This window comes from Bifidobacterium sp. UTCIF-1 (assembly GCF_006408915.1).
Taxonomy (GTDB): Bacteria; Actinomycetota; Actinomycetes; order Actinomycetales; family Bifidobacteriaceae; genus Bifidobacterium; species Bifidobacterium reuteri.
Genome location: NZ_JFAG01000012.1, coordinates 1 through 57,671 on the forward strand (window position 1 = coordinate 1; position 57,671 = coordinate 57,671).

Genomic DNA, 57,671 nt, shown 5'->3' on the forward strand with positions numbered 1-57,671 from the left:
GTCCCTGGTCTCTCCCCCAGTCAGCTACGCTGACAGCCCCCTCGTCAGAGGGGGCCAGCACCGCCGCCGTCCGCCTCACGGTGCTGTGCTGAAAAGGGGAGCCGGGAATACAGTCAACGTAATAATGACGCGACATACGATGTCAATGCCGTCTTTACACTGAAAGTGCTATGCATTACTTCACGCCCAAACGCTGCGCCACGTCGAACAAAATCATGTACCACGACAAGGTACAGGCGCAGCATGCCGCGGAACAGAGCTTCATCGAGCGGGGAGCGGAATTGTGGGTGTACCGCTGCGAGTTTTGTGGCTGCTGGCATCTGACCCATCGCGATCCACAATCGAGTTATCGGTATATCCCGCTCAACCAGGACCTCAAACCGCATAGCCGCAAAAAAGGCTACAAACCACGCAGACGCTAGCAGTCTGTTTTGCAATTGTCGAGTGGCGTTGGTTTCCTCCGATCACATTACCTTGGTGCTTTCCAGATTGCGGATAATCCAATCATTGAATCGAATCACCGGCTTGCGAAGCAGCAAGCCGAGCAACAGCGAAGGCACCAGGAACAGCGCGAGCTTGCCCATCGCGATCCAATACTCCATGCCGTACGCTCCAGCCATAGCGGAGTGCATCGCGTCCACCGCATACGGGAACAGCAGCCATTTGGATACCACTTGGAAGAACGGAGGCAGCGTCTCAATGGGGAATGTGCCGCCGGTGCCGGCAACCTGCACCACCAATAGCACCACAGCAATGGCCTTGCCGATATCCCCGAACGAAACCGTAAGCGTATACACCATATTCGAGAACACCAGAGCGGCCAGCCAGCCGACCATCATAAATTGAACCGGATGCTCGCATTGCACACCCAAATACAACAGATCGCCAAGGCACACCAGCGTGCCCTGCAGCAGTGCGAGGAAGCCGAAGATCATGTATCGCCCGAAATACTCATGATGCAGATGCAGCCCAAACGCACGGGCATTGCCCGGGGACTCCATACGTGGCTTGGACAACACATCCAAAGCGGCACCGGGGCCTGCCTCGCGGCCGGCGATAAGAGCCTCCTTGATACCCACCTCGGTGCCGAGCGGCAGATCATTGCCCAAACCGAGGATTTTCGCCTTTTCATGGTCGGAGACGGACACCTTGAGCATGGCCACCAGAATGATGGCACCCACCCAAATGGAGAGGATTGTATAGAACGGGGTCATGGCCGAGCCGTAATTGGCGGTCGGGTACAGCGGGATGCGGTTGACCGACACCGGTGCGGACAGCATGGTGGCAAGGGCATCGGGGTCGGACGACAGTACATCGGACAATCCTGTGCGGCCGGCGCTGCTGGCGCTGCTGGCATTGCCCAGGCCGGAGAGCCGGCTGACCAAGGTGTCGAGTTTCTTCGCAGAGCGCCGGAGCGCGGCGGAAGCGTCGCCGAGCGAGGTACGAATATCACTGATGCTGGATGACAGGCCGCTCGACAGCTTGGATACGCTGCCGACAGTACGGCTGAGTCCGGCGATGACCGTGTCGGTCTGGCTGGCGACATCGTCCATGGCGGCGGTGAGTTTGTTGAGCTGCGGCTGCAGCGTATTCGTATACGTGTCGGATGCGTCGCGGATGGACTTTCGGGCTGCGGCAATGGAATCCTTGAGCTTCTGCCGGGTCTGCGCAACGGATGCCGTACCGTTCGATATATCGTTCGCCGCTGTGCCAAGGTCGGCGGCGGCGGACTGCAATTGCTGCTGCGTCTGCCGTGCCTGCTGCGAGGCGTTGGTCAGCGCCTGCTTGACCGCCGTGGAACTGCTGGAGTCCGCCAACGATTGCAAGGCGTCGGCATACTGGCCGAAGCTGTCCGCCTGCACCTGCACTGTGCCCTGCATGTCGGTCAGGGTGTGCGCCACCTGTGAAGCCTGCGTATCGATATTCGTGAAGGCGTCGTCGATCTGCGTACTCATCGCAGCATAGGCGCTATCGGCCTGTCCCAGTGCGCTGCTGATGCCCTCCATCGCGCCCGACACGGCTGCGCTGAGGCTGGCGGAACTGGACTTCGCCTGTTTCATGGCCTTACGGGCGTCCGACGCGGCCGAGTCGGTGGAACCGAGCAGCTTGTCCGTCGAGTCGATGATGCTGTTCGCCGCGCCCAGCAGATTCGAATAGGAGTCGATCTGCGACGCCATGGAGTTGAGTTTGGACGACGTGTCCTTCACATGAGTGGTGGCATTGGCGGCGTATTGCGCTATTTCCGGGCTTTGCGCATAGTCGGCCACGTTCGAGGCCAGATTCAGCGCCACGCTGGACAGTGTCTTTACGAACGTGCGATCGATGGTATTGGCCACGGTGCTGGCGCCCTCGTCCGTGATATGCGGGGCGATGGGATTGATTTTCTCGTTCAGATAGTATTCGAGCTGCGCATGCTTGATCTTGGGTGAGAACAGCGTCATCATATCCGCGCTGAAGCTTTTCGGTATGACCAGCGCCGCATAGTATTCGCCGGAATACACGCCGTCCACGGCCTTGTCGCGGTCCACGAACTGCCAGTCGAGGTCATGGTTGGCGCGCAATGCGCTGATGACGGTTTCGCCGACGTTAATGGGTACTGGAATCAGATCCGACTTATAGCCTGAGTCCGTGTTCGCCACCGCCACTTTCAAGGCTTTGGTATTGCCATACGGATCCCAGCTGGCCGCGATGTTGTACCAGGCGTACAGTGCCGGTACGATCACCAGGCCCATGGTCACGACCACCGCGATGACATTGCGGGTGGCCTGACGCAGGTCGCGCGTGAACAGTCGCCAGATCAGCTTCATCGCGCGCCTCCGCTCTGCGTGCTGCCTGTGTTGCCTGCGCTGTGTGCGCTGCCGGTATTGCTCATATCGCTCGTAACGTTCGCATTGTCCCATGCGCCTGCCCACGAATTCGCGTGCTTGTGACGAGCCCTGCGCCACACATAGCCGTTGAGCATGGTGTCGCGGAATTCATCGGCTGTCATTGCGCTGATGCCGATCTGACGCGCAAAGCTTTCCCGTATGTACTCCACAACGATGAGATATGCGTCAATGAGGATGATTGAGAGAATCCAGGCGGTCAGCATCGCGATTTTCGCGCGTGTGACGAACAGCAGAATCAGGAATACGAACGGCAGTACCGTAAGCAGCACCAGACCTGTGGTGATCAGGTGCGGATACCGGGCGAAGAAACGATGGGCGCGGCGGGTGATGAACGCGCGAAGGTCCTTGCTGCCGGATGTCGCGCCGAATACCGACGTGAGGCTTACCTGTTCGTTGACCATGCTGTTGTGCTCGGTGATCATCAGATCGGTGTCTCCCAGACGCCGATCGAACAGGGCGTTCAGATTCATCGCATAGCGGCGGACCACCAGCCCCACGAACAGGGCGACCGGCAGATACCAGGACAGATGCATCATGTCCAGCCAGTAGTGGTTCGCATAGGTGCCGGCTATCGGGCCGCGCATGGCATTGATGCCATAGGTGAATGGCAGCCACGGATGCAGTTCGCGGAAGAAGTCGGGCATGAGCTCGATGGGGTAGAGGCCGGATGCGCCCGGAATCTGCACGATGACGAGGATGACCGCCACGGCCTTGCCGATATGGCGGAACGCCACTGCCAGCGCATAGATGATGTTGATATAGACGAACGAGCAAAATATGCCGGCGAGCAGGAACAGCGCCGGATGCTCGCATTGGATGCCGAGGACGAGGTCGCCGACACATGCGATGAGCGCTTGCAGGAAGCCGACGGTGACCAGCAGCAGCCACCGGCCGAGGTACGCCTGCGTGGCGGTGACGTGGCGCAGATGCTCGCGGTCGACCTCCAGCTTGTAGATGGCGATGAGCACGAAGCCGCCCACCCACAGCGCCAGATTCGTATAGAACGGGGTGACTGCGGAGCCGTAGTTGTCGGTCGGATAGACGACTTTGGTGGCCAGACTGACCGGCTGGCTTAAGAATGTGCCGAATTCCTGATCATTAAGGTGCAGCGTATCGGTGAGGCTTTTATAGACGGCGGAACTGTCGAGTGCGCCCAGATCGGTGCGCACGGTGCGTACATCGCCGGCCAGCTGCGTGAGCGACTGCTGTGTGCCGGATACCGTGGAACGTGTCTGACTGATGGTGCCGGACAGTTGCTTGAACAATCCGTCCGCCTGATCGAGTGTGCCATTGAGCGAGACCAGCGTGCCATCCAGAGTGCCGTTGAGCGCGGCGAACCCGTTCAGGGATGCGTCGAGGTTGGGCATGACCGTGCCGGTCAGCGATTGGCGGGCCTGGCTGAGCGCCGCCAGGCCGCCTGTGGCCGCGGTGCCCATCGCCTTGGAGAGGTCGGTTGCGGCGTTCTTGCCGGAGCTGATGAACTTGGAGGCATCGGCGTGGAAGTCGTTGACTTGACTCTGCTGGGTGCTGATGACGTTGCTCAGTGCGTTGATTTGTGTCCATATCTGCTGGACGTTCGGGTCGCTGTTGTTCTCGTCGAGCCCTGTTTGACGAAGCGCGTCCTTGACGTTGTCCAAAGCGGCCTGTGTGCGGTCGAGCGGTGCGTTGAGTGCGTTGGTGATGGAGTCGACAGAGTTCTGTGCGGTATTGAACGAGCCGATGATGGTGCCGGCCGCGGTGTTCACGTCCACGGCGATGCCGGACAGCTGGGCTGAACTGGTATCGAGCGCTCCCACCAGCGTGGTGGAGAAGGCCTGGGACCCCTGTTGCGCTTCGGCCAGCAGTGTGCCGGATTGCTGCGAGGCCTTGCGCGCGCTCTCAATGGACTGTTTCAGGGAGTCGGTAGTCGCGGTGGCGTCCGCGATGGTGCTGTCCGCTGCCTTAAGTGCGGCGGACAGGTCGGTCAGCGACCGGTCCACGTTGTCGAGCGTGGTGAGCACCGTGTTGAGATCTGCGATGGAATCCTGTTGGGCGGCGTCTCCGGCCTTGTCCAGTTCACCTTTTGCTGCGGAGATGGATGACATCACGGTATCGCCGACGGTGGCGATGAATGCGGCGTTGATCTGTTCGTCGATGGTGGTGGCGCCGGTGTCGGTGATCTTCGGCGCGATCGCGTTCTTTTTCTCGTTGACGTAGTAGCGGATCTGGGGATGCTTGGAATTGGTGCCGCCGGTGGAGCCGCTGGTGGATTCGCCGGTGGAAGCACCGGTGGAACCGCCGGTGACTGAGTCGACCAGGCTCTCGCTGAAGTCCTTCGGCAGTACGATGGCCGCATAATATCGGCCGGTTTCCACGCCTGAGATGGCGTCATCCTCGCTGTCCACGAACCGCCAGCCCAGCTGATGATTGTCTTTCAGCTCGCTGACCACCTGGTCGCCGGCGTTGAGCTTGCCGACCAGCTCGTTGGAGGTGCCTCGGTCCTCATTGGCGACGGCCACCTGCAGGTTGCCGGTGGCCGAATATGGGTCCCAGTTGGCGAGGATGTTGAACCAGGCGTAGAGCGAGGGAATGATGGCCACACCCAGCGTGACTACCACGGCAACCGGGTTGCGCAGGATACGTAGTAGGTCACGCCGATAAATACGCCATATTGTCCGCATGAGGACCTCGGTTCTAATTGGCGATGTTGCGTGTGCCGGTCTGCTTGTCGGCCTGATAATCCGCACTGGCACTGAAACCAACAAGCAGTCTATTCCCTGTGTTGCCGGGGAAGGTTCGGCAACACAGGGAACGCTCACGATTCGGCCCCTGCGTGTCCAACATGTGGTCTCAAGGTGTGGAATCGAAAGGGGCCGCAGCAAGCTCGCCCGAGGTATTGCACAGCGGAGCCACGTGATGTTTCACGGAGTGTTTCACATGGTGTTCTACGTGGCCCCACCGGGTGTCTGACAAAAGCGGTTGTCTACTTGTCCAAGTCGAATCCTTGAGCGGCGGCCTTGTCAAGCAGCGTCTTGCCGCTCACGTCCTGCTGGCTGACTGTGGCGATCTGGTCGCTGAACGCATCCACCGGACGATCGGTCTGGCGCAGGTCGTAATACTGGTGCACTGCGGCATCGAACTCGGGCAATCCGGCGAGCACGGCATCCCCATCGGCCGGATAGGTGTTCTCGAAGAACTGCATCGTGCGCGGCATGCGCGGCTTCAATGCGGGCTCCTGATCGGGCTTGCCGATGGCCAGGCCCAGTACCGGGTAAGTGTATTCGGGCAGATGCAGGGTCTCGATGAGGCCGGGGATGTCGTTGAGTGGCGAGCCGAGGATCACGCAGCCCAGCCCGAGCGAGAACGCGGCCGTCTCCATGGCGTGCAGGGCGAATGCGGCATCGTTCTGGGACTGGGTGAAGCGGTAGCTGTTCTTCAGATGGAACGCCTCGGATTCAGGGTCGATGCCCTTGGACTTGGCGATCAGGGCGTTGCGGTGCTCATCGATGATGAACACGTACAGCAGGGGAGCGGTGGCGATATACGGCTGATTGCCGTATTCGGCGATGGTGGCCTTGATGGTCGGGTCGCTGATGCGGATGGCGGACCAGTCGTTGAGGAACTGGCTGGATGCGGCGTGCTGGGCGACGGTCTCTAGCGTGGCGATGGTATCGGTGTCGATGGCCTCATCCTTGAACTTGCGGATGGAGCGGCGGTTGAGCAGGGTTTCGATAGTTGCGTTGGTAACCATACCTGCATTGTCGCACGTCTCACGGGCGGCTGCAGGTATTTTGTGCTTTCGGGGAACCGGCTGCAGGTGTTTTGTGTCTCGTTATGACCTCATATGGTCTGTAACTATGCACAATTCACCTGCAGTGGCGGTATTTGTACCGGTTTTACCTGTAATCAGGGTCGCTTCATGGCTACAAAATACCTGCAGGCCTAAGAGAATTCTGCCGAATGGGTTTGCTATGCACCTGTAAATAGGCCTGTTCTACCTGCAGCGCCTTTTGAAAGGCGTGGGAACCGAAGTCTGCTGCAGGTATTTTGTGTCTAATTGCGAATCGGCTGGCTTGTCGGTGTTCGCCGCGCTCGTCGCGTTCGCCGTCAGTCGCGCGACTTGCGATGGCGGCGATCGACTAGCGCCTGCGAGCCACGGTCGGACAGCTGCGAGACCACTGCGCCGCATGCGGCGGATATCGCGGCGAACGCGAGGCTCATCATCAAGCCCTGCGGCGCATCGGCGGCGAGCCCTTTGCGGATATTGCGGCGGGCCACGCCCTTGTCCCACACGGTCTGCAATACCTTGCCGGCCACCAGTCCCGCCAGCGCCGGGACCGCGGACTTGAACAGCTTGTCCAGCAGCGAATCAGGGTCGTTCAGTCGGCGGTCGCGCAGGTTGTTGACGGCGTCATCGACGCGATGCAGACCATCCACCACCTGGTCGGCCTCGGTATGCAGGGCGGAGTCCATGTCATTGCTCATAACGTACAGTCTAATGTCTTGGCTCGAATGGACTGACGTCGTGTGGAAGGCCGAGCTGTGTGGACTGACGTTGTGTGGATGGCCGAGCTGTGTGGAAGGCCAGGCTGTGTGGATGGCCGGTGTGCACGGTACCGCAATACCGCAATCGAAATCACAGCAGTCGTGTGGCGAAAGTGGAGTCCGGGGCTCGCAGAGACTACAGTAGAGGCATGAGCGAACAGAATCAGAATGGCACCGTTGCTGTTGAATTGTCTCGTGGGGGCACTGGGTTTTTGGTATTGCTGCGTCACGGACAGACCGTATGGAGCGAATCCGGTCAGCATACCGGCCGCACCGACATCCCGCTGACCGAGGTTGGCCGTCAGCAGGCGCGTGAGGCCGGCGGACGGCTGCGTGACGCGTTCCCGGGAGGGTTCGCGGACGGCTGCGTGTTCTCCAGTCCGTTGAAGCGTGCGCGTCAGACCGCGGCGCTCGCCGGATTCGAGAATTGCGGCGTGCTGGACGGCATCGCCGAATGGGATTACGGTCCGGCCGAGGGCCGTACCCGTCAACAGGTGAGCGAGGCCTGCGGCTTCCAGTGGGATATCTGGCGCGACGGGCCGCGCTCGCTGGGCGCCGATATGCAGGGTGACTGGGTGGAGACACTGCCGTCCGGCGAACAGGTCGCTGTGCACAACGGCCCCGGCGAAACCTTGGAGGAGGCCGCCGCGCGCGCCAAAGGGGCCATCGACGAGGTGCTGCCGCTGCTCGAAGACGGGCACAACGTGCTGTTGGTGGCGCATGCGCATATCCTGCGCATCCTCACCTCGCAATGGCTGGGCGTCGACCCGCATTTCGCGCGCCTGCTGCGCCTCGACACCGCGCATTACTCGGTGCTGAGCGTCTATAAGGGTGATCACGTCATCGAACGGTGGAACGCCTGAGCTAGGGATTGCGGCTGGGGTGGAAGGGGTACCCCAGCCACAATCCCAGCCACGACTTCGATATGCAACGAGTGGCCTGATTTTGCAAGAACTCTCACTGAGCGCTCCTCAGTGAGAGTTCTTCATCGTGTCACGATTATATAAATCGTGACACTACGGTGACACTACTTTGCGGTGCGATATGTCTGTTTACTGCTTTGCGGTTTGCCCGGCAAGCCTAGAACAAGTTGACCAGATACGACCAACGGATGCACATAAGTGCGCACCGTGTACGCAGTACTATCCAGACCGATGAAGTCTGCAATTTCTCGGCGGGTTCGCGGTGTCGCGCAAAATTGCAGAATTGCGGCATTACGCTCTTCGGGTCGGATTTTGCGCCGGGTACTAGGCCTCTGACCGTTTGTCTGATAGTTCAGCTGATTGAACGTCTCATGGTTTATAGCGGATGGCGGCGTAATCCGAGTAAGAGGAGAATACAATGTGGCTCTGAACTCCCCACGAGTGTTTTCGAATAATGGAGCGGCCATTCCTGTTTCTGAAGCCAGTCTGCGTACGGTGGGGATACCGGAATAACGATTCTCCGTTACTCGCAGCACCTCCAACGCATTTGCGATAACCGGATTGCGCGTATCTGGTTGAATAGTGCCAAGCTGATCGATAGTGAGTCTTCCATATAGGCCACCGGGATTGATGATGGTCATGCGGTCGTCAAAAATTTGCAGTTGTATTGGCATACCCTGTGTGTGAATGCTGTAGTCACGGTGTATGAGTGCATTTAATATCAATTCGCGGACGGCCTCAATCGGATATTCGGCGGTATCTATTCTCTCGCCGTTTTCAGGAGAGATGATCGTCGTTGTACGAATGTTCTTGCGTACAAAGGCGATGGCTCCGCGCAGCTGTTCATCAAGTGACCCCTCAATGCGGGCATTGTCGATGAATCGTTCCTCGTTTGGTCCTATCTCGCCGATTTGTGTGCCGGGGATTCGCGTTGCGATGATAGATAGCTGAGGGAAGAAGGCCTGTGGATATGTGGCGAATAGCATAATCCCAGCTAGTGTCGGTTTTCCGTTTCGCAAGACGCTGGTGAGTTCTAGAATGCGAGATTCACTGAGTTGTGCAAAATGAGGGCGCTCGCTTTTGAGCGCAAGTTCATACCGCAGTAGGGAGTCTCGGTCGAGGTCATCGGCCTCGGCGCGTTCCACGATGCGTATTTCGTCCTCATATTTGCGGCGAAACGCTTCGTAGCTGTAGATTTCGTACTCTGTCATCGGTTCGTCAGCGTCTCCGACCCTCACATATGATCCTTTGTACCGGCCCTTACCCTCATAGAAACAGGGGCGGTCGGTGACGTCTTGTGCGGGAATTTCGGCGCTAACTACATGGTTGCCGTCAATGGTGCAAGTGGTAAACACCGCTCGGACTTTTGGATGCATTTGGTTGCACTGCTCCGTAACATGCTTCATCAAATCCTGCACGTCATAGACATCCACAACGGCGTAACTGTGGGCCTCGTCAATACCGAATATGATGATGCCGCCATTGTCCTGATTGGAGAAGGCCGAAAGAGTGTCATACAGTTTAGTCGGGCAGCCATGGTTCGCAGCCTTAAGCTCGATAGTTTGTGATTCTGCCTGCAAATCTTGTACTTTTTTCACTAATTGAGTCAATTCAATCTCAAGCATGATGAAACTCCTTAAAAAAGTACAATATTTAGTTTGAGTTTATCAAATTATGTACAACATTTTGGCGTTGTGCTTGAAATTTTCAGGTTGTCTCAGTGGTGTCCTTTATCCATGTCGGAGTTCCCCCAATTCGGTAGCAGTATCGCCGCCGTTAACCCCATTTGCAATGAACTCTCACTGAGCGCTCCTCAGTGAGAGTTCGTTGCAAACGCGCCCCTACTTGCGCGTCCTACTGTGCGCCCCTACTTGCGCGCCTGGGTGAGCTGGTAGGCGACGAACAGGATGGCGAGCCAGATCACGCCGGCGATGACGGCGATGCGGTAGCTGGCGGAGAAGCACATCAGCACCACCACGAGCGCCAGGAAAGCGAGCACCACCCAGGGCGTGACGCGCGCGAACGGCAGCTTGAAGTGGATCGCATCGAGCGCTTTCTGGCCGGAGAGGCCGGCCAGTGCGGAATCCTCGGGGGCGTTGCCGGCGGCCACCACCTTGCGGAACTTCATTTCGGTGAACATGATCATCGTCCAGTTGATGATGCCGGCGATCGTGGCGATCGACATCAGGTAGTTGAACGCGAACTCGGGCCACACGAACACCACCACCACAGCGATCGCGGTGATCACAGCGGAGGTCAGCACACCGGCCACCGGCACGCCGTGCGCGTTCAGGCGGCCCAGGTAGGCGGGGGCGTTGCCCTGCTTGGCCAGTGAATAGAGCATGCGGGAGTTGGCGTACAGGCCGGAGTTGTAGACGCTCATCACGGCGGTCAGGCACACGAAGTTCAGGATGCCGGCGGCTGCGTGGATGCCCACGGAGTCGAAGATCTGCACGAACGGGCTGGGCGTGTCGTCGCCGCCGATGGTGTTCCACGGCACCACGGCCATGATCACGCCGAGGGCGCCGATGTAGAACACGAGGATTCGCCAGATGATGTCGTTGGTGGCGCGCGGGATCGTGGTGCGCGGGTCCTCTGTCTCGCCGGCGGTGATGCCGATGAGCTCGGTGCCGCCGAAGCTGAACATCACCACGACCAGCGCCATCAGGAGGCCGGTCCATGAGCCGTCCTTGGCCTGTCCCATCAGGCCGTTCGGGAAGAAGCCGCCTCCCACGGTGAACCAGTTGGCGAAGCTCGCCTTGATGCCGGACGCGGTCGGCAGGGCGAAGACGATGACCGCGAGGCCGCCGATGATCATCGCGATCACGGCCACGATCTTGATGATGGCGAACCAGAATTCGAACTCGCCGAACTTGGAGACGCCCAGCAGGTTCGCGGCGGTGATCAGCACGAGGAACACGGCTGCGGAGACCCAGGTCGGAATCGCCGGGAACCAGTAGTTCACGAACGAGCCCACCACGGCGAGCTCCACCATGGAGACGAGGATGTAGTTGAACCAGTAGTTCCAGCCGGAGATGAAGCCGGCGCGCTTGGACCAGTAGCGGGTGGCGTAGTAGCTGAAGGCGCCAGCCTTCGGGTCCTCTACCGACATCTCGCTCAGCGCGCGCACGATCATGAAGATCGCGAGTCCGCCGATCAGGTAGGCGAGCAGGATTGATGGGCCGGCCAGCGCGATGGATTCGCTGGAGCCGTAGAACAGGCCGGTGCCGATGGCGCCGCCGAGCGCGATCAGCTGGATGTGGCGGTTCTTCAATGATTTGCGCAGCGTCGCGGGAACCGGCACGTCGTCGGTTTCGCGCGGCTTGCCGCTGGGTGCGTCTGCAGTGCTCATGATGATGTTTCTTCTTCTCTGATTATGGATTGTCCTGCGTATGCGGCCTGACGCTTCCGTGGCGGCTGCGGTACGCAATGCAGGCCATTGTATGTCGCAGCCGCATCGTTTCGCGTGATGCGTTCGGTTGGCGGCGCAATATTCGAGCATGTCACGGTGATTTGGGCGTGATGCTGGTGCTGTGCAACGGTGCTGTGCAACGTGCGTGTACGCCGGATACGGCACCGGTGAGGGACGGTATCGTTACGCCAACAGCCAGTCGATCAGGTTGATTTGCCGGATGCCATCGCGGTTGCCGTTGCCGATGCGATCCATAGTGAGCAAGGTTTTGGGGTGATTGTCGCGAATTGCTTGCAGAGGCGCGAGTTCGCGTGCAAGCGTGTGCTCATCCATCACGGTGAGGGAAACCTGGTAATAGTGTTCGCCATCGGCGTCCGTTGCGCAGAAGTCGACTTCGGTGGCCCCTATTTTGCCGATGTTGACGATTTGGTAGCGGCGCTGTTGTGCTGTATGGGGATGGTCGGTTTGTCCCTGTAGCGGGGAATTGCGTCGTCGTGGCGTACGGGGACAAGATTTCGTGTCTCTGTAGCGGGGAATAGTGCTTTTGTGTTGTATTGGGACAGTGCGGCGGCCGCGTTGTTGTCTCTGTAGCTGAAGAACGTGCTCTCGTGGTGTACCGGGACGGTCGTTTTTGTCTCTGTAGCGGGAAACTGTGCCGTTGTGGCGTATGGGGGCGGGTTTTCGTGTCCTTGTATCGTGTATCGGTGTTTTTCGTTCTTCCGGGACAGGTTTTCCTGTCACCTCTTGTTGCCCGTATTGCGGGCATCTTCGGAAATCCTTGATATTAAGCCATTCTTCGTGTGTGGGGGTTCGTGAGGTGCCGAGATGCCGGGGGATTGTCTGTCCCTCTACGCGAAAAGCCGTTGATTGTGGCTACAGGGGCGGGTTTTCGTGTCCCTGTAGCAGGGAGCCGTGCTGTCGTAGTGTATGGGGACAGGTTTTCGTGTCCCTCTACGCGAAAGGCCGTTGATTGTGGCTACAGGGACACGCGATCGTGTCCCTGTAGCTGATTTGGGGTGATTCTCGTGTTCCGGGACAATTGCGTCGGACAATTGCGTCAGACTGTTGCGTCAAGACTGTCGCGCCGAAGCCGCTCCATGATCATCCCGGAATCGTCCGATCCGATCGCCGGCATCATGACGCTCCGCAAGTGCTTGTGCTGCCTCCAGCGCTCCGCGAGTGCCCCGCGAGTGCCGCCGCGAGCCTCCGCTTCAAGCCGCCATCCCATGCAACTCCCCCGAGCAGTCGCCCCATGGCAACCGCCTGAGCCGCCATCCCAAGCCACCGCCATGCAGCCGCAATCATCGCTGCCGCGCCTTCATTTCGATCCGCGCGACCTGCTCGATAGGGGCGGCGGTCAGCCTGAACGCGCATTCCGACCATGCCATGTCCAACGTGACTGCCGCGCCATTGCGGAACGTCACATCAGACATCGCCTCCCTGAAGTGAAACCTATCAGTCAACTGATAGGTTTCACTGTTTGTATCGAGTTTGATGAGTTGATTGATAGGTTTGTGCGGCTGGGTGCGGGCGGAACATGGCTCGGCATGGGGGCGCGCTCTGGTTCCTACGCCTTCGCGTTGTTTCGCTGGAATGAGGATATGACGGGTGAGCCGTCGCTGCGCTCCGGCAGGGCCATGGTGAGGATGATGCGCGCCAGGGCTTCCGGCGTGGCCGCAAGATCGGTGGAAAGCCAGTATTGGATGAGCCCTATGCTGCCGGAGACGGCGAATCGCATGCGCATCTGCGCCTCGGTGGGATCGAGGGCCCCGGATTGCATCTGCTCGGCGACGCCTCGCCGGCTGTAGATCAACTCCAGCAGCTGCTGTTGGAATCCGACGTCGGCCTTGGGACTCATCAGCACCTGCAGATGATTGCGGTTGTCGGCGATATACCGGCAAATCTGCTCGATGATGCGCTCGATGCCGGAGACGTCCGGCTGACGCAGCAGCTGGTCGAGCGCCGCTGTGACCCATGCCATGGTCCCGTCCTCGATGTCATGCAGCAGCTCGTCGATGCTCGCGTAATGCGCGTAGAACGTGGAACGGTTCACGTCCGCCCGCTCGCACAGTGCCTTGACGGTGATGGCGCTGACCGGCCGTTCGCGCATCAGTTCGATCAGCGCATCCTGCATGGCCTGCCGCGTGTACCGGGTGCGGCGGCTTTCCGTCATGTCCTTGGTCATCTGAGTGAGTCCTTTTTGCTGCTGTATTTGCGTATGCACGCTGAATCTCCGCGTGCTCCTGTTATGGCAGACTGGCATGGATTGTTGGCGGAGACTGCTCGTATGTAAGTCCGTAGCGAGTTAGAAACACATGGTCATGCCCATATAGGGATGTACTTCATATAGCGCGGGGCGGTGTTCGGGTCCAACGGTTTGATGAGTTTCATTTCCATAGTGCGTTTGATGAGTTTGGATATTGCTGGCTGTGATTGTTGCCCGAGGCCGAACCGTTGTCGGAGGCTGCTATTTGTCATATATGTTGATGTCGTATCTTCGTTGATGTATCGGAGGCATGCATGCATATAGCAGGCCCATTCCCTATCCTCCATTGAGATACGCGCAAATGGACGTTCCGAATAGAGCGTGACACGCGTTCCGGTATCGTATCCGCGGATTTTTGGCGAAGGCAATTCCATAAGTTCACAGGACATGGCAATTTTGTCCCAGCCTGTGCCGCGCTCTTCGCAGATTTTCATGCGCCGCATGAGTGCGGCGATATCTTCATTGCGCGACCGCGGTGGCGCGTCGATGATGCGCATACGATCCACCATGAGTGTGCCGGGGTTTGTGATTTCCATACGATGATTGAATATTTCAATCATCGGGCCAGCTCCGGTCACTGTGAAATCCTGATGGATGAGAGCATTGGCTACAGTTTCGCGAATTGCCTGTTCTGGATAATTCCCATGCTCTTCTCGCAATGATTGTTCAATGGTTTCGCGCGAAGGGGTCATGGCATTAATGAGTTTGATAAGACCGTCGAAATCAACGGCGTAACCGGAAGTGTATTCTTCCTCCTTGCTGGAGCCGATTCTGTTGTCGCTGTCATATCGGATGATTCTGACCGTTTTGCGACTCAGCTGAGAGAAATCACTGAGATTTTTAGCGAACAACAGGGCTCCCATGTTGGAGACGGAATATCTGCCGTCATCTTGTTTTATGACGATTCCTTCCTCTTCAAAGTAATCCACGATCGATTGTGAAGTTGAAGGATAGGGGCGTTTGAGATGATCGAAATAAGATTGGGCGTTGAGGATGGTGAGAATATCCTCTGCCGTGAGATTGTTCTTTGCGATGCCGTTTTCGAACCTGCTGGCACGTAAACGGTCCCATAATGCTGTTTGCTTGGATGGCACATCGCGTAGCTTTTTCGTATAACTGCCGACACGGATATATTCCGTTTTGTCAAAAGATACAGGACGATTGACCGCGCTGCCGATTTTGAGAATGAGCACATGCCGCTGTTCGTCAATTTGCACTCGCAGAAAATCCAGTTCGGTATTGCCGGACAGTTGTGTACGCACCCAATTTTCGATCTCTTGCTGCTTGACGCGCATCGCATGCCATTCATTTTTGGTGCCAAGGATGGCATGAGTGGCGTCATCGATGCCCCAAATGAGATACGCGAACGGATGTCCGGCAAGAGCTGCGCCGTTGGCTAATGCGCTTATATCCTCTCCAATCATTTCGGGCGTGTATTTGTTGTGCTTAAATTCCAGCCATTCCGTTTCAGCGGGCAGCTCGACAAGCTCGTTTACCAGTAGGGTCAGATTCTCCATAAACGCATTATCCTCCAATGGGACAGTTAAAGAAAGTGAGATTGTTGATGCTACGGGCGACAGGAATGTTGGAATCTCAACGTTTGCAGTATTCCTGATTTGCTACGGAGCGAGCGCAGCCAAGAGATTGGAAAGTTGAGGAAAGTTAAATTACGTGTGGACTGGCGGTCGTGGACCTTGATATTCCACCTTTTTCATGCTGAGAGATCGTACTGTCGCTCATGTCGGAGCGTGTCATGGAAAGTTGAGGAAAGTTAGAAGGGGAAGAGGGCATGGCAAAGTGCCATGCGGTGTTGAAGGTATCGCGGCGGAATAGCCGCATAGGTGGTTGCTTCCGATTGCCATTCCGATTCACCAGCCAGCTGGGCTAGTCCGACATTATGCAAGCCGACTGTCGGTTGTGGAACCGACACGGTGTTGTTTTACTGGAGTATAGCAATCATTCGTGGGTTGTCGTTCGGGATTGTCGTTCATGGGTAGGGGAGTGCGATGGCGTATATCGAATTCGATCATGTGGTCAAGGAGTATGCGACCGGCGCGGGCGAGCCGATTCGTGCGCTCGACGAGGCGAGCTTCACCGCCGATCAGGGCGAGCTCACGGTGATCCTCGGCCAGTCGGGTGCCGGCAAGACCACGGCGTTGAACATCCTGGGCGGCATGGATACGGCCACCTCGGGCCGCGTGGTGGTCGGCGGACGCGACATCACTGGCCTCGGCAAGCGCGAGCTCATCGGCTACCGTCGCGCCGATATCGGCTTCGTGTTCCAGTTCTACAATCTGGTGCCGAATCTTACCGCGCTGGAAAACGTGGAGCTGGCCTCACAGATCTGTCCCGACCATTTCGACCCGGCCGACACATTGCGCAAGGTCGGGCTTGGCGACAGGCTCGACAATTTCCCCGCGCAGTTGAGCGGCGGCGAACAGCAGCGCGTCTCCATCGCTCGTGCGATCGCCAAGAAACCGAAGCTATTGCTCTGCGACGAGCCGACCGGTGCGCTCGATTATGAAACCGGCAAGGAGGTGCTGCAGCTGCTGCAGGACATCTGCCGCGCCGAAGGTATGACTGTGCTCATCATCACGCACAATTCCGCGCTTGCGCCGATGGCTCACAAGGTGATTCACTTCCGCTCCGGCAAGGTGGTTGGGCAGGAGACCAATCCCGCGCCCACGCCCATCGCCGACATCGAATGGTGAGGGCGACCGTGAAGCATTCTGTGGAACATCCTGTGAAACAATCTGTGAAACATCCCGTGAAACGCGAAGAAGAGCGTAGTCCTGACGATACCGGCAGTGCCATGCGTGGTGCGGGCCTCTCCGGCGCGTTCGCCAAGGATATGTGGCGCTGCTGGCTGCGCAGCTGGAAGCGATTCGTGTCGATCGCCGTCATCACGATGCTCGGGGTGGCCGTACTGACAGGCATCTACGCCGGCTGCCGCGACGCCTTCCTCGCGGCAGGCCGGTTCTACCAGCAGCAGGGGCTGCATGATTTGCAGGTACTCTCCACCTATGGGCTGACCGACGACGACGTAAACGCCCTGCAACGGGTTGAAGGTGTGGAAGTCGTGCAGCCGGAGCGCTCGCAGACAGTGACGGCCATGGTCGATGGCGCGAAGAAAACCGTCACCATGCAGGAGATCGGTACCGAAGGCCTCGATCAGCCGTATCTGCAGCAGGGCAGGATGCCGGACAAAGCCGGTGAAGTGGCAGTGACGCAGAAGTTCCTGGATGACAGCGGCCTCAAGATCGGCAGTCATATCACCGTGGCTGCTCAGCAGACTTCGTCGCCGATCGCCGAGGATATACCGTCCGAAACAGACGGTGACGGCAATACCGGCGATGACACCGCTGCAGTTGAAGACTCCGGGAAAGTGGGGGCCGCGTCTGATGCCGCAACATCGTCATCGACAGGTGCCGGGAGCGCTTCCTCCGCCTCGGACGGCTCAGGCGCTTTGGGCGCCGATACCGAGCAAGCCCCGCAATTCCCCACGGAACTCACCATCACCGGCGTGGTGCTTGACCCGCGCGACCTCAGCAATCCGGCGGGCTACTCCAGCATGGCCTCCTTCCGGTCCACGTCATCCGAGGATTACGTGTTCTTCGCGCCCAGCGCGGGCGTGACCGGCAACGTATACACGGCAATCTCCATCTCCGTCGCCGGCGCGTCCGCATACGACACGTTCTCTGATGACTACGACGCCGCCGTCAAGACCGTCGCCGACCGCATCGAGAGCCAGGTGCAGAACGAGCAGCAGAAAAACCGGCGCCAACATATCGTGGCCAACGCGCAGAACACGCTTGATGACGCCAAAACCAAGGCCATGAAACAGCTCGATGACGCCCAAAAGACCATTGACGGCAATCGGGCCGAACTACAGGCCAACGAGAATACGCTGACAGACAGTCGTACTCAACTGGAGCAGAACAAGACGACCCTCACCGACGGCGAACAGCAGCTCGCCGAGGGGCGCGCGCAGATTGCCGACGCACGCCAACGCATCGCCCAGGGTCGGCAGCAGATCGCCGACGCGCGCGCCCGACTTGAGTCCGGCAAATCACAATTGGACAGCGCCCGGCGCCAACTAGACGCTGCGAAGGCCGAGCTGACCGCCAATCGCACCAAAGTCGAACAAGGCATCGCGCAAATCAGCCAAGGCATGGCGCAAATCGATCAGATGCTTGCGCTGATCGAACAGGCCGACGGATTGCTGGCCCAGCTCGACCCCAATATCGACCTTGACTCGCCCACCTGGCAGGCCATCAAGGCATTGCTCGCGCGCCTCGGCATCACCGTGCCGGACGCCCCCTCCATCGGATCGCTCAGGCAGCAGCTCGCCGCCAAACAGGCCGAATTGCAGACCCAGCGCGATTCGCTGGCCGGACAGCAGGCCGAACTGCAGCGCACGCTGAACGAGACCATCATCCCCGCGCAATCCACCTTGGATGAGCAGAACCGGCAGCTGAGCGCCAAAGAACAGGAAACCGCAGCCGGCGAAGCCCAGCTCAATACGCAATCCGCCGAACTGGAGGCCAACGCCACCCAGCTGGAAACGCAGTCGGCGCAGCTCGAAGCCCAGGCCGCGCAACTGGCGGCCGGCCGACAGCAGCTCGAAGAAGGCGAACGCCAGCTCGAACAGGGCGAGCGGCAGCTTCAGGATGGCAAGCAACGACTCGACGAAGCGCAACAACAATTGGATACCAAGCGCAGCGAGGCGGAAAGCACATTCGCCCAGCAACAGCGCCGCATCGACGACGTGGCCAACGCGCGCTGGTACGTGCAGACACGCGCCTCAATCGACGGATTCAGCGCGTTCAAATCGGATATCAGCTCCATCGAATCCATCGGCCGCGCGTTCCCCGTCGTGTTCCTGATGGTCGCCGTGCTCATGAGCCTGATCACCATGACCCGTATGGTCGAGGAGGATCGCGGCCTCATCGGCACATATCTTGGACTCGGCTACGGCGGTCTCACGGTGTCCATGCGATACCTGCTGTTCGCATTGCTCGCCTGTCTGATCGGTGGCGGGGTCGGGTTGCTGGCCGGATTCCTCGGCATTCCGGCGTTCCTGCTCGTGGTGATCGAGGGGCTGTACGTGCTGCCCGGCGTGCGGCTCGAATATGACTGGCTGTATGGCTCTGCGGGCATCCTGCTGTTCGTGGTGGGCGTGGGTGTGGCGACCGCGCTCGTCTGCCGAGGCGAGATACGGCATGCACCGGCCGTGCTGATGCGGCCCAAGGCCCCCAAGGCGGGCGCGCGCATCCTGCTGGAGCGAATAACGCCGGTATGGGGTCGGCTGAGCTTCCTCGGCAAGGTGACCGCGCGCAACATCTTCCGGTTCAAGGAGCGACTGCTGATGACCGTGGGCGGAGTGGCCGGCTGCACGGCGCTGATCGTCTGCGGATTCGCGATCAACGACACCGTGGCCACCATCGGCGTCAAACAGTACGAGAAGATTTATCAGTATGATCTGATGGTCGTGTCCAACGACGACGATGCCGCCGCGATGCGCAAGCGGATTGCGGCGGACGGGAAGACCTCCGAAACGCTGAATCTGCGTGTGGACAACGGTACGATGTCCAACTCCGCTGAGGAGAGCGAGACCGTGCAGCTGATGACGGTTCCGGAGGATTCGCTCGCCGCGCTGAACGACATGGTGACGCTTCGATCGGCGGACGATGGCGGTTGGCTGGGATTGCCGAGGTTTGCCGATGTGTCGGATTGGTTTGGTGGCTCCGGTGGCAGCGGCGGCTCGGTGACGCTGGATGATAGCGGGGTGATTGTGGCGCAGTCGGCGGCCAATTCGCTGGGCGTGCATGCCGGCGACACCGTGACGCTCGGCAACGGCGGCAGCGCGCGTGCCACGGTGAAGGTCGCCGCGGTGACGCGCAACCTCATCGGCTCGGATGTGTACATCAGCGAACGGCTGTATGACCAGAAGTTCGCGGGTGACGCCTCCTCCCGGGCGGGCGGCGAGACGGCGTCTGTTGCGGATGGTGCTGTTGCGGATGGTGCTAAGGATACGGATGACGCGGCAGCGTCGTCGGATCCCGGCGGTTCCTCCTCGACCTTGACGTGGAACGCCATGCTGGCCAAGCTCAAGGGCTCCGATGCCGATCAGATCGCGTATTCGGACCGGCTGGGCGAGGATCCGGCGGTGCTCAAGGCGGTGAGCTCCGCGCATCTGGCGGAATCGTTCAAGTTCGATCTGATGGGCGCGGTGGTGGCGCTGATCGTCGGGTTGGCGGGCGGCCTGGCCTTGGTGGTGCTGTTCACGCTGGCCAATACGAACGTCTCCGAACGGGTGCGTGAGATGGCGACGCTGAAGGTGCTCGGCTTCTTCGACAGGGAAGTGCACTCATATGTGAACCGCGAAATGCTGATACTCACTGGCATGGGCGTGCTCGTGGGGTTGCCGCTCGGCCGGTGGATAGGTGGTTTGCTGACCGCTGCGCTGAGCATGCCGTCGCTGTATTTCGAAGTGGAGGTGCACTGGTATAGCTACCTCATCGCCGCTGCGGCCACGTTCGTGTTCGCGCTGCTCGTGCAGCTGTTTACCAACCCGGTGCTCGACCGGATCGACCCCGTCAGCTCACTCAAATCCGTGGAGTAGCGGTTCAATTTATGCGACAATAATTGAACTTTTCGGACGGAAATTTACAACATTGTTACGCCTGTTCGTTGAACCGCCGCAGTCCCGCAGAGCCAAGCAATGCTACAGTCTGAACTTGAATTGAACAGTTGGTGCGCATGCCTATGCGATTGATGTCGGCATGGGCGGCGCGCAGCGGGAAAGAACGAGTTGTATGACCGAATCGAACACGACGGCCGGAAGTGGTATTGGAAGCGTTGACGTCGCTGGGAATAAAAGGGATTCCGGTACTCTGAAATCAGTCGAAAGCCTCGACAAGAACAACGAGATGGCGCGCGGCCTGAACAACAGGCACGTGCAGTTCATCGCCATCGGCGGCACCATCGGCACCGGCCTGTTCCTCGGCTCCGGCAAATCCATCGCGCTGACCGGCCCGAGCATCGTGTTCGTGTACATCGGCGTGGGCATCATCATGTTCCTGCTCATGCGAGCCATCGGCGAGCTGATGTACCGCGACCCGAGCCAGCACACGTTCATCAACTTCATCACCCGCTACCTCGGCCGCGGATGGGGCAAGTTCGCCGGCTGGTCGTACTGGATCGTGCTCGTGCTCATCGGCATGAGCGAGATCACGGCCGTCTCCACGTACTTCATCACGTTCTTCGACACGTTCGGCTTCGATCTGAGCCATTGGAAATGGCTGATCGAGCTGTGCTTCCTCGCCGCGCTCGTGACCATCAACCTCATCGCCGTCAAGGCGTTCGGCGAGGCGGAATTCTGGTTCTCGATGATCAAGATCACGCTGATCTGCGCGATGATCGCCACCGCAGTGGTGATGGTGGTGATCGGCTACCATTACGACGCCGTGCAGATCACCGGCCAGGACGGCATCTCGCCGGCCGGCCATGCGGGCATCGACAACATCACCAACAATTTCCAGATCGCGCCGAACGGCTGGCTGAGCTTCCTGATGAGCTTCCAGATGGTGTTCTTCGCGTATGAGATGATCGAATTCGTGGGCGTCACCGTCTCCGAGACACAGAACCCGCGCAAGGTGCTGCCGAAGGCCGTCAACGAGATCATCGTGCGCGTGCTCATCTTCTATGTGGGCGCGCTGCTGGCTATCATGGTGATCGTGCCGTGGACCACGTTCAAGCCGAACAAGGATGGCTCCTTCGCGTCCCCGTTCATCATGGTGTTCCAGTTCGCGGGTCTCAAATGGGCGGCCGCGATGGTGTTCTTCGTGGTAATCACCGCGGCCTCCTCGGCCCTGAACTCGCTGCTGTACTCGGCCGGCCGCCACCTCTACCAACTGGCGAGCGAGTCCGAGTCGCCTGCATTCCAGAAGATCGGCCAAGTCTCCCGCCGACAGGTGCCGGCGCGCGCGATTCTGGTGTCCGCCGCACTGATCCTGCTCTCGCCGATCGTCAACGCGATCCCCGGCGTCTCCGGCGCGTTCGTGCTGTTCGCCTCCGCCTCCAGCGCCGTCATCGTGTTCATCTACGTACTCACGATGATCGCCCACCGCAAGTATCGCCGATCCGCCGACTTCATCGCCGACGGCTTCGTGATGCCCGCGTGGAAAGTGCTCAATACGGTGGCGATCGCGTTCTTCGTGTTCGTCTACTGCACGCTGTTCCTGGCCGACGACACGCGCATGTCCGCAATCGCCGGACTGGTCTGGCTCGTGGTGTTCGGCGGCTACTGCCTGCTGCATGACCGCTTCCAGAATCGCGATCTGAAGGCCGCGCTGCAGCATCACGACTGAACGCGCGCGGCACTGTACTGCGCTGCACCCATAAGCCCCGGTTCCTGCATCGATGATGCCCGGATACCGGGGCTTTGTGCATCTCACCGTGGGGTCTACGTTGCTGTGTTTACCATACGGACCGGTATGCGTCAGGTATCCACTATGTGAGTAACGAATCATCGAATATCGGGTGTGTCAACCAGCTGTCGCAAAGGCGTCTGCTTCATTTACGAACGGCATGATACGGCCAAGGCATGCAGGCCGGTCGACGAGCCGAAGCTGTCTTTCTTTCATATGAGAAATTGTGGCGAAAGGATGTGTGATTTCCTGCATGGAAGAAAAACTGGCGCGATGATGCGAAATCGGCTACCGTGGCACGAAAGAGTGTCGCGACAGCCGATATCTGAGTTCTATTACTTCGTATGGCATGGGCCACGTCGGAATGGCGTGTGATTTCAGTGCTGCGCAGGGCGTCCTGAGGCGAAACCGTACTGCAATGTGCCGTGCACCAGCGCGGAAGTGAAGTGCGCCGTGCACAGGCCTGCCTCCTCGGCTTCATGCGTGCATCCGGCAATACTGCATAGCAAGACCTTGCGATTGCGAATCATCATTAATCCCCTTCATTGGGATGGCGTCCATGCCATCTATCGTTCCCTAGCATAGGCGAACTACGTCATGAAAGCCAAAGCACGGGCGATTCTGCGCGGTTTTGAGCGATTCGAGATGGATTGTTGGGATTTTTGCGCGTCCCCGCGAGCGGCAGCGAGTTGGCGGTGGGCGGAGCAGATAAGCACGTCGGCGCGGTGGTGCTCCCGCATGTGCTGAGCGTGTTGTAGTGCATCGCGCTCAGCACAGCTAGCGCTCTGCGTTATTGAGAATCAGGACTTCCCAATGGCAAAGGCCGGGCCAGACCCGGCCCGGCCTTCTGTTTGCCATGAATAGGAGGCAGAAATGAACAACCGGAAGAAACAGGGTTCATGCAAACCCGATTGGACGTGGGTTGTCATAATGATGGTTATGGTAATCCTCGCGGTTCGCGTCCCGGAGACGTGGACCGCGGCGACATGCGTCGGTGTCATCAGCATCGTCGCATTGCTGTGCAGTCGTAAGTAACGCATGCGCTCCGGCTTCGCCCTCATCCTGCGAAGCCTCTTCTCGTTGCTTACGGGATTCACTATACCGTATTGCTGCGAACGGCTGATGCATTGGAAACTTCATTGCCGATGCGATCCGTGCGTATTGATTGTGGCGTGTGCGTTGATGGTGACTAAGCCTGCCCGGTGGCCATTGAAAGCGTATGTGCAAGTTGGTCGATGCCGATGATGCGGATGGTGATTCGTCAGACGATAAAAATTGTTTACAGTGTGAGGTAACCTAGGATGGCTGTATGGCGCGGCATGTCTGGCGGCGACTGAGGCCTTGGTGGGGCGGATACGCTCGAGTCGGGTAGTGGGGTCGCTTGCAAAGCGGGTGAACGCCGTTCGCGATTATGTATGACGCGCTGCCGGGATTACAGGAGAATGGAAGGCGATATGGGCTTTGAGGATGAGGCGGTCCACGAATTGTGGACCACGGTATGGGGCCATAGGTCGGCGATGCAGCGCGAGATGATGCGCGGCGCGCACGGCGAGGCGTTCGCTATCCGTCAGCTGGCCCATGTCGGCACCATGACCCCCTCGCAGCTGGCCGATTCCATGCATGCCACCTCCGGCCGCGTCTCCACACTGCTGGCCGCCATGGAGAAAAAAGGTCTGGTGACGCGCGAAGTGGATCCCAACGACCGGCGTGTGGTTCGTGTGAGCCTTACTGACGCCGGCCGCGAGCATGGGCGCCGCGACATGCAGGAGATGCGTGATGCCGTCTGCTGGATCTTCTCGCAGATGGGGGAGCGCAGAACTCGCGAATTCCTTGACCTCTCCCGCGAATTCATGACCTACATGTCGATTTGCCGTCCGGGAAAGCCGCGTCCCACGCCGGAAGAAGTGCGGGCCGCGTTCGAGAAGCGCGATCGGCAAGTCGGGGCTGAGGAGGAGCAGCGCGGGCGTGCGGCTGATGCTCGTCGAGGATTGTAGCGGCGGGAATGGCTCGAAGGAAAGTCGCTTCGCCGCCTAATGGACAGCGCGGCTCGGGCTCTGACTCGGGCTCCTGCGGTGAAAGCCTTCCCGGGGCCGTCTGGGAGGATTCGGTAGACGGTTTGTCGGTGGCTTCATCGCGCGCCTGGGTGCGCGCGGCTTCACCGTGTGGTTCGCGTTCGCGCAAAGAGAAATATGCGGAGTCCAGAAGCCTTTGTCGTTGCCACGCGTAATATCTTACACTGTAAGTAATTCAATAACGGAAGATAACTTGCTGGGGCCGTAGGCCTGTGTGCCAATGCCCGGCAATGCTCAACCGATGTAATACACAACCGATGCTTGGCCGACAGCCAAGCCGGCAATAAGAATCAGCAAGCCAAGCAAAACACCAAGCAAACACAGTCCAATGCAAACCAAAAGAATCTAATCAAACAAACAATCCAATCCAAACCAATCCAACCAACCCAAGGGGAAACCAATGCTTCGCATCCTGAAATACCTCTCCAAAGCGGAGATCGGTCAGATGCTCATCGCCCTGGTGACCATCGTCGGGCAGATCTATCTCGACCTGAAGCTGCCCGACTACATGTCGGACATCACCAAGCTGGTCGAAACGCCGGGCAGCGCCATGTCGGACATCTGGATCGCCGGCGGCAAGATGCTGCTCATCTCGCTCGGCTCCGTGGCGTGCGCAGTCGTGACCGGATTCCTGTCCGCGCGCGTCGGCTCGTCGTTCACCCAGCGCCTGCGCTCGCTGGAATTCCGTCAGGTCGAGTCGTTCGGCCCGGCCGAAATGAGCCGACTCTCCACCGCAAGCCTCATCACCCGCTCCACCAACGACATCACGCAGATCCAGATGTTCATCACCATCGGCCTGCAGCTCATCGTCAGGTCGCCGATCATGGCCGTGTGGGCGGTGGCCAAGATCGCGAACGAAGGCTTCGAATGGACGCTCGCCACCGGCATCGCCACAGCGTTCCTGCTGGGCGCGGTCGCCATCATGATGGCCATGGTCATGCCCAAATTCAAGGCCATGCAGGCTCTCACCGACAACATCAACCTCGTGGCGCGCGAGAACCTCACCGGTCTGCGCGTGGTCCGCGCCTACAACGCCGAGGACTATCAGGAGGCCAAATTCACCAAGGCCAACCGCGACCTGACCGAAACCCAGCTGTTCACCAATCGCGTTATGGCGTTCATGATGCCGCTGATGAACACCGTGATGAACGGCCTCATGCTCGCGGTCTACTGGATCGGCGCCTACCTGATCGACGCGGCCGCGCTCACCGACAAGCTCACCTTGTTCTCCAACATGGTGGTGTTCTCCAACTACTCCGTGCAGGTGATCATGAGCTTCCTGCTGATGAGCATGGTGTTCGTGCTCTGGCCGCGCGCCGACGTGTCCGCGCAGCGCGTGCTCGAAGTGCTCGACACCGAACCGCTGGTCAAGGACGGCCGCGAATCCGCCGCCGAGAAAGCGCTGGAAACCGCCGCGCGCGGCACGGTGGAATTCCGCAACGTGAGCTTCGCCTACCCCGATTCGCGCGAGGCCACGCTCGAAGGCATCAGCTTCACCGCCGAGCCCGGGCAGACCGTGGCGTTCATCGGCTCCACCGGCTCCGGCAAGTCGTCGCTCATCAATCTGGTACCCAGGTTCTATGACGCCACCGGCGGCCAGGTGCTGGTCGATGGCGTGGACGTGCGCGACTACGATGTGAAGACCCTGCGCGACAAGATCGGCTACGTGCCACAGCAGTCGGTGCTGTTCAAGGGCACCGTGGCCTCCAACGTGAGCTACGGCGACGATGTGCGGGGCGAGTCGGCGGATGTCGAAATGGCTGATACCTCCACCATCGCCGGCCGTAAGCGCGAGGCCGCGTTGATCGCCGCCGGCAAAGCTGCGGAAAGTGCCGATATGCCGGCCGAGCAGCTGAATCGTATCAAAGCGGCGGCCGATGTGGCACAGGCCAGCGAATTCGTGGATCGCATGGACGGAGGGTATTCCGCCGCGATAGCCCAGGGCGGTTCGAACGTGTCCGGCGGTCAGAAGCAGCGCCTGTCCATCGCGCGAGCCGTCTACCGTCACCCGGAAATCCTGATCTTCGACGACTCGTTCTCCGCGCTCGACTTCAAAACCGACCGCGAAGTGCGTGACGCGCTCGCCCGCGAGGCCAAGGATTCCACCAAGCTCATCGTGGCCCAGCGCATCGGCACCATCATGAACGCCGACCATATCGTCGTGCTCGACGACGGCAAGGTCGTCGGCCAAGGCACCCACCGCGAACTGCTGAAGACCTGCGAGATCTACCGGCAGATTGCCGAATCCCAGCTCAGCCAATCGGAGCTTACTGCGTAAGGGCTACTGCCGTTCAAAGACCTCCCTCTGATGAGGGAGGTGGCATCGCGAAGCGATGACGGAGGGAGAGACGGCGGCTAGTGAATCTCTCCCCCCAGTCAGCTTCGCTGACAGCCCCCCTCATCAGAGGGAGGCCAATACGGACTTATAAGGAGCAACACATGCCAAGAGGACCTATGGGGCACGGGCCGGGCGCAGGGCGCGCGGTCGAAAAGCCCAACGATTTCGGCAAAGTCATGGGCAAGCTCGTGCACTATTGCCGCAACTACATTCCCGTCATCGCGGTCGCGCTCGTGCTGGGCGCGATCGGCACCATCTGCCAGATCATCGGCCCGGACAAGCTCAAGGAGATGACCAACGCCATCGTCAACGGTTTGCCCGCCATCGTGAACGGCCGGCCGGTCATGCGATCGATCGATTTCGGCGAAGTCAGCCGCATCGCGTGGATGCTGGTCGCGCTGTACGTGGGATACGCGGTGCTCGGCTACGCGCAGAGCTGGCTGATGGCGAACGTCACCCAGCGCACCGCCCAGCGGCTGCGCGAGTCGATTTCGGTCAAAATCAACAAACTCCCGCTCAAGTACTTCGACAAGGTCAGCTACGGCGACGTGCTCTCCCGCATCACCAACGATGTGGACGCCATCGGCCAAACGCTGGGACAGTCGCTCGGCGCACTGATCACCTCGGTGGCGCTGTTCGTGGGTGCGCTGGTCATGATGTTCTATAACAACGTGATCATGACCCTGTGCGCCATCGGAACCAGCCTGCTCGGCATGGTGCTCATGATGGTGATCATGAAGACCTCGCAGAAGTACTTCGTGCGCCAGCAGATGGCGCTGGGCGATGTGAACGGTCATGTGGAGGAGATGTACGCCGGGCATCTCATCGTCAAGGCGTACAACGGCGAGGCGGATTCGATCGAGCGCTTCGAGAAGCACAACGCCGATCTGTACGAATCCGGTTGGAAGTCGCAGTTCCTCTCCGGCCTGATGATGCCGCTCATGCAGTTCGTGGGCAACCTCGGCTACGTGGTGGTGTGCGTGGTGGGTGCGGCGCTCGCCATGGATGGGCAGATCGAGTTCGGCGTGATCGTGGCGTTCATGATGTACATCCGCCTGTTCAACCAGCCGCTTTCCCAGTTCGCCCAGGCGTTCCAGAACCTGCAGCGCTGCGCGGCCGCCGCCGAGCGCGTGTTCGGCTTCCTCGAGGAGCCGGAGATGGCCGACGAATCCGGCAAGTCCGCCTTGCTGGGGGGCGACGGGCATCCGGTGAAGGGCGACGTGGAATTCAAGCATGTGCAGTTCGGCTACGAGCCTGACAAGCCGATCATCCATGACTTCTCCGCTTCGGTTGCGGCCGGTCAGAAGGTCGCCATCGTGGGACCGACCGGCGCCGGCAAGACCACTATGGTCAACCTGCTCATGCGCTTCTATGAGATCTCCGGCGGCTCGATCTCCATCGACGGCGTGGACACGGCCAGCGTGCCGCGGTGGAACGTGCACGACCAGTTCTCCATGGTGCTGCAGGACACGTGGGTGTTCCGCGGGACCGTGCGCGAGAACATAGCCTACTCCAAGCCGGGCGTCACCGACGAGCAGATCGAGGCGGCCTGCTGCGCCGTCGGGCTGGACCACTTCGTGCGCTCGCTGCCGCAGGGATACGACACGGTCCTGGACGACAAGGCCGCCCTGTCCGCAGGCCAGAAGCAGCTGCTCACCATCGCCCGCGCCATGGTGCAGGACGCCCCGATCCTGATTCTCGATGAGGCCACCTCCTCGGTCGACACCCGTACCGAGGAACTCATCCAGAAGGCCATGGACGCGCTGACCGTCGGGCGGACGAGTTTCGTGATCGCGCACCGCCTCTCCACGATTCGTGACGCCGACATGATCCTCGTCATGAACCATGGTGACGTAATCGAACGCGGCACGCACGAGGAGTTGCTGGCGGCTGGCGGTTTCTACGCCGACCTTTACAACAGCCAGTTCGCGCAAATCGCCTGATGGCGCGTCTTCTGCGCCCCGAGTCGTGCAGCGAGGCTGCATGCGGAGTGGTTCTTGATAAATATGGATGGCTATCTGCTTTCAATGAGGTACATTTCACGTTTTGCGGAAAGCTATCTGCTTTGAATGAGGTACCTTGATTCTCGAACTGCGGGTATTCAGCCTGTGGAGATAGCGATATTCTGCGGTTGTTGGCCTCGGGCTACCGGATCATGTACCTCACGTAAGGCAGATAGCTCTCTGTAAGACGTGAAATGTACCTCATTGAGCCGAGATAGCTTGAAATAGTACGCAGAATCATCGCACGAAGAAGCTGCCGGGGAATCCGGCGGATTGTGCGGCGGTGCGGTCGGTGTTGAGGATAGCGCAGTCGAAATCGAAGTGGGCGCGCAGCTGGTTGGCTGGGGTGGTGAACAGGGCGGTGGCCAATCCGTCGGCCAAGGCCGTGGAATATGCGGGAGGGACGTCATGATTGCGCAGCCCGGCTTCCCGATCGACTTCCCGTCTGACTGCACGGTTGCCTTTCCGGCCAGCATCATCTTGAGATGATTCAATCTCCACCGCAACCCACGTGGCGGCCACCTCGTCTACCGGGAGCCCGTCGATGGCATTGAGCAGATGATGCAGCTGATGTCCGGCCGCCTCGCCCCAATGGCGGCGGCTGGGGGCGCTCGCGCAGAATGCGCCTTGGCTGATTCCGACCGCGCCTACGGCGTTGGCCGGATTGGCGGGGTCCTCCAGTGCGATAGTGATTGGCGTGTTCGTGTGAATCAGCAAGTCCCCGCCTGCGTCGATGACGTATTGAACGGGCTGGGGCGCTGCGTGGGCCGCCTCCAGCATCTCTGCGATCAGATCCACCAGATACCCCTTGCCGCACGCACCAAAATCAAGCGCGACCGGTCCGTGCGTCACTAGCGTCGTGCCATGGCGCTCAACGTCAACTGGCCAAACGGCCCGTCCGTGAATTGCGCCTGCATGTTCGGCGGCGTCGGACTCAACGGCAAACGAATAAGCGGCATCGTAACCAAGCCGAATCAAATCCTCGCCGACGCATGGGTCTATTGCGCCATCGGTGGCGTCGAACAGGCGATCATACAGGTCGAACAGCGGACCGCACCATTCTGGGAAATCGAACGTGCCGCCGTGCCCGGCAGTACGCATCCGGCCGACAGTCGAATCGCCTCTGAACCGGGACAGCGCGGACTCGTATGTGTCGATGAACGTGCCAATCCGGTCTCGAATCCCATCATTGAGTGCGGCATCGGTGTGCAGTAGCAGTCCGGTGCCCAACGCAGCGGGAAAGGCGGCGACGTGCGGCAATCGTTCGGTCAAACCAGTCATGCCTACCATCGTAGAACGCGTGGTTCTCCCGGTGTATACTGGATTTTGACACTGTGTCAATGTTGATTCGGAGGTATGGGAATGGGCAATACGACTACAGCAAATGTAACGGGAGCGCAAGTTGCATCGTCGAAATCATCCATCAAAGACCTGCCCCTGCCCAAGGTGTGGGCGTTCGCCATCGGTCAGTTCGGCTGGGCGCTGCTCTCCGGCATCATTTCCAACTGGCTGGTGTATTTCTACCAGCCCGACCAGGAGACTATCTCGCAAGGCCAGACCGTGTTCGTGCCGCAAGGCCTCGTGGTGCTCGGCATAGTGACCGTGGTGGGCGGCATCACCGCGTTCGCCCGTTTCTTCGACGCGTTTGTGGACCCCGCGGTCGCGTCCCTGTCCGACCGGTGCAACGCTCGTTCCGGCCGCCGCATGCCGTTCCTCAAGTTCGCCGCAGCGCCGCTCGCCATCATCACTGTGCTCGTATTCTGGAGTCCGATCAACGGCACCAGCTGGGCCAACGCGGCGTTCCTGTTCGTCACCGTTATCGGCTACTACATCGCCCTCACGTTCTACTGCACGCCATACAACGCACTCATCGCCGAACTCGGCCATGACTCCAAGCAGCAGCTCACCATCTCCACCGCCATCTCCTTCACGTGGGTGGCGGGCACGGCCATTGCGTATGTGGCGCCGGTGATCTGGGGCGGTTTCGTGCCGGCGATGGGCCGCATCACCGCCATCCGCGTGACCTTCACCATCATGGCCGCCGTGGCGTTCGCCTGCATGCTGGTGCCGCCACTCGCCATCCGCGAGAAGGACTACGTCAACTCGCAGCCCACCTCCGAATCGACCATCGAATCCCTGAAGCAGACCTTCGGCGACGGCGAATTCCGCAAGTTCGTCTGCTCCGACGTGGTCTACTGGGTGGCCATCACCACCTTCCAGACCGGACTGCCGTTCTTCGTCACCTCGCTGCTCAAGCTCCCCGAAACCACCACGACCATCTACTTCGTGCTCATGACCGGCGTCTCCGTGCTGTTCTATCTGCCGGTGAATCTGCTGGCCAACCGCGTGGGCAAGAAGCGTCTGCTGCTGGTGGCGTTCGTGATCTTCACCTGCGCGTTCGCGTTCGCCGGCGCGCTCGGCTCCGGTGCTTTGGGCTTCCTGCCGGCGATGGCGCAGGGGCTGATGCTCTCGGTGGTGGGGGCGATTCCGATGGCCGCGTTCGGCATTCTGCCGCAAGCCATTGTGGCCAACATCGCCGACGCCAGCTCGCGCGTCACCGGTCAGGATCGTCAGGGTATGTTCTACGCCGCCCGCACCTTCGCGATGAAGATGGGCCAGTCCGTGGCCATGCTGCTGTTCACCGGTGTGTCGACGATTGGCGTGGCATCCGGTGCCGGTTACCGCATCGCAGCCATTTGTGCGGCTGTGTTGTGTGGCATCGGCGGCATCGTGTTCGCGTTCTATGACGAGAAGAAGGTGCTTGACGTGCTTGGCGCGCGTAAGGCGTGATTCCCTTCTCTTTCCCTCTCGAGCGACGTCCCACGCCGAATTGCGTTTGACCGCACTTCGTACTATACTGTTGCGAGTTGCTTTGCGGAGCAGAGCAACACGCCAAGGGGCTGTAGCTCAGTTGGTAGAGCGTTTCGTTCGCATCGAAAAGGTCGCGGTTTCGATTACCGTCAGCTCCACGAACCCTCCGGATTCCACCCCGGAGGGTTTTTCTTTTTCGCGCTATCTGGACTATCTGCGATACGAGGTGCTGTCGTCGGCATAGCGTCGTCGGCATAGCTCAAACCGCAACGATTTTGCCAAACATTCTTGCTGATTGGCTTGATTCCGGCAGCTCGGGGCGGTGCGTGGCAGAATCGTTGCTGCGCGCTGCTTCGCATGGCTGCTGTCCCGGAGCGGGACCCCTGTAAGGCAGGCAGATGTTCCGAAAGACGGTAGTCGGCCCCTCGTAACGGAGAAACAGCGTTCGCTATGTAGTGAAATGCTCCGTGGCTTAGGCAATACTGGAGATATGACGACACGTGCCACCGATTTCACCGAACAGTTCCGCTCCGACGATGAGAGGGAGGTGAACGGTGACGCTCCCGTCGCCGAAGCTGCCGCCGACAGTGCTCCGCATGCGCAATCCCGTGAAGCGGCCGTCGAGATTCCCGCCGGCACCGTGGTGCTCGCCGCGACCCCGATCGGCAATATCGGCGACGCCTCCGCCCGCCTGGTCGCGCTGATGGAGCGTGCGGACATCATCGCCGCCGAAGACACCCGCCGACTGTACGATCTGGCCCGTCGTCTCGGCGTATATGTGACCGGCCGCGTGGTCGCCTACCACGACCACAACGAGCGAGCCAAGGCGGACGGCCTGCTCGATCAGGTCAAGACTGGTGCCACAGTGCTGGTGGTTTCGGATGCCGGCATGCCCACCATCAACGACCCCGGTCTGGCCATCGTGCGCCGCGCCATCGAACGCGGGCTGCCGGTGACCTGCGCGCCGGGCCCGTCCGCTGTGCTCGATGCGCTTGCCCTCTCCGGCCTGCCCACCGACCGCTTCTGCTATGAAGGATTCCTCCCGCGCAAGCACTCCGAGCGCGTACAGTCCCTGCGCGCGCTGCTGCCTGAACGTCGCACCATCGTGTTCTACGAGACGCCCCATCGTATCGCCGAATCGATGGACGACCTGCTCGATGCGTTCGGTCCTGACCGCCCGATGGCGTTGTGCCGCGAACTCACCAAGGATTATGAGCAGGTGCGTCGCGGGCCGATTGGTGAGATTCGCCAAGGCGTGATCGACGACCCGCCACGTGGCGAAATGGTACTGGTGATCGCCGGTGCGTCCAATGAGGAGGCCGAGGCTGCGGCCCCCAATATGCTGAGTGTGGAGGATATGGCCGTGCTCGCCATCGACCGTGCGCTCGAAGACGGGCTGCGCATCAAGGATGCCATTGCCCAGGTCGTGCAGGAACACCCGCTGCCGGACGGATCGTTGGCCAATCGCAAGCAGGTGTACTCCGCGGTACTGGAGATCCGCGGCTGATGTTCGCAGCCGATGCCTGCGGCTGACTTACTTCTGCCAGCGGAACTGTTCGTTACTCATCCTCCAAGGATTCGAGCAGTATTTCGAGCGATTGCCGCACGCCCGGCCCGCCTGCTTGGGAAATGAATTCCAGGATAGCCGCGTCGGCGGAAGGATTCGCCACAATCCACCGTCGCAGCTCTGGCACATGAAGCGCGATGTGCCAGAGCGTCTCCGCTTCAGTCGACGGATCGCATGCCACGAGCGGCGTCAGGGCGATTGGCGGGGCGGGGGGAGTGGTCAAGTCGGAGATAGGGGCGGATGCCGTAGCGGTGGAGGAAGACTGGGGAAGCCGATGCGATTGGCGCAGACGATGCAGTCGCTGCGAGGACCGTTTCCGGATACGAGGTCGCCGGTGGTTCCATTCCATCATGAGTATCGCTCCGTGGTGATTTCGTCGATCTCGCGCTGGATGGCGGTGAAGAACTCCTTGGCGCGGGCCGCGTATTTGTGATGCCGATGCTCTTTGACGATTTGCAGACAGTCGTCCGGCTGGAATTCGTATGCGGACATCAGTTGGCACACCAGGGCGTTGATGGTGGAGGGATCCGGGTCGCTTTCGGGCGCCATGACCAGATCGCAGGCGGTGCGGGCCGGCGTAGTAATGGTGAGGGATCCGATTTTGAGTATCTGCTCGGGCAGTGTCAGTCGTTTGAACACGCGGATGCGCCGGCCGACGGTCGACGAACGGAAATGAGAGGTGGAGATCACGTCGATGGTGTTGGGAAACGGGTCGCCGCCCAGCCAAACCCATGCGGCGGTATAGGTGCAGGCCACTGTGCCGAAGGGCGCAATAGACGCCACGATGGCGGCTCGGCCGTACAGCGTGTTGGCGTGATCGGACCAGTAGCCCGAGAATTCGTCCAGTTGGTTGACGGTGCCGAATGCGCTGAGCCGACTGAGACTGAGCGGGCCGGGCAGATCGTTGGTATGCAGCAGTATCGGCACTGTCGGTTGGCATGGGGTGGCGGCAGAGGTGATGGACGGCAGTGTGGACGGGCGCGTCGTGTCGGAATGCGATGAGCGGCCGGCTGGATGCATCGCGCGTGGGCCATTGGCGTTCCTCGTTGCGTGTGGCGTGCTGCTGTGTGGCGTGCTGTTGCGAGGCGTGCTGTTGCGAGGCGTGCTGTTGCGAGGCGTGCTGTTGCGAGGCGCGATGCCGGTGCCTGCGGCGTTCATATCGGTACTCATGTCCCTACCGTGGCACAACGCGCGCCCGCGTGCCATCGGCATGACGAAAACAGTGGATAAGTGGATAAGTGCGGAGGATGGATGATTGTGGATGGATGATTGGCAGGGCGCGATACGGCGTGGTCCTGCAATTGTGGTCGGGCTTTGCCCGCGCTTTGCTGGCATGGCTGTCGCCATGCACACGCTGGCGAACAGTCCGCAGGACTGTTCTTTATTCCCAGCGTGGTCCTGCAATTGTGGTCGGGCTGCGCCCGCGCTATGTTGGCTCGACTGTCGTCTCGCACACGCCTACAAACAACCCACTGGGTTGTTTGCTTTACGGCGTGTCCGCAATGCGCCGGATAATCGGGGGTTATGAGTCATGTATTGGTGAATGTTGCTTGGCCGTATGCGAACGGCCCCCGTCATATCGGCCACGTCGCCGGCTTTGGTGTGCCGTCCGACGTCTACGCGCGCTACGAACGCATGAAGGGCAATGACGTACTCATGGTCTCCGGTACCGATGAGCACGGCACCCCGATCCTGGTGGAAGCTGAGAAGGAAGGCCTCACCGCCCAGGAGCTGGCCAACCGCTACAATCGCGTCATCGCCAAGGATCTGTGCGACCTCGGCCTGAGCTACGACCTGTTCACCCGCACCACCACCGGCAACCACGAACACGTGGTGCAGGAGATGTTCAAGCAGTGCCTGGAGAACGGCTACATCTACAAGGGCACGCAGCAGGTGGCCATCAGCCCGTCCACCGGCCGCACGTTGCCTGACCGCTACATCGAAGGCACCTGCCCGATCTGCGGCGCCGAGGGCGCTCGCGGCGACCAGTGCGACGCCTGCGGCAACGAGCTCGACCCGGACGAGCTGATCAATCCGGTCTCCAAGATCAACGGCGAAACGCCGCGCTTCGAGCAGACCGAACACTACTTCCTCGATCTGCCGGCGCTCGCCGAAGCCAACAAGGCATGGCTGGAGACCCGCAAGGGTTGGCGTACGAACGTCATCAACTTCTCGCTCGGCCTGTTCAAGGAAGTCAAGCCGCGCGCCATCACCCGCGATATCGACTGGGGCATCCCGGTGCCGGTGGCCGGCTGGATCGACAATCCGAACAAGAAGCTGTACGTTTGGTTCGACGCTGTGATTGGATACCTGTCCGCTTCCATCGAATGGGCCCGCCGTCAAGGAGACCCGGAGAAGTGGCGCGAATGGTGGAACGACCCGAGCTGCCCGGCCTACTACTTCATGGGCAAGGACAACATCACCTTCCACTCCCAGATCTGGCCGTCCGAAATGATCGCCTACAACGGCAAGGGCTCCAAGGGCGGCAAGACCGGCCCGATGGGCCCGCTCAACCTGCCCGAGCAGGTGGTGGCCAGCGAGTTCATGACCATGGAAGGCAAGAAGTTCAGCTCCTCGCGCGGCATCGTGATCTACGTGAAGGACATCCTCGCCCGTTACCCTGTGGACGCAGTGCGCTACTACATCTCCGTGGCCGGCCCTGAATCCTCCGACTCCGACTTCACTTGGGCGGAGTTCGTGCGCCACAACAACGAGGAGCTCGCTTCCTCCTGGGGCAACCTGGTCAATCGTGTGGCCACCCTTATCAACAAGAACTTCGGCGAGATTCCGGCGCTTGACGAGGACTCGATGACCAATGAGGATCGCGGCCTGCTGGAGGAGACCTCCGCCGCGTTCGACGTGGTCGGCTCCTCCATCGAGACCCATCACCAGAAGCATGCGCTCACCGAGGCGATGCGTGTGGTCGGCGACATCAACAAGTACATTTCCGCCACCGAACCATGGAAGATCAAGGACGACCAGGCTCGTCTCGGCACCGTGCTGCACGTGGCCGCTCAGGCCGTGTCTGACGCGAACCACCTGCTCGCGCCGTTCCTGCCGCACTCCGCACAGAAGGTGTGGGAGGCGCTCGGCGGCACCGGCACCTTCTCGCCGCTGCCTGAGCTCAAGGAAGTCGAGGATCTCGACAAGCCCGGCTTCACGTATCCGATCATCACCGGCGATTACGAGCTCGGTGTGAACGTGCACCCGTGGAAGAGCGAGGCAATCGAGGTCGGCGCCGTGGTGCCTAAGCCCGCGCCGATCTTCGCCAAGATTCCGACCGAGGCCGTGGAAGAGGAGCTGGCTCGCTTCGATGAAGCGTTGGCTGCTCGCCGTGCCGCCGAAGCCGAGCGTCTGGCCGCCGAGAAGGCCAAGCTCGCCGCCGAATGATTCGGCATTGCTAGCTCGTAGCTGACGGGCCACCTCGCACATGAAGTGTTGCGAGGTGGCCCGTTGCCGTATGTGCGGTCAAGCCCCGACAATGCGAGGCCGGTTGTCGGCGGGCGTCACAAATTCGTCACACTCCGCCAAGACTTTTCCCAGACAAGCACATCAATTCGCCAAGCATGGAGCGGTTATATAGAAGATGTCAACGGAATGAAGTTCATACCGGTGGCGAGGTTCTTCGAACCCCATAACTGAACCCTTCTTCTCTCTTCTCTCTCACCCGGCGGCCCCCTCCGCCGGGTTTCTTTTTTTAATACTGGGAATGCCATGGGCCGCATATTGAAAAAGGATTATGGCAGAGTGCTGTCTGTTTACAATAAGGCATTGCTGTTCTAGAAAATAACAAAGAAGGGGGGACTAATGATGTATACCGTCACATTTTCGGGCAACCTGACTCAAGCGGAATCGGCCTTGGTCAAGCGAGGCGCCATACAGATCGCCGCGTTGCTGGCCGCAAAAATCACTGGCCGCGGACTCATCATCAACGACGGTGACACCGAATACTCATGGGATTTCATCCTGATCGATGCCAGCAGCGATGAGCGGCACACCTTTGACGAGAGGCTATTGCGGATGCTGTCCGATTACATCCACGCCGGTTTCCCCGATGCCGTGATCCGCCACGCCAAGCACGAGGCTCCAAAGCTCGGCAAATAATATTGGTCGCGTGGTGAGTCCCATACTTCCGTCGGAATATCGCTATCGCGATATGGTCGCATGCCTGTTGCGCATTGAAGCGTTCGACCTATGCGCAGTTGATGTTCCGGTGATGACGGCAACCGATTGACGCGATTACCGGGACAGATTTCGCTGTCCCAGTTCGTGATTTCGGCTTCTTATTGGGAACCGGGACAGCCCCCTTGTAAACGCCCATTATCCGTAATCCCAAAACCCCGGAATTCCGCCGATGTACGATGGCGAATATTGCACGGTGGGGTGATAGGTGAATGAAATTTTGTCTTGGTTGCTCAAAAAGGGGCGAAATGGAGAACCGGGACAGCGAAATCTGGCCCGGTCCACACATAAATCGATTGACATCGCTACCGGGACATCGGACACGGACACCGAGTCGCGCAGCGTCGGCGCAACATGGATACTGTACGACTTTCGCGATAAACGTTATATTCTTCGTCGCCTCCGCCGGGCGAGCTCATCGAGTGGCGTTGCCGTCAAAGTGAAATCGAATACGGCACCTCGCAATGCCAACTGCCGCCCGACCCGGTAGGCGAGTTCGGCTTGGGATGGCTCATCGGCCATGTTCGCGGCAGTGGCGATGATGACGATCCAATGATGATGTCGCAGCAGTTCGCGCTTGTCGTTGTCCCGCCGCCACTGGTTTTTGTCGGTGCGATGATGATCGCCGTCATATTCGATGGCGACGCGAAATTCGGGCCAAGCGAGATCGAGCGTTATCGGCGCACCGTTGCTGAATGTCGCGCCGGGCACCGTGTAATTTGTCACGGCTGGCGGAAGCCCGTATTTCGTCGTCGCGATGCGGGTCTTTGATTCCATCGGAGAGTCCACGCGGGGCGTAATGAATGCAAGAGCGATCATGCACTTGGATTTTGCGTTGAATTTCGGGAGTTCGGTGACTTGCCGCACGAAGTCCTGATAAATGCCGTCAGCAGTGCGGCCGTTCGCCAGACCCGGCTTGCGGGCGATTGCCGTAAGGATTGCGTCGCCAAGTATGACCAGCGATTCGAGCGAAATATGAGCGGCGAGTTGTGCCCAAGTGTGTATCAGATCCAGTGCGTACACATGTTTGTTGATACGCACATTGTGCGCATCGCTCAGCGGCTTCCAGATGTGTGGTGTCGTTGGCGGCACGATGGCACGTATTCGTGTGCGGTGTGAGTCGGAGACGGTATGGAGCTCGGCGGGGTCGATATCGCAATCCTTGGGAAGCGGCACGGATTGCAGTATCAGCGATGTGGCCATGCCGAAGAGCACCGGTTGCCCGAGCTGTTGCGCGGCGTCCGTGCATCGTTTAAGCATTTCCCGCTTACGTTGGGTGAGGGTTTCGCTCATTGCTGGCGACACAGGGCCTGTAATCACAGTTGGCGCGGAACTCGCCATACATGGTGATGAACGTAGCTCAGGATTGATGGTGCGCGCAGACGCAACGCCCGGTGTGTGGGGCCGGGTCCAGCCGGACGGTTCGTCGTCGAATACGCCGGGCGGTGGAGTGGGCAATATGTCGTTCATGACGCCACCGTAGCGCAGCGGTCACATGCTCGCTATGAAAACCGGGGTATGTGGCTCTAGCTTGCGGGAGATGTGGATAACTCTGTGGATAACTAGTTCGGAACAATTAGCGAGGCCGGAACCTACCGGCAATTGGCCGATGATGACGGCACTTTTGCTCAGCTCAGCCGCGATAGTCTCGAATAGGTGCGGCCGGGCGTACTCGCATAACGTAATGCCTCTTCTCTCTGAACAGAGAGAAGAGGCATTCGAATATATGCTCCCGCCAGCGGGACGTCAGCGGCAGCGACGGGTGAGGGGCTGCCAGGGATCGAGCTCGACTGGTTCGGTGGTGAGCAGGGCGCGGGTGGCGTCGTCGAGGTATTCCTTGCGGATGATGAGCTCGGTAACGTAGCGGTCGAACCAGGCGTCGGACATGACGTAGTAGCCGTCCTTGCCGGCGTCCTTGCCCCAGCTGTTCTCCACCTTCCAGCGGTTCGGCTTGCCGTCCTCGCCGAGGTTCACGCCGGTGAAGGTCATAGCGTGGTTGCTCGGGCTGTCGCCGTATTCGAGGCCGTGGGCCTTGTCGCCGGTGAATTCGGTGCCGAACAGCTGGTCGACGCGCACCACGGACTGGTCGAAGAAGCCGTCCTTGCGCAGGGCGAACTGCGTGCAGTCGCAGGCGAACCAGATCGGGTGGCCGGCGGTGAGCTGGTCAAGCGCGGCCTTCTTGAACACGTCCAGCGGCACGTTGACGAACTCCATATCGCCAGCCTCGACCACGTTCGCGCTGAAGCGGATGCGGTAGCGCCGGTTGAACGGGCGGTTCTTGAGTGGGGCGTTGGCCAGCGTCGCGAAATCGTTGACGTCCACCGGCACGTACTTCTTGTAGAACTCAAGCGGGGTGATGCCGATCTCGCGAATCTGCGGGCGCTCGTCCTTACCGGTTTTCGGCTTGTCGGACTTGTCCTTATCGCACTTGCAGGCCTTGGCGTCGGATTTGCCCTCGCATTTACAGGAGTCGCCGCACTTGCAGGATTCGGCCTTGCCGTCTGCGTCGGCCTCGGCGTCATCCTTGGTGCGCGCGAAGAAGTCGAACTTCTCCGGCGGCTCGCCAAGCGACACGGCGCAGATGCGGTACACGGTGCCCATGTACTCGTCCTTCAGCGTGCGCAGCTCGTCCTCGCCAGCGCCCGCAGCCGAACGGCGGCGCAGCTCGGCTGCGAACTCGCGCAGCTTGGAGTTGAGGTACTGCTTGAAATCATCGGAATTACGGGAGTTCTCAGACTCTGGGTAGGCGCTCTTGGGCACCAGACCGTACTTGTTCACCAGCGCGGCGAACATCTGCCACCAGCCGCCGTCGTCGGACGGGCCCCAGTTGATGGCTTCGAACAGGCGCGAGTCGGTGGGCTCGTCGAGCGTGCGCAGCACGTTCTCCAGGTAGGTGTTCGACTTCTCCATCGCGTCCCAGAAGAACAGGTAGGTCTCGGAGAACTCGAAATCCTCAAGATTCCAGCGATGCATGAGTTCGTAACGCAGCGTGTTCAGGGAGGCGAACATCCAGCAACGGCCGGAACGCTCCTGATTGGTGATCGAACCCTGCTTGAGTTCGATGGAGAAGTCGCGCGGCAGCGCACGCACGCCGCGATAGTCGGTGGCCGCCTTGAGCACGCCGGCCGAAACCGCCGCGTCCGCCGCGATCAGGTTGGCGCGGTCCTTGTTGAAATCCTCGGTGTACGTACGCAGAAGTTCGGGTTTGATGGCCCGTGCGCTGGCGTCTGTCGTCATGATGCCCCTGTCTGATGCTGATGGATAATCCGTTGCCGGCGGCGGGGACTGTCACCATCCGGGCCGGCGGACTGCTGACACGAAAGTATAAGGCATGTCCAGCAAAGGCTCAGGAAATACAAAATTAACAAACGGATGTTTGCCCAGCATTTGCCCAATATACAGTAAGTGTTTTCGCAGTTTTCCATACAGGAAAAAGTCGGAAAAGTCAATACCCATATTCCATATATTGGACTCAATTTGTGGTTTTGAGCGGGGGGAGGTATCACTTCCCCCAGTTATCTGGGAGGTGGTTGGGTGTTCAAGTACATCATCAAGCGCATTGTGAACTACGTGATCATGCTGTTCGTGGCAGTATCGATGACGTATTTCCTGGCCAGCGCATTCATGGATCCGCGTTCGAACTACATGTCGCGCAATCCGCATCCGCCGATCGAGTCGATCAACCGGTCGCTCGATCTGGCCAACATCAACGATCAGACGCCGGTCGTCATCCGTTACTTCCGCTGGCTCAAGGGCATCCTCACCCAGTGGAACTGGGGCCTGAGCCCGGACCAGTCGCCGGTGGCGCCGGCCATCGCCTCCCGTATCTCCGCTTCGCTGCAGCTGGTGACGCTCGCCACCGTGCTCTCCATCCTCTTCGGCGTGAGCATCGGCGTGTACACGGCCATCCGCCAGTACAAGTGGCAGGACCGCGTGCTCAACACCACCGCAACGTTCTTCCTGGTGGTCCCGGCCGCCGTCATGGGGCTGATGGTGGTGCTGCTGGCCATCAACTTCAACAACATCGTGGGCAGCCGCGCGTTCTACGTGACCGGCCTGCACTCCTACCAAGGTTCCAACCCGGTGCTCTGGGTGTTTGACTACCTGCAGCACCTGATCCTGCCCACCATCGTGATGACGATTCCGGGCATGGTGGGCTACCACCTCACCCAGCGCACGTACCTGCTCGACACCATGAACGCCGACTACGTGCGCACCGCCCGCGCCAAGGGCCTGACGCTCAACGCGGCCATCCGCCGCCACGCGCTGCGCACCTCGCTGATTCCGACCGCCGTGGACGTGGCCTTCTCCATCGCCGGTGTGTTCACCGGCGCGGTGATCACCGAAAACGTGTTCGCTATCAACGGCTTGGGCATGTACTTCACCCAGACCATCGCCAACAACGACATCAACGGTGCCGTGGCCGTGGCCGCGTTCGGTGGCGTGTGCACGCTGACCGGCGCGCTGCTGGCGGATATCTTCTCCGCCTGGCTTGACCCGCGCATCCGACTGAGCTGAGCCCCGCGCAAAGGACGATCAAACATGATGAACGACAACGAGAACATGGTCTCCGACGCCGTCGCCCAGGATATGGAACTCACCGATCCGCAGGGCAGCGAACCGCAGTCCGCCGACGCCAAGAACGCCCAGGAGGCTTCCAGCAACGACGACTTCCACCGCACCGGCCGCATGCAGCTGTACGTGCGCCGCTTCATGCGCCGCCCCTCGGCCGTGGTAGGTCTGGTGGTGCTGATCCTGCTGATTCTCTTGGCGATTTTCGGCTCGAAATTCTCCCAGTGGAGCTACGACGAGCCTGATTTCGCCGCCCTCGCCTCGCCGCCGTCCGCCCAGCACTGGCTGGGCACCACGGTCGGTGGCTCGGATATGTACGCGATGATCATCCGCGGCCTCGGCCGCTCGCTGACCATCGGTATCTTCAGCTCGTTCGGCACCACGATCATCGCCGCCCTGGTGGGCACGGCCGTGGCGTTCTTCGAAGGCTGGTTCGAGAAGGTCGGCATGTGGCTGCTGGATATGCTGCTCGTCGTGCCGTCCTTCCTGCTCATCGCCCTGATCGTCGGCATGGCGGCCGGCGGCAGCGACTGGCTGTGGCTGGCCATCGGCCTGACCGCGTTCGGCTGGGTCGGCTATGCGCGTACGCTGCGCACGCTGACCCTGAGTCTGCGCGACCGCGAATACATCCGCGCGGCGAAGTTCATGGGCGTGCCGTCCTTCACCATCATCGTGCGCCACCTGGTGCCGAACCTGGGTTCGGTGCTGGTCATCAACACCGTGCTCGGCGTGATTGGCGCGGTCAACAGCGAGACCTCGCTGAGCTTCCTGGGCCTGGGCATCAAGGCGCCCGACACCTCGCTCGGTACGCTGCTCAACGCCGGCCAGTCCGTGGTGCAGACCTCGCCGTGGGTGCTGGTCTTCCCGTCCGTGGTGCTGATCGTCCTGACCTTCTCCGTGCAGCTGATCGGCGACGGCCTGCGCGACGCCATCGACCCGTACTCCCGCTCCGGCGGCAAGGCCGAGTGAGAGGGGAGACGGGCATCATGAGCGACGAACGCAACGCAAGCAACGTAACAACCAACACCAACCCCGACACCACAGGAGCGCAAGGCATGGCATCCGAACCGGTGATTTCAGTACGCGACCTCACCGTCAGCTTCGCTTCCGAAGCCGGCACCGTGCGCGCGGTGCGCGGCATGAACTTCGACCTGTACCCCGGCAAGACCCTCGGCATCGTGGGCGAGTCCGGCTCCGGCAAGTCCGTGACCTCCATGGCCATCATGGGCCTGCTGGACAAGAACGCCAGCGTCAAGGGCTCCATCACCTACCACGGCGAGGAATTGCTCAGCAAGTCCGATCTTGAGATGAGCGAGATTCGTGGCAAGGGCATCGCCATGGTCTTCCAGGACCCGCTCTCCGCTCTGACCCCGGTGTTCTCCATCGGCGACCAGATCAAGGAAGCGCTGGTCACCCACAATCCGAAGATGACCGAACAGCAGATTCACGACCGCTCCATCGAGCTCATGAACCTGGTCGGCATCCCGGACCCGGAGGACCGCCTGAAGTCCTTCCCGCACGAGTTCTCCGGCGGCATGCGCCAGCGCGTGATGATCGCCATGGCCATTGCCAACGACCCGGACGTGATCATCGCCGACGAACCGACCACCGCACTGGACGTGACGATCCAGGCCCAGGTGCTCGAAGTGCTGCGCAAGGCCCAGCGTGAAACCGGCGCGGCCGTCATCTTCATCACCCACGATCTGGGCGTGATCGCCGGCGTGGCCGACGACATCGTCGTCATGTACGCCGGCCGCCCGGTCGAGAAGGCGGACGTCGACTCCATCTTCGACCACCCGGCCATGCCGTACACCATGGGCCTGCTGGGTGCCGTGCCGCGTTCCGACCGCGAACGCAACAGCCGTCTGGTGCCGATTCCGGGCTCCCCGATGAACCTGGTCAACATGCCCAAGGGCTGCCCGTTCGCGCCGCGCTGCCCGCTGGCCACCGACATATGCCACACCACCGAGCCGGCCATGGAGCCGGTGCCGGGCCGCCCGGGCCAGTTCGTGGCCTGCCACCGCACCCAGGAGATCGTGGACAAGGGCCTGACCTTCCACGACGTGTACACGGTGGCCGAGGCCGCCAAGTCGAAGTTCGCCGGCATCCCGCGCGACGAACGCAAGATGGTGCTCGACGTCAAGCACATGCGCAAGACCTTCCCGCTGACCGCCGGCGGCTTCCTGCGTCGCAAGATCGGCGAGGTCAAGGCCGTGGACGACGTGACGCTGGACGTGCGCGAAGGCGAGACCGTGGCGCTCGTGGGCGAGTCCGGCTCGGGCAAGTCCACCACGCTCATGGAGATCATGGAGTTCAAGCAGCCGCAGGACGGCGAGATCGAGATGTTCGGCACCAAGCTCGAACACAAGATTCCGCGCGAGAAGCGCCGCGAGCTGCGTTCGGCCGTGCAGTATGTCTTCCAGGACCCGATGAGTTCGCTCGACCCGCGCCTGCCGATCTACGACATCCTGGCCGAGCCGATGAAGGTCCAGCACTACTCCAAAGAGCAGATCCGCGAACGCATTGGCGAACTCATGCGTCTGGTGGAACTGAACCCCGACCAGGTGGACCGTTTCCCCACGCAGTTCTCCGGCGGTCAGCGCCAGCGCATCGCCATCGCGCGTGCGCTGTCGGTCAACCCGAAGCTCGTGCTGCTCGACGAGCCGGTCTCCGCACTGGACGTGTCCATCCAGGCCGGCGTGATCAACCTGCTTGAGGACCTGCAGAACAAGCTGGGCGTGGCCTACCTGTTCGTGGCCCATAACCTGTCGGTGGTGCGCCATATCTCCAGCCGCGTGGCGGTGATGTACCTGGGCCGCATCGTGGAATCCGGCGACACCGAAGACGTGTTCGAGCACCCGTTGCACCCGTACACCCAGGCGCTCATCAGCGCCGTGCCGGTGCCGGACCCGAAGGCGGAACGCACCCGCCAGCGCATCGTGCTGCAGGGCGAGGTGCCCAGCCCCACCGAGACGTTCGAAGGCTGCCCGTTCATGGGCCGCTGCCCGCTCATGCCCAAGCTGAGCGCCGAACAACAGGCCCGCTGCCGCGGCGAACGCCCGGCGCTGCGGCCGTATGACACTTCCCGACCGAGCGGCCATCAGGTTGCATGCCATTTCGCATGACGGTCGGAACCATATAGAGGAGGAAATAACAATGAACAAGACACGTAAGCTGACCGCGCTCGCCGCGGCCACTGCGGCGCTTGCCATGCTGCTTGCCGGCTGCGGCGCGGGCAATGGCAACGGTTCCAGCAACACCTCGAGCGCCACCGAACCGCCGGCCGGCATCGATTCGTCGTACACCGGCGACCTGCCCATGCCGAAGGTCACCGAGCGTTACGACAACCACCAGAGCCGTGACAACGTCAAGGACGGCGGCACGCTGACCCTGTCCATCACCGAAGTCGGCCCGAACTGGAACTACCTGTCTTCTGACGGCAACACCGGCTACATGTCCGAGCTGTGGAGCTGGTACCAGCCCAGCCTGCTCATGACCGACCAGGTCAATGGCTCCCCGATTAAGGTGAACCCGGACTTCCTGACCGACATGAAGCTCGTGAGCAAGGACCCGATGGTCGTGCAGTACGACATCAACCCGAAGGCCAAGTGGAACGACGGCTCTGACATCGACTGGACCGCCTTCAAGGCCACGTGGGAAGCCAACAACGGCTCCAACCCGGACTACAACCCGCCGAGCACCGACGGCTTCGACCGTATCGCCAGCGTTGAGCAGGGCGACAGCCCGAAGCAGGTCAAGGTGACCTACAAGACCCCGTACTACCCGTGGCAGGCAGTCTTCGGCACTCTGGTGAACCCGAAGGCCGCCGACCCGAAGACCTTCACCCAGGGCTGGGTGAAGAACCCGCACAACGAGTGGGCCGCCGGTCCGTACAAGGTCGACTCCTTCTCCGACTCCCAGGTCACCTTCGTGCCGAACGAGAAGTGGTGGGGCAACAAGCCGAAGCTGGACAAGATCGTCTACAAGCAGATGGCCGACACCGCCTCCCTCAACGCCTTCCAGAACGGCGAGATCGACGCCGTGGAGGCCTTCACCAAGGACGACATCAAGGCCATCCGTTCCGTCAAGGACGCCCAGCTGCGCATCGGCTACAGCACCACGACCCGCGTGCTGGAGTACAACGGCAAGTCCAAGCCGCTTGACGACCTGCAGGTGCGTAAGGCCATCACTCAGGCCTTCGACGTGAACACCTACAACAACGTGCAGTTCCAGGGCCTGAACTGGAAGGCCGAGCAGCCGGGCTCCGAGCTGCTGCTGCCGTTCCAGAAGGGCTACGAGAACAACCTGCCCGCCGAGGCCAAGTACAACGTGGACAACGCCAAGAAAACCCTTGAGGCCGACGGCTACAAGATGGGCAAGGACGGCTACTACGCCAAGGGCGGCAAGACCCTTGAGATCTCCTTCACCTTCTTCGGTGACGACGCCACCCAGCAGGCCCTCGCCAACGCCTACCAGGCGATGATGAAGAAGGCCGGCATTAAGGTCAAGGTCGTGAACGTGGCCGAGTCCAAGTTCTCCGACACCGTGACTTCCGGCAACTACCAGGTGCTGCCGATGGCTTGGCAGGCTCCGAGCGCCATGACCTTCGTGGTGTCCGCCCCGCAGCTGTACACCTCCGACGGCTCGTCCAACTACTCCTACGTGGGCAGCAAGAAGATCGACGAGCTCGTCAAGAAGGCTGGCGACCTCTCCGACTATGACGAGCAGACCAAGGCCGTGAACGCCGCCGAGAAGGAAGCCCTCAAGCTGTATGGCACTATCCCGGTCTCCAACCCGGCTTCGTACCTCGGTGCGAAGAAGGGTCTGGCCAACTACGGCCCGTCCGGCTTCGCCGGCAACCTGCCGCAGGACATCGGCTGGCAGAAGTGAGGATGTCTGATCGGATGTCTATTGACATCTGACTGATGCCTGACTGACATGGCCACCGCGCCGGGAACGGCCGGCCGCACGCATCGACTGCAGGGCTTTCGATGCCGGACGCGGCCTGCGGCAGGTTCCCGGCGGGGCGTGACCGCGGCAGCATATGCCTTACTCTCCTTATTTCTGCATATGATGCTGCGGTTGGGAAGCCTCCCGTTTGCGCGCGCTTATGCGTCGCGCGAACGGGAGGCTTTTGCATACTTGCCGCGATTCCACCCCGGCAACGATTTGTCCACCTTGCTGCCCGCGCGGCTGAAACCGTATCCACCTTCCTCTTCCCGGATTTGTGACGCTGACGGTTGCCGAGCGTCACAAATCCGGGAGATAGTCGCCCTTACTTGTTGTCAGAACTTGGTGAGCCCGGATTTGCGGATATGGTCCTCCCAGCCATCCGGCTTAGGCAGTGTGACCAGTTCCCTCATTGTCACGGCAGGGATCGCGGCCGCCACGATGCACAAGCCCAAAGCCACGGACGTGACTGAGTAGCCCCAGTGTTGCATGGCGATGCCGGACAGAAATGTGATCGCCGGGGCCGCAATCGTCTCAATCATGCCCATGCCGAGGCATATCGCAAGTACCATCAGCACCGGGTATATGAGTAATCCCGCCCATCCTAGGGCCGCGCATATGCCGAACGGTACGAAACCAATCAGGCCGAATGCAATCATAAGTTTTCGCGGTCGTACTTATCTTGTACCACGCCACTTGGCAGCCGCAATACCGACGATATCAGGGTCATGATTGAATCCAGCAGCGTCGCCTGTGCCGGTGAGCCCGTGACGGTCTGCGCGATGAGTGGCAGTGCGAAACCTTGGATACTTGATGACAGCGACGTGCATGAATCCTCTACGAACCATTTGCCATCTGCTGCTACTGTAATGTTTCGTTGCCCTAACCCGCACCACAGCGTCGAAGTTAGAGGATTGCAAATTACGCCAAGCATTTCGCGCGCCATCGCTTGCTTTGCCGGTTGATCAGAAAGAACACAATCCGTATAAAAATCCCGCACGCTCTCGCGCACGACGTGGGCTACGCCGACCCAAAATACTTCATGCGCGTCTTTAAGCGCCGCCCCGGACTCACCCCGGCCAATACCGCGACGCCTTCCCCGCCCGCCTTTACAACACCGTGTGATTAGGGAAGGTCAGGGTACTAACCCTGGGAAAAGTGCAGTATTCTGCATTATTAACCCTAGGAAAAATGTAATTTTGGACAATCGCAACCCTAGGAAAAATGTAGAATACGCGAATTGCAACCCTAGGAAAAGTGTGTATTGCGGTATGATGGAGCGACAGGACAGTGATTTGTGATGTACGGTCCTATGCGATAGGGAGGGCGGCATGGCGGAGTTCAGGCGAGATATATATACCAGGTTGTCGGCATGGGCTGAAGCGACGGAGCACAAGCCGATAGTGCTGTGCGGCGCGAGACAGGTAGGCAAGACTCATGTGCTTAAGGTGCTGGGTCGGGACAAGTTCGAGTCATTTTCTTATGTCAACTTGTTCGATGGCGGTGCAAAGGCTGCGTTGACAGGTGTGGATTCGGTGCACATGTTGCTTGATTCCATGGAGGCGTTTAATGGGGTTCGCGTTCGGCCCGGCAAGACGCTGCTGTGCATCGACGAGATACAGGAAATCCCTGATTTACTGACTCTGTTGAAAGCGCTCCATGAGGAAATGCCGGATCTCCATGTCGCTGTAGCGGGCTCCTATCTGGGCATGGCTCAGCACGAAGACCTGTCATTCCCGGTTGGCAGTGTCACCTCCATCGATATGTATCCGATGACGTTTGTGGAGTTCTTGGAAGCGGTCGGTGATGGAGTGATAGCCGAACGCATCCGGAACCAGCGTATTGAGACACTTGGGGGATTTGCGGAACGTTTAGAGCGAAGGGTTCGTCAGTACTGTTTTGTTGGCGGCATGCCCGAAGTCGTTGAGACATTTGTAGAAGATGGCTATCAGCATGCGCGTGCCGTGCAGAAAGAATTGTTATCCAATTACGACATGGACTTTTCCAAACATCCCAGAACCGGTGTGGATAGTGAGAAAATGCGTTTGGTGTTTTCCTCGATTCCGTCCCATCTGGCGCGTGAGAATCATAAATTTATTTTTGGCCACATCGCTCGTGGCGCTCGGGCGGCGCAATATGAATCCGCGATTCAGCAGATTGTCGATTCTGGTCTTGCGTTGCGGGTGTATCGCGTCGAAAAACCTGCGGCACCATTGCCGTCATACCGTGATGATTCCGCGTTCAAACTGTATCTCCATGATGTTGGGCTGCTGGCAGCGGCCCTGGATCTGACTCCCGCAAGCGTGGTCCTTGGTGATGACGGGCTGACCGAATTCCGTGGTGCGTTAACGGAACAGTATGTTTGCCAGCAATTAGTGGCCGCCGGCATCACACCGATGTACTGGTCGAATGCGAACAGTACGGGAGCAGTTGATTTTGTCTTTGCAGGTAATGGCGCAATCATTCCGCTGGAGGCCAAAGCTGGTACCGAGCGTCATAAGCGTAGCTTGAAGTGGCTGTGCGACAAATACGGGATTTGCGGTTACCGTACGTCGATGCGGAATTACAAGGAGCAGGATTGGCTGACCAATGTCCCACTGTGGATAGTCGGGAGCTACTTCCGCCCGTGGTTGGCGAGTGATTATGAGCCGGATGGCGGAGCTGATTTAGGGCCGCTACCGAATACTGATGATGAAGGATGACTGAAGCCGCGAGATATGGTTCGGCCGGTTGCTGACTTGGGATATGGTCCGCGACCGGCCGGCGGTCGAATCCGTCATGCCGCGGTGCGCACCACCGTCACGCCGTACGGCTCCAGCACCAGATCCCTGCCCAGTACCGTGCCGTCAAGCACCGACTCGCATCCGGCGAACGGCGTATCCTGCCACGCCGTGGCCGTATCCGCATGGTTGATCACGAACGTCAACGACTCCCCGCGTGACGGGTACCGCCGCGTAACCACCTCCACCGGCTCCGGCGAGACGATGCCGGTAACGCCGGCCCGGTGCACCACGTCGCCGACCACGGCGTCCATGCCGGCCTCGTCCAGCACCGCACCGGCGAAATACGCCGTGCCCGCGCCGAAATCGTTCACCGTCACCGCCGGCGTACCCCGGTAGAACACGTCGCCGGCGTAGGCCGCCAGCGGGCGCGCCCCGCCGTCGAGCTTGATCAGCCCGGCAACCAGCGAGACCCGGGACCCGTCCGTGTCCGCGTCCTCGCCCGAACCGAACACGACACGCACGTCGCGGCCGTCCGGGATCATGTCCATCTCCTCCATGCGCATTCCGCACACCTCACGGAACGCGCCCGGGTATCCGCCGAGGATCACGTTGTCATGCTCGTCGTGCATGCCTGACATCACCGTCGCCAGGAACGTGCCGCCGGCGCGCACGAACCCCTCGACCAGCTCACGAACGCCCGGCTTGGCCATCATGAGCGCCGGCGCGACCAGCACGCGATAGCCCGCCAGCCGCCTGGCGTCAATGTCTTCCGGCACCACATCCACCGCGATGTTGCGGTGGTGGAACGGCGCATACCAGCGCCGCACCTGATCCGGATAGTCGAAGCCCTTCGGCAGCAACGAGATGTTCTCGGTCGACCAATACGAATCCCAGTCGAACATCAGCGCGACCGGCGCCTCGGTCAGACCGCCCACGAACCGCGCGCCGTGCGCCGCCAGCTCGCCGCCGAGCGCACGCACCTCGCCGTACACGCGCTCGTCCTCGCGCCCGCCGTGCGAGATCACCGCGCCATGGTACTTCTCGAACCCGCCGCGCGACTGCTTGAGCTGGAAATACTGCACGGTATCCGCGCCATGCGCGACCGCCTGATAGCTTTCCGCACGCATCCGCCCGGGCGCGCGCAGTACGTTGCACTCCTGCCAGTTCGTCTGGTTCGGCGTCGACTCCATGAGCATGAACGGCCTGCCGTCGCCCACGCCGCGCATCAGATCGTGCTTGAACGCATTGTCGGAAGGCGTGGTGTGCGGGAACGGATAATCGTCCCAGCTGATCACGTCCATCTCGCGCCCCCAACGGAAATAATCGGCACCCTCGTAGGTGTCCATGAGGTTCGTGGTGATCGGATGCATCGCGTCGAACGCGCGGATCGCGTCGCGCTCGGTGACGTAGGTGCCCAGCAGCGAGTCGGACTGGAACCGCTTGTAGTCGATGCTGCAGGCGGACAGAGTGGCGCGCTCGCCGTCCAGTCCGTCGCTGATCGCGTTCGGCGGTAGGATCTGGGCGAAATCGGCGTAGGTGTGGCTCCAGAAGTTCGCGTTCCACGCGCGGTTCAACGCCTCGATCGAACCGTACTTGCGTTCGAGCCAGACGCGGAAGGCGGCGGCGCAGTTGTCGCAGTAGCAGCGGCCGCCGAGCTCGTTGGAGATGTGCCAGGCGATCAGATGGTCGTTGGCGCCGTAGCGTTCGGCGAGCTTGCCGGCCAGCGCGCCGGCCAGGCGCAGGAAGTTCGGCGAATTCGGGCAGGCGTTGTGCCGCACGCCGAAGCGGTGGCGACGGCCTTCGTAGTCGGTGCGCGTGGCGTCGGGGTAGCGTTGCGCGATCCATGCGGGTAGCGCGCCGGTGGACGTGGCCAGGACGAAGCCGAAGTCGTGCGCGACCAGCAGGTCGACGATGCGGTCGAGCATGGCGAAGTCGTAGCGGCTCTCGTCCGGCTGGATTAGCGCCCAGGAGAACACGTTGATGGTGGCCTCGTTGATGCCGGCGCGTTCGAGTTTGGCGATGTCGTCCGCCCAGGTGGATTCGTCCCACTGCTCGGGGTTCCAGTCGCCGCCGAAGACGAAGCGGCCGCCCGGTGCGGTGATGGTCGGTGCAGGTGATGCGGGTGATGCGGGTGATGCGGGTTGGGTGTGTGCCATGGTGTCGGTCATGATGCGTACTCCTTTGCGATGACGATGATGCGGCCTGCGGCCGGTCTCGGCGTTGTGGCCGGCGTGCGGGGGACTCGCGTTGGGGTGGTTCGGCGTCGCGCCGTCGGGAGCGGCGGTCCCCGTGTGTGGTGACGTTACCCCTTCAGTGTTAAACCGATTTAATTCCTGGTGACCATTATGTACGTCGAGGTTGTCTTCGTCAAATGGATGATTGAAGGTGTCGGCAGCTGCTCGGTGAGATGCCGAAAAGCCCATAAATACCTAAGGAGGACGCCATGGCGGTGACGATGCGTGATGTCGCGAAGGCGGCGGGTGTCTCTCCTGCGTCCGTGTCGTTCGCCCTGCGCGGCGATCCCAGAATTAAACAAGAAACGGCACGGCACATCATCGACGTGGCCAATCGGATGAACTATTCGGTCAACATCACTGCCAAGAGCTTGCGTTCGGGGCGAACCGGCGTGATCGAGGCCGCCGTTTTCCAGCTTGACCGGCCGTTCTACGCGCAGCTGCTCGCCGGCGTGTCGAATGCGGCGTTCGACCGCGGCATCCAGGCCGTGGCGCAGCAGATCTCGACCGGCAAGGTCGGCCATGAGAAAAGCATCCTCGAGAAGGTCGCCAACAAGTTCTGCGACGGCGTGATCCTGAGCGCGGGCGGCCTGAGCGACGCCGAGATCATTGAGCTAAGCAGGGGCAAGCCGGTGGTGCTGCTCGATGACCAGTCGTACCAAGGGCCGTTCGACTCGGTGTTCACGCCGTGCGAGAACGGTGCCGAGGCCGCGGTGACGCACCTGTTCGAGATAGGGTGCGAGCGCGTCGGGCTGGTCGGTACGGACTTCATGCCGGCCGACCAGGCGTGCCGGTCGATGCGCGTGGGCGACCGACGTCTGATCGGCTGCCATCGCGCGTTCGAGCGGCATGAGCGCACGCTGACCAAGGCCGACACGATCCAGCTGTTCGACTGGGGCACCGACGACGCGTACCGCGCGGTTTCGCGGCGCATCGAGGAGGGGGACTTCCCGTTCGACGGGCTGTTCTGCATGACCGACGCGATCGCTTTCGGCGCGTTGCGCGCGTTGCGCGAGCATGGCATCGGCGTGCCGGACGACGTGGCGGTGATCGGCTTCGACGGCGTGCGCGAGGGATCGTACAGCGCGCCGACGCTGAGCACGATCGCGGTGGACATCGACAAGCTTGCCCGCGAGGCCGTCGACATCCTGTGCGAGCGCATCGAGGAGGGGCGTTGCGGCGCGCCGGCCATGCCCAAGCATGTCACGGTGGGTTATGAGGTGCTGGTGCGCGAGTCGTCCAACCGCACGCGCTGACCGGTCGTCCGGTGGTTGTCCGCGGTGGATCGCCGATCGGTGGGATAACTCGCGGCGTTTTTTGTTTAATTATTTTTCGTTGTCCGGTGCGATTCCGCGCGTTCCACAGCCCTTGTGTTTAAAAGGCTTTGCAACGAGTTGACGCCGTTTGAACGGAGTGCTATAAATACAACTACAAGATTAAATCGGTTTAAAACCGGGCTCTTGCACGGAAGATAATGTGGTTTCTTTCGGCATACAACATGGCGTATGCCACCAACACAAAGGAGAGTTGCAATGTCAATGAAGATCTGGGGCAAGCGAATGCTCGCTCTGGCCTGCGCGGGAGCGATGCTGGTCCCGCTGGCCGCCTGCGGCTCGGACGCCGACGCCGGCAAGATCCGGCTCAGCTACCTGAGCTGGGACAACGAGCAGACGTCCAAGCCGTACATCGACGAGTTCGAGAAGGAAACCCGGACATCAAGATCGACTTCAGCTACGCGCCGCCGACCAGCGAGTACATCTCCACGCTGCAGACCCGTCTCGTCGGCAACCAGGCCCCGGACGTGTTCATCATCACCTCCGAGAATCGCGACGACCTCATCGACAACGGCTACGCCAAGGACCTGACCGACGAGTCGTTCATGAAGAACATCTCCCAGGCCAACAAGGACTTCGTCGGCCGCGACGGCAAGACCTACGGCATGTCGATCACCTCGTGGGGCTCCGGCATCGCCTACAATAAGGATCTGCTCAAGCAGGTCGGCTACGACGAGCCGCCGGCGAACTGGGACGACTTCCTCAAGCTGTGCAAGAAGCTCAAGAACGCCGGCATCGAGCCGTTCCTCGAGCCGAACGCCGACGAGCCGAGCCGCTTCATCGACGCCTTCCAGGGATCCATCCTCGAGAAGAAGGGCGTCGACCCGACCACGCTGTCCACGCAGGACAACCAGACGCCGGGCACCGACGAGCTCGAGGCCATCAAGGAATACATCCGCCTGTACGATGAGGGTGGCGTGACCCGTGACACGGTCGGCATCAGCGGCGACGACATGAAGACGCAGTTCACCAACGGACAGGTCGCGATGATCGTCGACGGCGCGTGGGACTTTGCCACCTTCGAACAGGCCGGCATGAACTGGGACTTCGCCCCGATGCCCAAGCTCGGCGACGACTACACGCAGTACGCGCAGGGCTCCGCCTCCCCGGCGTGGGCGATCTACGCGAAGCTCGACGGCGACAAGCTCAAGGCCGCCGAGAAGTTCCTCACCTTCCTGTCAAGCAAGTGGGCGCTGCAGAAGCGTAACGACGCCGGCGACGCTGTCACTGTCGACGGGTTCGACGCTACGGTGATGACGCAGTACCAGAAGGTCTACGATCAGGACATCAAGACCGGCAAGTACTACCTGCACACCAACTTCTATTCGAAGCCGGACATTCTCAAGAGCGAACTCAAGGCGCAGAACCAGCAGCTGGTGCAGGGGCAGATCACGCCCGACCAGTATGCCAAGAACATCGACGCCAAGGTCGCGGCCGTGCAGTGACCCGCAACGGATCGCACATAATCACACATAGATAACTACAATCTCCGGTTCGTCATGAACCGTGCGCATGGTAATGGGGCGGCCTGTCGGCTGCGGCTGGTCGCCCTTCGCATGCCCGCAATCGGATTTCGGTCATAAGCCAATGTCAAAGGAGGATGGCATATGAGCGCAACAATGCAAGGCTCGGCGGTCGGCAACCTGCCGCCGTTGGACGAAGACCTGTATCGTCGGCGTCGTCGTGCGCGTGGCCTGCATGAGGACGTGACGTCGTTCTGGTTCCTGCTGCCGATCCTGGCGGTGTTCGTGGTTCTGTTCCTGGTGCCGTTGGCACAGACCGCGTACTTCTCGTTCACCGACTTCAACGGTTACAGCATGGACATGAACTGGGTCGGTCTGGACAATTACAAGAAGGTGTTTACGGATCCGTCCGCCCTGCAGGGCCTGGGCTTCACGATCCTGTACGCGATCGTGGTGATGGTCGGGGTGACCGTGATCGCCATTCCGCTGGCGGTCATCCTCAACCGCAAGTTCGTCGGCCGTGATTTCGTGCGCTCTGTGTTCTTCTTCTTCTCGGTGCCGTCGCTGGCCATCATGGGCATGGTGTGGAAGTACATCTTCTCCCCGATGAAGACCGGCGTGGTCAACAGCGTGCTCGCGGCGTTCGGTTTGGGACCGGTGCCGTGGCTGTCGAACAACTCTCTGGCGAAGTTCTGCGTGATCTTCATCGCGATCTGGGCGCAGATCGGCTGGCATGCGACCCTTTACTTGGCGTTCCTGCAGGCGATCCCCGCGGACCTGTACGAGCAGGCGACCGTGGACGGTGCGAACAAGTGGCAGCAGTTCGCGCATATCACCCTGCCGCAGCTGATGCCGGGCATCGTGACCTCGACGTTCCTGCTCATGTCGGGCGGCCTGAAGGTGTACGACCTGCCGTTCACGATGACCAAGGGCGGCCCGGGCTATTCGACGTACACGGTCACGCAGTCGATCATCCAGCAGGGCATCGGCCAGTCGCAGTACGGCATCGGTTCCGCGCTGGCGGTCCTGTTCTTCATCGCCACGGGCGTCGTGGTGTTCCTTCAGATGGGCATTTCCAACCTGATCTCGAGGAGGTTCGAGTAAATCATGGGCAACAAGGCTTCTTCCGTCACGGCCGCGCCGAAGGGCATGAACTTCACGACGCGCAAGAGGATCGGTTCGGCGGTCACCAGCGTGGTGATGATCCTGATCGCGCTGGTATGCGCGGTTCCGCTGTGGTACATCCTGATCAACACGTTCAAGACGATTCCGGACATGTCCGCCAACCCGCTCGGCCTGCCGAAGGAATGGACGATCAAGAACTACATCAACGCGTTCGAGAAGGTCCCGGTGTTCCGCTCCCTGCTGAACACGTTGATCGTCACGTTCTTCGCGGTCGTGATCCAGGTGCTCGTCGGCGCCTTGGCCGCATACGGCATGATCCTGCGCAAGTCCACGTTCACCGCCGCGGTCGGCGCGATCCTGATGGTCGCGTTCGTCGTGCCGGCGCAGACGACGCTGATCCCCCTGTACCGCATGGAGGCGAACGCGCACCTGGTCAACACCTTGGCCGGACTGGTGATTATCTACCTGGGCGGAGCGGTGTTCTGCTACTTCCTGATCGTCGGGTACATGCGCAGCCTGCCGTTCGAACTGATCGAGGCGGCACGCATCGACGGCGCCGGCCCGCTGCGCATCTTCTGGTCGATCGTGATGCCGCTGATCCGCCCGATCCTGACGACCGTGGTCGTGTTCCAGACGATGGGCACGTGGAACGACTTCATGAACGCGAATGTGTTCCTCTCCAGCTCGGAACTGCGCACAATCGTGCTGCAGGTGTACAACGCGGTGGGCCAGTTCTCGACCGATTGGCCGAGCTTCATGACCATCACCGTGCTCGCCCTGCTGCCCGTGTTCGTGTTCTTCATCTTCTGCCAGAAGTGGATCATCTCCGGCCTCGTCGCCGGTTCGGTCAAGGGCTGATCGGCTGATCGACTAGTCGGCTGGCTGATCACGGTATTAATTCCGGCTCCCCACTACGCTCATATCATCTCCTTCTGCGGCGTGTGGGGAGCCCTGTTCTTCACCAGATAAGAATTTCCTATGGGTACTGTTGGCACTGTGCTACAAACATCGCCAAAACCGAGAGCCGTGCCTCGTGACGGCCTTCCTCATCGCGTGAATAACGCGGTACTGACCACTAATCCGCTGCGCAGGTATTGCGCCGACCCGAATCTTGCCATTTTCGATGGCCGATATTTCCTGTACTGCACCGATGACGGTGTGGATAATTGGGACACCACCGCGTTCAGTGTGTATGTGTCCGATGACTTGGCCACATGGGAGCGATATCCGGCGCTCGACTTGCGCGATGTGCCGTGGTGGGATGGCTCGGATGGTGCTTGGGCGCCTTCCGTGGTACAGCGCGCGGACGGCAAATACGTGTTCTACTTTGTGGCCGGTTCCCAGATCGGCGCCGCTGTGGGCGAATCCCCGTGCGGGCCGTTCGTGCCTGAGCCCGAACCAATCGTGCGCGAAGGTACGTTCGATTGCCACACCATTGACCCCGGCGTATACGTGGAGGATGATGGCACCCGGTACTTCCTGTGGGGCAACGGCATAGCTTGGGCCGCGCCGCTCAATGAGGACTGTCTGTCGTTCGACGAATCGCGCGCTTTCAGCTGGGTGCCGGGCGATTTCCGTGAAGCCATCTGGATTCACAAGCGCAACGGCATCTACTACGCCAGCTGGTCGGAGAACGACGCCCGAGAGCCGGAATACTGCGTCAAGTACGCGATGGCCGAATCGCTGCATGGGCCCTGGAGCGAACCGCGCGTGCTGATCGAACAAGACCCGGCGCGCAAGCTGTATGCCACCGGTCATCACAATATCGTGAATATTCCCGGTACCGACGAATGGATTATCGCGTATCACCGGTTCGCCTACAATCCGGCCGGTCGCTGGGCTGGAGGCGATG

At 60.5% G+C, this 57,671-nt stretch carries 41 protein-coding genes, 1 tRNA gene and 1 pseudogene (1 of these 43 running past the window's edge); 24 read left to right on the forward strand and 19 right to left on the reverse strand.

What is annotated here, in order from left to right:
- Window positions 1–170: 170 nt before the first annotated feature.
- Complete coding sequence (locus BW09_RS06485) at window positions 171–422, forward strand: hypothetical protein (RefSeq protein ID WP_140462996.1); 252 nt, start codon at window positions 171–173, stop codon at window positions 420–422.
- Window positions 423–464: 42 nt separating this feature from the next.
- Here the strand turns inward: BW09_RS06485 and BW09_RS06490 are convergent, their stop codons facing one another.
- The 4 genes from BW09_RS06490 to BW09_RS06505 all read right to left on the reverse strand — a co-directional run bounded on the left by BW09_RS06490 (window position 465) and on the right by BW09_RS06505 (window position 7,352).
- Window positions 465–2,807 carry a YhgE/Pip domain-containing protein gene (locus tag BW09_RS06490; RefSeq protein ID WP_140462998.1) on the reverse strand — a complete coding sequence of 781 codons (2,343 nt, stop codon included), beginning with the start codon at window positions 2,805–2,807 and terminating at the stop codon, window positions 465–467.
- Window positions 2,804–5,548 carry a YhgE/Pip domain-containing protein gene (locus tag BW09_RS06495; RefSeq protein ID WP_044090565.1) on the reverse strand — a complete coding sequence of 915 codons (2,745 nt, stop codon included), beginning with the start codon at window positions 5,546–5,548 and terminating at the stop codon, window positions 2,804–2,806. Before BW09_RS06495 ends, BW09_RS06490 begins: the two co-directional genes overlap by 4 nt.
- Before the next feature lie 302 nt (window positions 5,549–5,850).
- Window positions 5,851–6,618 (reverse strand): nitroreductase family protein, encoded by a 768-nt coding sequence (locus tag BW09_RS06500; RefSeq protein WP_140463000.1) that lies wholly within the window; start codon window positions 6,616–6,618, stop codon window positions 5,851–5,853.
- 356 nt (window positions 6,619–6,974) lie between these two features.
- Entirely contained in the window at window positions 6,975–7,352 is a 378-nt protein-coding gene (locus tag BW09_RS06505; RefSeq protein ID WP_140463002.1) for a DUF4235 domain-containing protein, read from the reverse strand.
- A 209-nt stretch (window positions 7,353–7,561) separates the two neighbouring features.
- Here BW09_RS06505 and BW09_RS06510 point away from each other — a divergent pair, with 209 nt between their 5' ends.
- The gene (locus tag BW09_RS06510; protein ID WP_140463004.1) at window positions 7,562–8,275 is read left to right on the forward strand and encodes a histidine phosphatase family protein; all 714 of its coding nucleotides are present in this window, start codon (window positions 7,562–7,564) and stop codon (window positions 8,273–8,275) included.
- A 164-nt stretch (window positions 8,276–8,439) separates the two neighbouring features.
- Here the strand turns inward: BW09_RS06510 and BW09_RS06515 are convergent, their stop codons facing one another.
- The 6 genes from BW09_RS06515 to BW09_RS06535 form a co-directional block, all read right to left on the reverse strand.
- Window positions 8,440–9,960, reverse strand: a complete 1,521-nt coding sequence (locus BW09_RS06515) for an ATP-binding protein (protein ID WP_140463006.1) — start codon at window positions 9,958–9,960, stop codon at window positions 8,440–8,442.
- Window positions 9,961–10,202: 242 nt separating this feature from the next.
- Window positions 10,203–11,687: an amino acid permease gene (locus BW09_RS06520; protein ID WP_140463008.1), complete on the reverse strand. Its 1,485-nt coding sequence runs from the start codon at window positions 11,685–11,687 to the stop codon at window positions 10,203–10,205.
- Window positions 11,688–11,930: 243 nt separating this feature from the next.
- Complete coding sequence (locus BW09_RS11130; protein ID WP_258185013.1) at window positions 11,931–12,080, reverse strand: hypothetical protein; 150 nt, start codon at window positions 12,078–12,080, stop codon at window positions 11,931–11,933.
- Between the two features lie 968 nt (window positions 12,081–13,048).
- The gene (locus BW09_RS11135; RefSeq protein ID WP_258185014.1) at window positions 13,049–13,180 is read right to left on the reverse strand and encodes a hypothetical protein; all 132 of its coding nucleotides are present in this window, start codon (window positions 13,178–13,180) and stop codon (window positions 13,049–13,051) included.
- 134 nt (window positions 13,181–13,314) lie between these two features.
- Window positions 13,315–13,932, reverse strand: a complete 618-nt coding sequence (locus BW09_RS06530; protein WP_140463010.1) for a TetR/AcrR family transcriptional regulator — start codon at window positions 13,930–13,932, stop codon at window positions 13,315–13,317.
- 134 nt (window positions 13,933–14,066) lie between these two features.
- The gene (locus BW09_RS06535) at window positions 14,067–15,530 is read right to left on the reverse strand and encodes an ATP-binding protein (protein ID WP_140463013.1); all 1,464 of its coding nucleotides are present in this window, start codon (window positions 15,528–15,530) and stop codon (window positions 14,067–14,069) included.
- A gap of 489 nt (window positions 15,531–16,019) precedes the next feature.
- On the opposite strand from BW09_RS06535, the gene BW09_RS06540 reads away from it, so the two are divergent.
- From BW09_RS06540 to BW09_RS06550, 3 genes are all read left to right on the forward strand, one after another.
- Window positions 16,020–16,724 carry an ABC transporter ATP-binding protein gene (locus BW09_RS06540; protein WP_140463016.1) on the forward strand — a complete coding sequence of 235 codons (705 nt, stop codon included), beginning with the start codon at window positions 16,020–16,022 and terminating at the stop codon, window positions 16,722–16,724.
- 101 nt (window positions 16,725–16,825) lie between these two features.
- Window positions 16,826–20,638 (forward strand): FtsX-like permease family protein, encoded by a 3,813-nt coding sequence (locus BW09_RS06545; protein WP_181161719.1) that lies wholly within the window; start codon window positions 16,826–16,828, stop codon window positions 20,636–20,638.
- Window positions 20,639–20,831: 193 nt separating this feature from the next.
- A complete protein-coding gene (locus tag BW09_RS06550; protein ID WP_140463021.1) occupies window positions 20,832–22,385 on the forward strand; it encodes an amino acid permease in 1,554 nt (517 codons plus the stop codon).
- A 437-nt stretch (window positions 22,386–22,822) separates the two neighbouring features.
- On the opposite strand, the gene BW09_RS10925 is transcribed toward BW09_RS06550, so the two are convergent.
- Window positions 22,823–22,978: a hypothetical protein gene (locus tag BW09_RS10925; RefSeq protein ID WP_156100226.1), complete on the reverse strand. Its 156-nt coding sequence runs from the start codon at window positions 22,976–22,978 to the stop codon at window positions 22,823–22,825.
- 921 nt (window positions 22,979–23,899) lie between these two features.
- Between BW09_RS10925 and BW09_RS06555 the strand changes: the two genes are divergently transcribed.
- From BW09_RS06555 to BW09_RS06565, 3 genes are all read left to right on the forward strand, one after another.
- Window positions 23,900–24,439, forward strand: a complete 540-nt coding sequence (locus tag BW09_RS06555; RefSeq protein WP_044090628.1) for a MarR family winged helix-turn-helix transcriptional regulator — start codon at window positions 23,900–23,902, stop codon at window positions 24,437–24,439.
- 478 nt (window positions 24,440–24,917) lie between these two features.
- Complete coding sequence (locus tag BW09_RS06560) at window positions 24,918–26,795, forward strand: ABC transporter ATP-binding protein (protein ID WP_044090630.1); 1,878 nt, start codon at window positions 24,918–24,920, stop codon at window positions 26,793–26,795.
- A 161-nt stretch (window positions 26,796–26,956) separates the two neighbouring features.
- Window positions 26,957–28,798, forward strand: a complete 1,842-nt coding sequence (locus BW09_RS06565; protein WP_140463023.1) for an ABC transporter ATP-binding protein — start codon at window positions 26,957–26,959, stop codon at window positions 28,796–28,798.
- Window positions 28,799–29,095: 297 nt separating this feature from the next.
- Here the strand turns inward: BW09_RS06565 and BW09_RS06570 are convergent, their stop codons facing one another.
- Window positions 29,096–30,139, reverse strand: a complete 1,044-nt coding sequence (locus BW09_RS06570; protein WP_140463025.1) for an FAD:protein FMN transferase — start codon at window positions 30,137–30,139, stop codon at window positions 29,096–29,098.
- A gap of 81 nt (window positions 30,140–30,220) precedes the next feature.
- Between BW09_RS06570 and BW09_RS06575 the strand changes: the two genes are divergently transcribed.
- From BW09_RS06575 to rsmI, 3 genes are all read left to right on the forward strand, one after another.
- Window positions 30,221–31,648, forward strand: a complete 1,428-nt coding sequence (locus BW09_RS06575; RefSeq protein WP_044090633.1) for an MFS transporter — start codon at window positions 30,221–30,223, stop codon at window positions 31,646–31,648.
- A gap of 106 nt (window positions 31,649–31,754) precedes the next feature.
- Window positions 31,755–31,827: transfer RNA gene (locus BW09_RS06580), tRNA-Ala, on the forward strand.
- Between the two features lie 332 nt (window positions 31,828–32,159).
- Complete coding sequence (rsmI, locus tag BW09_RS06585; protein WP_223847938.1) at window positions 32,160–33,176, forward strand: 16S rRNA (cytidine(1402)-2'-O)-methyltransferase; 1,017 nt, start codon at window positions 32,160–32,162, stop codon at window positions 33,174–33,176.
- Between the two features lie 52 nt (window positions 33,177–33,228).
- Here the strand turns inward: rsmI and BW09_RS11140 are convergent, their stop codons facing one another.
- Both BW09_RS11140 and BW09_RS06595 read right to left on the reverse strand, forming a co-directional pair.
- Window positions 33,229–33,588, reverse strand: a complete 360-nt coding sequence (locus BW09_RS11140) for a hypothetical protein (RefSeq protein WP_223847937.1) — start codon at window positions 33,586–33,588, stop codon at window positions 33,229–33,231.
- Window positions 33,585–34,256, reverse strand: coding sequence for a hypothetical protein (locus BW09_RS06595; protein WP_044090638.1), 672 nt, complete (start codon window positions 34,254–34,256; stop codon window positions 33,585–33,587). Before BW09_RS06595 ends, BW09_RS11140 begins: the two co-directional genes overlap by 4 nt.
- Before the next feature lie 504 nt (window positions 34,257–34,760).
- Here BW09_RS06595 and metG point away from each other — a divergent pair.
- Window positions 34,761–36,626, forward strand: a complete 1,866-nt coding sequence (gene metG, locus BW09_RS06600) for a methionine--tRNA ligase (protein ID WP_140463030.1) — start codon at window positions 34,761–34,763, stop codon at window positions 36,624–36,626.
- 417 nt (window positions 36,627–37,043) lie between these two features.
- The gene (locus BW09_RS06605; RefSeq protein WP_013141452.1) at window positions 37,044–37,340 is read left to right on the forward strand and encodes a hypothetical protein; all 297 of its coding nucleotides are present in this window, start codon (window positions 37,044–37,046) and stop codon (window positions 37,338–37,340) included.
- Between the two features lie 462 nt (window positions 37,341–37,802).
- Here BW09_RS06605 and BW09_RS06610 read toward each other — a convergent pair whose 3' ends face one another.
- The gene (locus BW09_RS06610; protein WP_044090579.1) at window positions 37,803–38,888 is read right to left on the reverse strand and encodes a hypothetical protein; all 1,086 of its coding nucleotides are present in this window, start codon (window positions 38,886–38,888) and stop codon (window positions 37,803–37,805) included.
- A 276-nt stretch (window positions 38,889–39,164) separates the two neighbouring features.
- Entirely contained in the window at window positions 39,165–40,655 is a 1,491-nt protein-coding gene (locus BW09_RS06615; protein WP_044090580.1) for a C1 family peptidase, read from the reverse strand.
- 297 nt (window positions 40,656–40,952) lie between these two features.
- Between BW09_RS06615 and BW09_RS06620 the strand changes: the two genes are divergently transcribed.
- From BW09_RS06620 to BW09_RS06635, 4 genes are all read left to right on the forward strand, one after another.
- Entirely contained in the window at window positions 40,953–41,936 is a 984-nt protein-coding gene (locus BW09_RS06620) for an ABC transporter permease (RefSeq protein WP_044090581.1), read from the forward strand.
- Window positions 41,937–42,008: 72 nt separating this feature from the next.
- Window positions 42,009–42,959, forward strand: a complete 951-nt coding sequence (locus BW09_RS06625; RefSeq protein WP_044090590.1) for an ABC transporter permease — start codon at window positions 42,009–42,011, stop codon at window positions 42,957–42,959.
- An 86-nt stretch (window positions 42,960–43,045) separates the two neighbouring features.
- A complete protein-coding gene (locus tag BW09_RS06630; RefSeq protein ID WP_167315863.1) occupies window positions 43,046–45,115 on the forward strand; it encodes an ABC transporter ATP-binding protein in 2,070 nt (689 codons plus the stop codon).
- Between the two features lie 31 nt (window positions 45,116–45,146).
- On the forward strand, window positions 45,147–46,880 hold the full coding sequence (locus tag BW09_RS06635) for an ABC transporter family substrate-binding protein (RefSeq protein ID WP_140463032.1): 1,734 nt from the start codon (window positions 45,147–45,149) through the stop codon (window positions 46,878–46,880).
- A gap of 395 nt (window positions 46,881–47,275) precedes the next feature.
- Here BW09_RS06635 and BW09_RS11145 read toward each other — a convergent pair whose 3' ends face one another.
- Entirely contained in the window at window positions 47,276–47,512 is a 237-nt protein-coding gene (locus BW09_RS11145) for a hypothetical protein (protein WP_234918554.1), read from the reverse strand.
- Window positions 47,513–47,595: 83 nt separating this feature from the next.
- Window positions 47,596–47,952 (reverse strand): hypothetical protein, encoded by a 357-nt coding sequence (locus BW09_RS11150; protein WP_241451295.1) that lies wholly within the window; start codon window positions 47,950–47,952, stop codon window positions 47,596–47,598.
- Here BW09_RS11150 and BW09_RS11285 point away from each other — a divergent pair.
- Window positions 47,944–48,065 (forward strand): annotated as a pseudogene (locus tag BW09_RS11285) (AraC family transcriptional regulator); the annotation flags it as partial. The gene BW09_RS11150 and the pseudogene BW09_RS11285 overlap by 9 nt on opposite strands.
- Window positions 48,066–48,271: 206 nt before the next feature.
- Window positions 48,272–49,642, forward strand: a complete 1,371-nt coding sequence (locus BW09_RS06655; RefSeq protein WP_044090586.1) for an ATP-binding protein — start codon at window positions 48,272–48,274, stop codon at window positions 49,640–49,642.
- A gap of 74 nt (window positions 49,643–49,716) precedes the next feature.
- On the opposite strand, the gene BW09_RS06660 is transcribed toward BW09_RS06655, so the two are convergent.
- On the reverse strand, window positions 49,717–51,831 hold the full coding sequence (locus BW09_RS06660) for a beta-galactosidase (protein ID WP_052404692.1): 2,115 nt from the start codon (window positions 51,829–51,831) through the stop codon (window positions 49,717–49,719).
- Between the two features lie 275 nt (window positions 51,832–52,106).
- Here BW09_RS06660 and BW09_RS06665 point away from each other — a divergent pair, with 275 nt between their 5' ends.
- The 5 genes from BW09_RS06665 to BW09_RS06685 form a co-directional block, all read left to right on the forward strand.
- Window positions 52,107–53,153 (forward strand): LacI family DNA-binding transcriptional regulator, encoded by a 1,047-nt coding sequence (locus tag BW09_RS06665; RefSeq protein WP_044090588.1) that lies wholly within the window; start codon window positions 52,107–52,109, stop codon window positions 53,151–53,153.
- 218 nt (window positions 53,154–53,371) lie between these two features.
- A complete protein-coding gene (locus tag BW09_RS06670) occupies window positions 53,372–54,676 on the forward strand; it encodes an ABC transporter substrate-binding protein (protein ID WP_258185016.1) in 1,305 nt (434 codons plus the stop codon).
- A 162-nt stretch (window positions 54,677–54,838) separates the two neighbouring features.
- Window positions 54,839–55,798, forward strand: a complete 960-nt coding sequence (locus BW09_RS06675; protein WP_140463034.1) for a carbohydrate ABC transporter permease — start codon at window positions 54,839–54,841, stop codon at window positions 55,796–55,798.
- Window positions 55,799–55,801: 3 nt separating this feature from the next.
- The gene (locus BW09_RS06680; protein ID WP_081886666.1) at window positions 55,802–56,677 is read left to right on the forward strand and encodes a carbohydrate ABC transporter permease; all 876 of its coding nucleotides are present in this window, start codon (window positions 55,802–55,804) and stop codon (window positions 56,675–56,677) included.
- A gap of 120 nt (window positions 56,678–56,797) precedes the next feature.
- A protein-coding gene (locus tag BW09_RS06685) for a family 43 glycosylhydrolase (RefSeq protein ID WP_101028115.1) crosses the window boundary here: on the forward strand, window positions 56,798–57,671 show its 5' portion. The gene runs 107 nt beyond the window's last position; only the first 874 of its 981 coding nucleotides appear in the window; its start codon is at window positions 56,798–56,800; the stop codon falls past the right edge of the window.

Bases quoted from the DNA above. Each gene is read 5' to 3' on its own strand.
- BW09_RS06485 (WP_140462996.1), top strand. From the start codon at position 171: ATGCATTACTTCACGCCCAAACGCTGCGCCACGTCGAACAAAATCATG.
- BW09_RS06490 (WP_140462998.1), bottom strand. From the start codon at position 2,807: ATGAAGCTGATCTGGCGACTGTTCACGCGCGACCTGCGTCAGGCCACC.
- BW09_RS06495 (WP_044090565.1), bottom strand. From the start codon at position 5,548: ATGCGGACAATATGGCGTATTTATCGGCGTGACCTACTACGTATCCTG.
- BW09_RS06500 (WP_140463000.1), bottom strand. From the start codon at position 6,618: ATGGTTACCAACGCAACTATCGAAACCCTGCTCAACCGCCGCTCCATC.
- BW09_RS06505 (WP_140463002.1), bottom strand. From the start codon at position 7,352: ATGAGCAATGACATGGACTCCGCCCTGCATACCGAGGCCGACCAGGTG.
- BW09_RS06510 (WP_140463004.1), top strand. From the start codon at position 7,562: ATGAGCGAACAGAATCAGAATGGCACCGTTGCTGTTGAATTGTCTCGT.
- BW09_RS06515 (WP_140463006.1), bottom strand. From the start codon at position 9,960: ATGCTTGAGATTGAATTGACTCAATTAGTGAAAAAAGTACAAGATTTG.
- BW09_RS06520 (WP_140463008.1), bottom strand. From the start codon at position 11,687: ATGAGCACTGCAGACGCACCCAGCGGCAAGCCGCGCGAAACCGACGAC.
- BW09_RS11130 (WP_258185013.1), bottom strand. From the start codon at position 12,080: ATGGATGAGCACACGCTTGCACGCGAACTCGCGCCTCTGCAAGCAATT.
- BW09_RS11135 (WP_258185014.1), bottom strand. From the start codon at position 13,180: ATGTCTGATGTGACGTTCCGCAATGGCGCGGCAGTCACGTTGGACATG.
- BW09_RS06530 (WP_140463010.1), bottom strand. From the start codon at position 13,932: ATGACCAAGGACATGACGGAAAGCCGCCGCACCCGGTACACGCGGCAG.
- BW09_RS06535 (WP_140463013.1), bottom strand. From the start codon at position 15,530: ATGGAGAATCTGACCCTACTGGTAAACGAGCTTGTCGAGCTGCCCGCT.
- BW09_RS06540 (WP_140463016.1), top strand. From the start codon at position 16,020: ATGGCGTATATCGAATTCGATCATGTGGTCAAGGAGTATGCGACCGGC.
- BW09_RS06545 (WP_181161719.1), top strand. From the start codon at position 16,826: ATGCGTGGTGCGGGCCTCTCCGGCGCGTTCGCCAAGGATATGTGGCGC.
- BW09_RS06550 (WP_140463021.1), top strand. From the start codon at position 20,832: ATGACCGAATCGAACACGACGGCCGGAAGTGGTATTGGAAGCGTTGAC.
- BW09_RS10925 (WP_156100226.1), bottom strand. From the start codon at position 22,978: ATGATGATTCGCAATCGCAAGGTCTTGCTATGCAGTATTGCCGGATGC.
- BW09_RS06555 (WP_044090628.1), top strand. From the start codon at position 23,900: ATGGGCTTTGAGGATGAGGCGGTCCACGAATTGTGGACCACGGTATGG.
- BW09_RS06560 (WP_044090630.1), top strand. From the start codon at position 24,918: ATGCTTCGCATCCTGAAATACCTCTCCAAAGCGGAGATCGGTCAGATG.
- BW09_RS06565 (WP_140463023.1), top strand. From the start codon at position 26,957: ATGCCAAGAGGACCTATGGGGCACGGGCCGGGCGCAGGGCGCGCGGTC.
- BW09_RS06570 (WP_140463025.1), bottom strand. From the start codon at position 30,139: ATGACTGGTTTGACCGAACGATTGCCGCACGTCGCCGCCTTTCCCGCT.
- BW09_RS06575 (WP_044090633.1), top strand. From the start codon at position 30,221: ATGGGCAATACGACTACAGCAAATGTAACGGGAGCGCAAGTTGCATCG.
- rsmI (WP_223847938.1), top strand. From the start codon at position 32,160: ATGACGACACGTGCCACCGATTTCACCGAACAGTTCCGCTCCGACGAT.
- BW09_RS11140 (WP_223847937.1), bottom strand. From the start codon at position 33,588: ATGATGGAATGGAACCACCGGCGACCTCGTATCCGGAAACGGTCCTCG.
- BW09_RS06595 (WP_044090638.1), bottom strand. From the start codon at position 34,256: ATGCATCCAGCCGGCCGCTCATCGCATTCCGACACGACGCGCCCGTCC.
- metG (WP_140463030.1), top strand. From the start codon at position 34,761: ATGAGTCATGTATTGGTGAATGTTGCTTGGCCGTATGCGAACGGCCCC.
- BW09_RS06605 (WP_013141452.1), top strand. From the start codon at position 37,044: ATGATGTATACCGTCACATTTTCGGGCAACCTGACTCAAGCGGAATCG.
- BW09_RS06610 (WP_044090579.1), bottom strand. From the start codon at position 38,888: ATGAACGACATATTGCCCACTCCACCGCCCGGCGTATTCGACGACGAA.
- BW09_RS06615 (WP_044090580.1), bottom strand. From the start codon at position 40,655: ATGACGACAGACGCCAGCGCACGGGCCATCAAACCCGAACTTCTGCGT.
- BW09_RS06625 (WP_044090590.1), top strand. From the start codon at position 42,009: ATGGAACTCACCGATCCGCAGGGCAGCGAACCGCAGTCCGCCGACGCC.
- BW09_RS06630 (WP_167315863.1), top strand. From the start codon at position 43,046: ATGGCATCCGAACCGGTGATTTCAGTACGCGACCTCACCGTCAGCTTC.
- BW09_RS06635 (WP_140463032.1), top strand. From the start codon at position 45,147: ATGAACAAGACACGTAAGCTGACCGCGCTCGCCGCGGCCACTGCGGCG.
- BW09_RS11145 (WP_234918554.1), bottom strand. From the start codon at position 47,512: ATGGTACTTGCGATATGCCTCGGCATGGGCATGATTGAGACGATTGCG.
- BW09_RS06655 (WP_044090586.1), top strand. From the start codon at position 48,272: ATGGCGGAGTTCAGGCGAGATATATATACCAGGTTGTCGGCATGGGCT.
- BW09_RS06660 (WP_052404692.1), bottom strand. From the start codon at position 51,831: ATGACCGACACCATGGCACACACCCAACCCGCATCACCCGCATCACCC.
- BW09_RS06665 (WP_044090588.1), top strand. From the start codon at position 52,107: ATGGCGGTGACGATGCGTGATGTCGCGAAGGCGGCGGGTGTCTCTCCT.
- BW09_RS06670 (WP_258185016.1), top strand. From the start codon at position 53,372: ATGTGGTTTCTTTCGGCATACAACATGGCGTATGCCACCAACACAAAG.
- BW09_RS06675 (WP_140463034.1), top strand. From the start codon at position 54,839: ATGAGCGCAACAATGCAAGGCTCGGCGGTCGGCAACCTGCCGCCGTTG.
- BW09_RS06680 (WP_081886666.1), top strand. From the start codon at position 55,802: ATGGGCAACAAGGCTTCTTCCGTCACGGCCGCGCCGAAGGGCATGAAC.